Source organism: Caballeronia sp. AZ1_KS37 (genome assembly GCF_023631165.1).
In the GTDB taxonomy this organism is placed as follows: domain Bacteria; phylum Pseudomonadota; class Gammaproteobacteria; order Burkholderiales; family Burkholderiaceae; genus Caballeronia; species Caballeronia zhejiangensis.
The window spans coordinates 111,125-168,795 of record NZ_JALQDP010000024.1 but is presented as its reverse complement, the minus strand read 5'-3'; the positions used below and the strand labels follow the sequence as shown (position 1 = coordinate 168,795).

50 protein-coding genes, 1 tRNA gene and 2 riboswitches (2 of these 53 running past the window's edge) are annotated in these 57,671 nt (G+C 63.5%); of the genes, 32 read left to right on the top strand and 19 right to left on the bottom strand.

Annotation, left to right across the window (positions count from 1 at the left end; genetic code table 11):
- Positions 1 to 257 carry the 3' end of an AMP-binding protein gene (locus NCS00_RS14035; protein WP_250435345.1) on the top strand. 1,474 nt of this gene lie to the left of the window's left edge, so only the last 257 of its 1,731 coding nucleotides appear in the window; its start codon lies beyond the left edge, outside the window; its stop codon occupies positions 255 to 257.
- Between the two features lie 616 nt (positions 258 to 873).
- Positions 874 to 1,821: an alpha/beta hydrolase gene (locus NCS00_RS14030; RefSeq protein ID WP_250440311.1), complete on the top strand. Its 948-nt coding sequence runs from the start codon at positions 874 to 876 to the stop codon at positions 1,819 to 1,821.
- A gap of 3 nt (positions 1,822 to 1,824) precedes the next feature.
- On the opposite strand, the gene NCS00_RS14025 is transcribed toward NCS00_RS14030, so the two are convergent.
- Positions 1,825 to 2,670 carry a transporter substrate-binding domain-containing protein gene (locus NCS00_RS14025; protein WP_250440310.1) on the bottom strand — a complete coding sequence of 282 codons (846 nt, stop codon included), beginning with the start codon at positions 2,668 to 2,670 and terminating at the stop codon, positions 1,825 to 1,827.
- A gap of 182 nt (positions 2,671 to 2,852) precedes the next feature.
- Between NCS00_RS14025 and hemE the strand changes: the two genes are divergently transcribed.
- Together hemE and NCS00_RS14015 are read left to right on the top strand one after the other, a co-directional pair.
- Positions 2,853 to 3,950 carry a uroporphyrinogen decarboxylase gene (gene hemE / locus NCS00_RS14020; RefSeq protein WP_175979658.1) on the top strand — a complete coding sequence of 366 codons (1,098 nt, stop codon included), beginning with the start codon at positions 2,853 to 2,855 and terminating at the stop codon, positions 3,948 to 3,950.
- Between the two features lie 461 nt (positions 3,951 to 4,411).
- Positions 4,412 to 6,658, top strand: a complete 2,247-nt coding sequence (locus tag NCS00_RS14015; protein ID WP_250440309.1) for a primosomal protein N' — start codon at positions 4,412 to 4,414, stop codon at positions 6,656 to 6,658.
- 1 nt (position 6,659) lies between these two features.
- On the opposite strand, the gene NCS00_RS14010 is transcribed toward NCS00_RS14015, so the two are convergent.
- Entirely contained in the window at positions 6,660 to 6,815 is a 156-nt protein-coding gene (locus NCS00_RS14010) for a hypothetical protein (RefSeq protein ID WP_160172900.1), read from the bottom strand.
- A 314-nt stretch (positions 6,816 to 7,129) separates the two neighbouring features.
- On the opposite strand from NCS00_RS14010, the gene putA reads away from it, so the two are divergent.
- On the top strand, positions 7,130 to 11,056 hold the full coding sequence (gene putA / locus NCS00_RS14005) for a trifunctional transcriptional regulator/proline dehydrogenase/L-glutamate gamma-semialdehyde dehydrogenase (RefSeq protein WP_250440308.1): 3,927 nt from the start codon (positions 7,130 to 7,132) through the stop codon (positions 11,054 to 11,056).
- 112 nt (positions 11,057 to 11,168) lie between these two features.
- A complete protein-coding gene (locus tag NCS00_RS14000; protein WP_008352495.1) occupies positions 11,169 to 12,314 on the top strand; it encodes a branched-chain amino acid ABC transporter substrate-binding protein in 1,146 nt (381 codons plus the stop codon).
- A 61-nt stretch (positions 12,315 to 12,375) separates the two neighbouring features.
- On the opposite strand, the gene NCS00_RS13995 is transcribed toward NCS00_RS14000, so the two are convergent.
- The 4 genes from NCS00_RS13995 to NCS00_RS13980 form a co-directional block, all read right to left on the bottom strand.
- The gene (locus NCS00_RS13995) at positions 12,376 to 13,278 is read right to left on the bottom strand and encodes an NYN domain-containing protein (protein WP_250440307.1); all 903 of its coding nucleotides are present in this window, start codon (positions 13,276 to 13,278) and stop codon (positions 12,376 to 12,378) included.
- Positions 13,279 to 13,405: 127 nt separating this feature from the next.
- A complete protein-coding gene (locus tag NCS00_RS13990) occupies positions 13,406 to 13,921 on the bottom strand; it encodes a cytochrome b/b6 domain-containing protein (protein ID WP_239295428.1) in 516 nt (171 codons plus the stop codon).
- A 10-nt stretch (positions 13,922 to 13,931) separates the two neighbouring features.
- Positions 13,932 to 14,195, bottom strand: coding sequence for a PepSY domain-containing protein (locus tag NCS00_RS13985; RefSeq protein ID WP_008352500.1), 264 nt, complete (start codon positions 14,193 to 14,195; stop codon positions 13,932 to 13,934).
- 78 nt (positions 14,196 to 14,273) lie between these two features.
- On the bottom strand, positions 14,274 to 15,965 hold the full coding sequence (locus NCS00_RS13980; RefSeq protein ID WP_034472322.1) for a thiamine pyrophosphate-binding protein: 1,692 nt from the start codon (positions 15,963 to 15,965) through the stop codon (positions 14,274 to 14,276).
- Between the two features lie 296 nt (positions 15,966 to 16,261).
- Here NCS00_RS13980 and flhF point away from each other — a divergent pair, with 296 nt between their 5' ends.
- From flhF to NCS00_RS13965, 3 genes are read left to right on the top strand one after another with little or no spacing between them, the layout of a single operon-like run.
- The gene (gene flhF, locus NCS00_RS13975; RefSeq protein WP_250440306.1) at positions 16,262 to 18,034 is read left to right on the top strand and encodes a flagellar biosynthesis GTPase FlhF; all 1,773 of its coding nucleotides are present in this window, start codon (positions 16,262 to 16,264) and stop codon (positions 18,032 to 18,034) included.
- Positions 18,027 to 18,944, top strand: a complete 918-nt coding sequence (locus NCS00_RS13970; RefSeq protein ID WP_250440305.1) for a MinD/ParA family ATP-binding protein — start codon at positions 18,027 to 18,029, stop codon at positions 18,942 to 18,944. The genes flhF and NCS00_RS13970 overlap by 8 nt, the downstream gene beginning before the upstream one ends.
- Before the next feature lie 18 nt (positions 18,945 to 18,962).
- A complete protein-coding gene (locus tag NCS00_RS13965; RefSeq protein ID WP_008352509.1) occupies positions 18,963 to 19,694 on the top strand; it encodes an RNA polymerase sigma factor FliA in 732 nt (243 codons plus the stop codon).
- 6 nt (positions 19,695 to 19,700) lie between these two features.
- Here the strand turns inward: NCS00_RS13965 and NCS00_RS13960 are convergent, their stop codons facing one another.
- Complete coding sequence (locus NCS00_RS13960) at positions 19,701 to 20,795, bottom strand: GGDEF domain-containing protein (protein ID WP_250440304.1); 1,095 nt, start codon at positions 20,793 to 20,795, stop codon at positions 19,701 to 19,703.
- Positions 20,796 to 21,007: 212 nt separating this feature from the next.
- On the opposite strand from NCS00_RS13960, the gene NCS00_RS13955 reads away from it, so the two are divergent.
- Positions 21,008 to 21,997 (top strand): Rieske 2Fe-2S domain-containing protein, encoded by a 990-nt coding sequence (locus NCS00_RS13955; protein ID WP_241814025.1) that lies wholly within the window; start codon positions 21,008 to 21,010, stop codon positions 21,995 to 21,997.
- A 33-nt stretch (positions 21,998 to 22,030) separates the two neighbouring features.
- Here NCS00_RS13955 and NCS00_RS13950 read toward each other — a convergent pair.
- A tRNA-Arg gene (locus tag NCS00_RS13950) sits at positions 22,031 to 22,106 on the bottom strand.
- A gap of 312 nt (positions 22,107 to 22,418) precedes the next feature.
- Between NCS00_RS13950 and NCS00_RS13945 the strand changes: the two genes are divergently transcribed.
- Positions 22,419 to 23,306, top strand: coding sequence for a c-type cytochrome (locus NCS00_RS13945; RefSeq protein WP_008352512.1), 888 nt, complete (start codon positions 22,419 to 22,421; stop codon positions 23,304 to 23,306).
- 67 nt (positions 23,307 to 23,373) lie between these two features.
- On the opposite strand, the gene NCS00_RS13940 is transcribed toward NCS00_RS13945, so the two are convergent.
- Positions 23,374 to 25,461 (bottom strand): UvrD-helicase domain-containing protein, encoded by a 2,088-nt coding sequence (locus NCS00_RS13940; protein WP_008352515.1) that lies wholly within the window; start codon positions 25,459 to 25,461, stop codon positions 23,374 to 23,376.
- 144 nt (positions 25,462 to 25,605) lie between these two features.
- Here NCS00_RS13940 and NCS00_RS13935 point away from each other — a divergent pair, with 144 nt between their 5' ends.
- A complete protein-coding gene (locus tag NCS00_RS13935) occupies positions 25,606 to 26,649 on the top strand; it encodes an oxidoreductase (RefSeq protein ID WP_250440303.1) in 1,044 nt (347 codons plus the stop codon).
- Between the two features lie 3 nt (positions 26,650 to 26,652).
- Here NCS00_RS13935 and NCS00_RS13930 read toward each other — a convergent pair whose 3' ends face one another.
- Complete coding sequence (locus NCS00_RS13930; protein WP_008352517.1) at positions 26,653 to 26,979, bottom strand: hypothetical protein; 327 nt, start codon at positions 26,977 to 26,979, stop codon at positions 26,653 to 26,655.
- Positions 26,980 to 27,176: 197 nt separating this feature from the next.
- A riboswitch (glycine riboswitch) is annotated at positions 27,177 to 27,282 on the top strand.
- A 9-nt stretch (positions 27,283 to 27,291) separates the two neighbouring features.
- Positions 27,292 to 27,423, top strand: a riboswitch (glycine riboswitch).
- Between the two features lie 116 nt (positions 27,424 to 27,539).
- Between NCS00_RS13930 and gcvT the strand changes: the two genes are divergently transcribed.
- From gcvT to NCS00_RS13895, 7 genes are all read left to right on the top strand, one after another.
- On the top strand, positions 27,540 to 28,664 hold the full coding sequence (gcvT, locus tag NCS00_RS13925; protein WP_239295434.1) for a glycine cleavage system aminomethyltransferase GcvT: 1,125 nt from the start codon (positions 27,540 to 27,542) through the stop codon (positions 28,662 to 28,664).
- 62 nt (positions 28,665 to 28,726) lie between these two features.
- On the top strand, positions 28,727 to 29,107 hold the full coding sequence (gene gcvH, locus NCS00_RS13920; protein WP_250440302.1) for a glycine cleavage system protein GcvH: 381 nt from the start codon (positions 28,727 to 28,729) through the stop codon (positions 29,105 to 29,107).
- A gap of 62 nt (positions 29,108 to 29,169) precedes the next feature.
- Positions 29,170 to 32,100 carry an aminomethyl-transferring glycine dehydrogenase gene (gene gcvP, locus NCS00_RS13915; protein WP_008352522.1) on the top strand — a complete coding sequence of 977 codons (2,931 nt, stop codon included), beginning with the start codon at positions 29,170 to 29,172 and terminating at the stop codon, positions 32,098 to 32,100.
- A gap of 181 nt (positions 32,101 to 32,281) precedes the next feature.
- Positions 32,282 to 33,328, top strand: a complete 1,047-nt coding sequence (locus NCS00_RS13910; protein WP_235366281.1) for an alginate lyase family protein — start codon at positions 32,282 to 32,284, stop codon at positions 33,326 to 33,328.
- 21 nt (positions 33,329 to 33,349) lie between these two features.
- Positions 33,350 to 34,738 carry an L-serine ammonia-lyase gene (locus tag NCS00_RS13905; RefSeq protein ID WP_008352525.1) on the top strand — a complete coding sequence of 463 codons (1,389 nt, stop codon included), beginning with the start codon at positions 33,350 to 33,352 and terminating at the stop codon, positions 34,736 to 34,738.
- A 140-nt stretch (positions 34,739 to 34,878) separates the two neighbouring features.
- Positions 34,879 to 35,376, top strand: a complete 498-nt coding sequence (locus NCS00_RS13900; protein WP_175979650.1) for a hypothetical protein — start codon at positions 34,879 to 34,881, stop codon at positions 35,374 to 35,376.
- Positions 35,370 to 36,122: a hypothetical protein gene (locus NCS00_RS13895; RefSeq protein ID WP_250440301.1), complete on the top strand. Its 753-nt coding sequence runs from the start codon at positions 35,370 to 35,372 to the stop codon at positions 36,120 to 36,122. Before NCS00_RS13900 ends, NCS00_RS13895 begins: the two co-directional genes overlap by 7 nt.
- 9 nt (positions 36,123 to 36,131) lie before the next feature.
- On the opposite strand, the gene flhA is transcribed toward NCS00_RS13895, so the two are convergent.
- The 5 genes from flhA to flgA all read right to left on the bottom strand — a co-directional run bounded on the left by flhA (position 36,132) and on the right by flgA (position 41,987).
- A complete protein-coding gene (gene flhA, locus NCS00_RS13890) occupies positions 36,132 to 38,237 on the bottom strand; it encodes a flagellar biosynthesis protein FlhA (protein WP_008352531.1) in 2,106 nt (701 codons plus the stop codon).
- Positions 38,234 to 39,442 carry a flagellar biosynthesis protein FlhB gene (gene flhB / locus NCS00_RS13885; protein ID WP_008352533.1) on the bottom strand — a complete coding sequence of 403 codons (1,209 nt, stop codon included), beginning with the start codon at positions 39,440 to 39,442 and terminating at the stop codon, positions 38,234 to 38,236. The genes flhA and flhB overlap by 4 nt, the downstream gene beginning before the upstream one ends.
- Before the next feature lie 219 nt (positions 39,443 to 39,661).
- Positions 39,662 to 40,096 (bottom strand): flagella synthesis protein FlgN, encoded by a 435-nt coding sequence (locus NCS00_RS13880; protein WP_008352534.1) that lies wholly within the window; start codon positions 40,094 to 40,096, stop codon positions 39,662 to 39,664.
- Positions 40,097 to 40,176: 80 nt separating this feature from the next.
- Positions 40,177 to 40,518: a flagellar biosynthesis anti-sigma factor FlgM gene (gene flgM / locus NCS00_RS13875; protein ID WP_008352536.1), complete on the bottom strand. Its 342-nt coding sequence runs from the start codon at positions 40,516 to 40,518 to the stop codon at positions 40,177 to 40,179.
- Positions 40,519 to 40,688: 170 nt separating this feature from the next.
- On the bottom strand, positions 40,689 to 41,987 hold the full coding sequence (flgA, locus tag NCS00_RS13870) for a flagellar basal body P-ring formation chaperone FlgA (protein WP_250440300.1): 1,299 nt from the start codon (positions 41,985 to 41,987) through the stop codon (positions 40,689 to 40,691).
- A 240-nt stretch (positions 41,988 to 42,227) separates the two neighbouring features.
- On the opposite strand from flgA, the gene flgB reads away from it, so the two are divergent.
- The 10 genes from flgB (at position 42,228) to NCS00_RS13820 (ending at position 50,830) form a co-directional block, all read left to right on the top strand.
- A complete protein-coding gene (flgB, locus tag NCS00_RS13865) occupies positions 42,228 to 42,707 on the top strand; it encodes a flagellar basal body rod protein FlgB (protein WP_008352539.1) in 480 nt (159 codons plus the stop codon).
- An 18-nt stretch (positions 42,708 to 42,725) separates the two neighbouring features.
- A complete protein-coding gene (gene flgC, locus NCS00_RS13860) occupies positions 42,726 to 43,151 on the top strand; it encodes a flagellar basal body rod protein FlgC (RefSeq protein WP_008352540.1) in 426 nt (141 codons plus the stop codon).
- A 23-nt stretch (positions 43,152 to 43,174) separates the two neighbouring features.
- Positions 43,175 to 43,897 (top strand): flagellar hook assembly protein FlgD, encoded by a 723-nt coding sequence (locus tag NCS00_RS13855; RefSeq protein WP_008352541.1) that lies wholly within the window; start codon positions 43,175 to 43,177, stop codon positions 43,895 to 43,897.
- 45 nt (positions 43,898 to 43,942) lie between these two features.
- Positions 43,943 to 45,190 (top strand): flagellar hook protein FlgE, encoded by a 1,248-nt coding sequence (gene flgE, locus NCS00_RS13850; RefSeq protein WP_008352542.1) that lies wholly within the window; start codon positions 43,943 to 43,945, stop codon positions 45,188 to 45,190.
- Between the two features lie 49 nt (positions 45,191 to 45,239).
- Positions 45,240 to 45,992: a flagellar basal-body rod protein FlgF gene (gene flgF / locus NCS00_RS13845; RefSeq protein ID WP_250440298.1), complete on the top strand. Its 753-nt coding sequence runs from the start codon at positions 45,240 to 45,242 to the stop codon at positions 45,990 to 45,992.
- Positions 45,993 to 46,049: 57 nt separating this feature from the next.
- Positions 46,050 to 46,838 (top strand): flagellar basal-body rod protein FlgG, encoded by a 789-nt coding sequence (gene flgG / locus NCS00_RS13840; RefSeq protein ID WP_008352544.1) that lies wholly within the window; start codon positions 46,050 to 46,052, stop codon positions 46,836 to 46,838.
- A 78-nt stretch (positions 46,839 to 46,916) separates the two neighbouring features.
- Positions 46,917 to 47,600 carry a flagellar basal body L-ring protein FlgH gene (locus NCS00_RS13835; RefSeq protein ID WP_008352545.1) on the top strand — a complete coding sequence of 228 codons (684 nt, stop codon included), beginning with the start codon at positions 46,917 to 46,919 and terminating at the stop codon, positions 47,598 to 47,600.
- A 2-nt stretch (positions 47,601 to 47,602) separates the two neighbouring features.
- On the top strand, positions 47,603 to 48,730 hold the full coding sequence (locus NCS00_RS13830) for a flagellar basal body P-ring protein FlgI (protein WP_008352546.1): 1,128 nt from the start codon (positions 47,603 to 47,605) through the stop codon (positions 48,728 to 48,730).
- Between the two features lie 15 nt (positions 48,731 to 48,745).
- Positions 48,746 to 49,807 carry a flagellar assembly peptidoglycan hydrolase FlgJ gene (flgJ, locus tag NCS00_RS13825; protein WP_051996850.1) on the top strand — a complete coding sequence of 354 codons (1,062 nt, stop codon included), beginning with the start codon at positions 48,746 to 48,748 and terminating at the stop codon, positions 49,805 to 49,807.
- 270 nt (positions 49,808 to 50,077) lie between these two features.
- Entirely contained in the window at positions 50,078 to 50,830 is a 753-nt protein-coding gene (locus tag NCS00_RS13820; protein WP_008352549.1) for a flagellar brake protein, read from the top strand.
- Positions 50,831 to 51,480: 650 nt separating this feature from the next.
- Here the strand turns inward: NCS00_RS13820 and NCS00_RS13815 are convergent.
- Entirely contained in the window at positions 51,481 to 51,750 is a 270-nt protein-coding gene (locus tag NCS00_RS13815; protein ID WP_250440296.1) for a hypothetical protein, read from the bottom strand.
- Positions 51,751 to 51,792: 42 nt separating this feature from the next.
- Here NCS00_RS13815 and flgK point away from each other — a divergent pair, with 42 nt between their 5' ends.
- The 3 genes from flgK (at position 51,793) to NCS00_RS13800 (ending at position 56,491) form a co-directional block, all read left to right on the top strand.
- A complete protein-coding gene (gene flgK / locus NCS00_RS13810) occupies positions 51,793 to 53,736 on the top strand; it encodes a flagellar hook-associated protein FlgK (RefSeq protein ID WP_008352554.1) in 1,944 nt (647 codons plus the stop codon).
- Positions 53,737 to 53,747: 11 nt separating this feature from the next.
- A complete protein-coding gene (gene flgL, locus NCS00_RS13805) occupies positions 53,748 to 54,983 on the top strand; it encodes a flagellar hook-associated protein FlgL (protein WP_034473278.1) in 1,236 nt (411 codons plus the stop codon).
- 542 nt (positions 54,984 to 55,525) lie between these two features.
- A complete protein-coding gene (locus NCS00_RS13800) occupies positions 55,526 to 56,491 on the top strand; it encodes an LAPAL motif-containing putative phage structural protein (protein WP_250440295.1) in 966 nt (321 codons plus the stop codon).
- A 3-nt stretch (positions 56,492 to 56,494) separates the two neighbouring features.
- Here NCS00_RS13800 and fliR read toward each other — a convergent pair whose 3' ends face one another.
- The 3 genes in view from fliR to fliP are tightly spaced (at most 17 nt apart) and all read right to left on the bottom strand, a layout consistent with a single transcriptional unit that may run on beyond the window.
- Entirely contained in the window at positions 56,495 to 57,286 is a 792-nt protein-coding gene (gene fliR / locus NCS00_RS13795) for a flagellar biosynthetic protein FliR (protein WP_008352560.1), read from the bottom strand.
- Between the two features lie 10 nt (positions 57,287 to 57,296).
- Entirely contained in the window at positions 57,297 to 57,566 is a 270-nt protein-coding gene (fliQ, locus tag NCS00_RS13790; protein WP_008352562.1) for a flagellar biosynthesis protein FliQ, read from the bottom strand.
- Positions 57,567 to 57,583: 17 nt separating this feature from the next.
- Positions 57,584 to 57,671, bottom strand: the 3' portion of a protein-coding gene (gene fliP, locus NCS00_RS13785) for a flagellar type III secretion system pore protein FliP (RefSeq protein ID WP_250440294.1). The gene runs 683 nt beyond the window's last position; only the last 88 of its 771 coding nucleotides appear in the window; its start codon lies beyond the right edge, outside the window; its stop codon occupies positions 57,584 to 57,586.

Below are 57,671 nucleotides of genomic sequence, written 5' to 3'. Positions count from 1 at the left end.
CGGTGCAGGTCTTCGGCGTGCCCGATCAGAAATACGGCGAGGAAGTATGCGCGTGGATCGTCGTGCGTCCCGGCGAGCAGGCGAGCGAGGAGGAAATTCGCGAGTTTTGCCAAGGACAGATCGCGCACTACAAGATTCCGCGCTACATCCGCTTCGTCGACGAACTGCCGATGACCGTCACCGGAAAGGCGCAGAAATTCGTGATGCGCGCTCGCATGATCGACGAACTGAAGATCGCCGAGGCCAAAACGGCCTGAACTTCGGCGCCGCTTCGCGGTGAAAAGACAAAGGGAGCGCTGCGGCGCTCCCTTCTGTCATTGGACGAAACGTTCGGGTGTTGAAATCCCAAAACGCAAACGTTTGTCCGGGCGAAAAAAAAGCGGGCCTGGAGCCCGCTAAAAACCACACGCTACGGGGTTAGCGCGAGGAGACCAAACGTGGGATGTGTCGAATGCCTTGCATTCGAATAACGATCCCAACACCGATGCCCCAAATGTGAGTGCTTCGGCCACAGCCTGCCATCGGATCGCGTTGTTTTCGCACGACGCGACGCAATACATCCGTGTTGAAACCGTTTCAACAGATTGTGGGCGAATTGAATCCGAGTCGCCGTAACAAAGTGTTTCAGGTTGTAACCCGCGCCCGATAAGGCTCGGAGGAAATTTTCGAGCGCGATTGTCCAGATTTCGACCGATATATTGTCTGTTATTCGGACGATTAATCCGTTCGGGATGACTTGACGCGCGATTGCAGATTTTCAAACTCGTGCGATTATTCTATTTTTTTCGCGGAAATCGAACGCCCGGACGCATGAAATCGATGCGCAAAGTGGGCCGCGCGCGCATAACGACACAAAAACCTATGGAGATACGCATGAGCATTGATGCAGCCCTGCTTCGCTATTACCGCGCCGTCGAGGACGCTTTTCCGGCTTTGCCGCCCGACGCGGATGCGCTGGCGATCCGGGAGCGCTTCAGCAAGGTCGCTCGAGCCTACGCCGGAGAGCGCGACGATGCCGTAACGGCGGAAAATATTCAGCTCGATCTCGAAGGCCGCACGCTCGCCGCCCGCATCTACAAGCCGAAAGAGGCCCGCGGCCCGCTGCCGCTGATCGTGTACTTTCACGGCGGCGGCTGGGTCGTCGGCGATATCGACACGCACGATGGCCTCGTCGCACGGCTCTCGCGCGACTCGCAATGCGCGGTGGCGAGCGTCGACTACCGGCTCGCGCCCGAGCATCCGTTTCCCGCGCCGTGCGAAGACGCGCTCGACGCGCTGCTCTGGCTCGCGGAGCACCGGTCGCGGCTCGGCTTCGCGACCGACCGGCTGGCTGTCGGCGGCGACAGCGCGGGCGCGCATCTGGCGGTTGTCGCGGCACGCGGCGCGAACGAGCGCGTCGCGGGCATCGTCGGCTTGCAACTGCTGCTTTACCCGGTCATGCGTCGCCAGTTCGAGAGCCCGAGTTGCATCGCCAATGCGAACGGTCCGGGTCTCACGAACGATGAGATGAAGTGGTACTGGACCCAGTTCCTTTCGGGTGAAACACCGCAGGCGCACGATGTGCGCGCCTTTCCGCTCTCCGAGCCGTTCGAGCGCACGCCGGCGCCCGCGATCGTCGTCGCGGCGGCGTACGATCCGCTCTATGACGACGCCGTCGAACTCGAACGCTTCCTGCAAGCGAACGGCGGCCGTGTCGAGCTGATCGACGCGCCCGACATGACGCACGGATTCGGCCGCATGCATTCACAGTCCGACGCGGCGCTCGGCTGGCTGCGCAAGATCGGCGAGCGCACCGGCGAACTCTTGCGCGCCGCGCGCTGACTGCTACTTCAGCCACTTGTCATAGACAGCCTGGAACTCGCCCGACGAACGGGCGAGATGCAGCCACTGATCGACATACTGCTGGAACGGCACGTCGCCGCGCGGCAGCAGATACGCCTTTTCGCCAAACTGGAACGGCTTGTCCGGATGCACCGAGCACAGCCCCGGATTGAGCTTCTGCTGTAGCAGCGTTTCGGATGCGTCCGTGACCATGACGTCGGCCTTGCCGTCGAGAATCTGCTTGAAGATGGTCACGTTGTCCGGATACTCGGTCAGTTGCGAGTGCGCAAAGAACTGCTTCGCGAAGCGTTCGTTCGTACCGCCCGGATTCACGATCGTCCGCACGTTCGGCTGATCGATCTGCGCGACGGTCTGATACTTCTCGACATCGTCGCAACGCACGATCGGCGTCTTGCCGTCTTCCATGTACGGCGCGGTGAAAAACGCGCGCTTCTGCCGTTCGAGCGTCGTCGAGACGCCGCCCACGGCGATATCGCATTTCGCGATGAAATCGTTCATCAGATTCGACCACGACGTCTTCACATACTCGGCCTTCGCGCCGAGCGACTTCGCAAGACTTTCCGCGAGATCGATGTCGATGCCCTCGAACTGCCCGTCCGGACGCAGGAACGAGTACGGTTTGTAATCGCCGGTCGTGCAGACGCGCAGCGTGTGGCGTGCGAGGATGTCGTCGAGGCGAGAGGGCGCGGCAACCGACGAAGGCGCGGGCGCGGCGGACTTTGCTCCGGCGACGGTGCCGGCCTGAATCGTCTGCGCGTGCGCGGCGTTCAAAAGCGAGAGCGACACCGCGAAGGCAGCGGCTGCGAGACTGACGGACGTGCGTTGCATCGATTCTCCTGGTTCTAGTTGTGTAAGCACACTGATCATAACGAGGGCTTCGCTTGCCCGAAATCCGGCCAAACGACATAGGCCGCGCGGCATGAGCCGTTCCGAATTGCCGGGCTCAGCCGGCGTAAACGTTCGACCGCTCCGGTAGAATGGACGATTCTCTGCCTTGAGCATCGAGCGACGTGGCACACACTCTTCTGAACGACACCTTCCTGCGCGCGCTCTTGCGCCAGCCGACCGACTACACGCCGATCTGGCTGATGCGCCAGGCAGGGCGCTATCTGCCGGAATACAACGCGACGCGTGCTCGCGCGGGCAGTTTTCTCGGTCTCGCGAAGAATCCGGATTACGCGACCGAAGTCACGCTTCAGCCGCTCGAACGCTTTCCGCTCGACGCCGCGATTCTCTTCTCGGACATCCTGACCGTCCCCGACGCAATGGGGCTCGGTCTGAACTTCGTGCAGGGCGAGGGGCCGCGTTTCGAGCGCACGGTGCGTACCGAAGACGATGTGAAGCGCCTTGCCGTGCCGGACATCGGCGCGACGCTTTCCTACGTCACCGACGCCGTAAGCCAGATTCGCCGCGCGCTCACCGACGCGCAAGGCCGCCAGAAGGTCCCGCTGATCGGCTTCTCCGGTAGTCCGTGGACGCTCGCGTGCTACATGGTCGAAGGCGGTGGCTCGGACGACCATCGCACGGTCAAGTCGATGGCGTATTCGCGGCCGGACCTGATGCATCGCATTCTCGAGGTCAACGCGCAAGCCGTCACCGCTTACCTGAACGCGCAGATCGAAGCGGGCGCGCAGGCCGTGATGATCTTCGATACATGGGGCGGCGCACTCGCGGATGGCGCGTATCAGCGCTTCTCGCTCGAATACATCGCGAAGGTGGTTGCCGGCCTGAAGCGCGAGCACGATGGCGCGCGCGTCCCGGTCATCACGTTCACGAAGGGCGGCGGACTCTGGATCGAGGAAATCGCGGCGACGGGCGTCGATGCGGTCGGTCTCGACTGGACCATGAATCTCGGCCGGGCGCGCGAAAAGGTCGGCTCGCGTGTAGCGCTGCAGGGGAACATCGATCCGAGCGTGTTGTTCGCGCCGCCCGCGTCGATCCGCACCGAAGCGCGCGCCGTGCTCGAAAGCTTCGGCAATTTTCCAGGCCACGTCTTCAACCTGGGCCACGGCATCTCGCAGTTCACGCCGCCGGAAAATGTCGCGGAGCTGGTCGACGAGGTTCATCGACATAGCCGCGCCATGCGCGCCGGCCAAGCCGCCCGGTAAAAGGCGTACGAAAACTTGCGTTGCGGACGCGTGCTGCAGTGCAATATCGGTGATTCGGGGCAAGTGATCAGGAGCTGGAGGGTTCTGTCCGGATCGCCCGCCTCAGGCGGCGCTCCCCGATGTCAAGACTGAACTTATGCACAATTTGTTCGCTGCGGCGCGCCATCAGACGTATGGCTTACAGCAACCAATAAGATGTCGCTATATGTGCTTCAAGCCAATGATTTTTAACGCATTTCGACGGCTTCGCCCGAAATGTGGGTTAGCGCACATAAGGGATTCGTGACATTGTTTGCGGCGATCACGGACGCACTTCTCAACAAAGTTATCCACAGGGCTGTGGAAAGCATCGGAAATCCAAAAATAATCGGCGGTTTACAGACGATTCTGATGTTTCACTTTAACTTCTCCCGCCTCGGGCGCTTGGTTCTGTCGAACCGTCTTGCGCGGGGTCCCGCGCGGTGACTGATCTATTCGTCCGCGTCGCCGTCGATCAGCCCATGCCCGTGCTGTTCGACTACCGCTATGCGCTGCCGGCCGCGCCTGCCGTCGGCATGCTGGTGCAGGTGCCGTTCGGGCGACGCGAAGTCGTCGGGTTGATCTGCGAAATCGCCCATTCAAGCGACGTGCCCGCTGCCAAACTGCGCGACATCACTTCGATTTGCGAAGGCTGCGCGCCGCTGTCGGAAAAGTGGATCGCGCTTGTCAGCTTCGCCGCCGATTACTATCAGCGCGGGCTGGGCGAAGTCGCGCTGCCGGCGCTTCCGCAGGCGTTGCGCGACGCCTCGCGCTGGGATCGCCTTTTTGCCGTCGAGCCGCGCTTTCGGATTCTCCCCGAAGGGCGCGCGCAACTCCCCGATGCTTTGCCCGCCCGCGCCAGCGCCCTCCGGCGTCTCGCCGATGCGCTCGCGGAACAGCCGTCGCTGACGTTGTCCGACGCGCGCGCGTTGCATCCGAAAGCGGGCGCGACCTTCGACGACTGGATCGCGCGCGGATGGATCGAAACGGTGACAGCGCAGATCGCCGAACCCGACGCGAGCGCGCCCATGCTGCCGACCGGCGCGGTGCCGCTGCCCTTGCTGACCGATGAACAACGCGAAGCCGTCGATGCAATTTCCGGCGCGCAAGGGTTCGCCCCGTTCCTGCTGCACGGCGTGACGGGCAGTGGCAAGACCGAGGTGTATCTGCACGCGCTCGCCGCGTTGCTCGCCGACCGGCCTGACGCGCAGGCGCTCGTCCTCGTTCCCGAAATCAATCTGACGCCGCAGTTCGAAGCGGCGTTTCGCGCGCGTTTCGCGGCGCTCGCGGACGGCTCGATCGTCACGATGCACAGCGGACTCGCCGAAGGCGAACGCGCGCGCAACTGGCTCGCGGCGCATACGGGCAGCGCGCGCATCGTGCTCGGCACGCGCCTCGCGATTCTCGCGTCGATGCCGAAGCTCGCGATCATCGTCGTCGATGAGGAACACGATCCCGCGTACAAGCAACAGGAAGGCTTGCGCTACTCCGCGCGCGATCTCGCCATCTATCGCGCGAAGCAACTGGATATTCCCGTCGTGCTCGGATCGGCGACGCCATCGCTCGAAACCTGGTGGCAGGCCGAGCAGGGCCGCTACACGCGACTCACGCTCACGCGCCGCGCCGTCGCCGAAGCGGTGCTGCCGAGCGTCCGGCTCATCGATCTGGAAGAGGAAAGACGGCGAGGCCGCGCCTCGGTCGAGGGGCTCGCGGGGCCGCTGATCGCGGCGCTGAAGACACGCGTCGAGCGCGGCGAGCAAAGCCTCGTATTCCTGAACCGGCGCGGCTATGCGCCGATCCTGTCCTGCGATGCCTGCGGCTGGGTCGCCGGTTGTCCGCGTTGCAGCGCGTATGCCGTGCTGCATAAGCCTGAGCGCGCGCTGCGTTGTCATCACTGCGGCTGGGAATCGCGCATTCCGAAGTCGTGTCCGGAATGCGGCAACATCGATATCGCGCCGATGGGCCGCGGCACGCAGCGCGTCGAGGAAACGCTCGCGAGCGTGGTGCCGGGTGCTCGCGTGCTGCGCATCGACGCCGACAGCACGCGCCGCAAAGGCAGCGCGCAGGCGCTTTTCTCCGATGTCCACGCGGGCGAAGTCGACATTCTCGTTGGCACGCAGATGATCGCGAAGGGCCATGATTTCCGGCGCGTGACGCTCGTCGGCGTGCTGAACGCGGACACCGCGCTTTTCTCCCACGACTTTCGCGCGAGCGAGCGGCTCTTCGCGCAACTGACGCAGGTGAGCGGGCGCGCCGGACGCGCGGGCTTGCCCGGCGAAGTGATGATTCAGACGCGCTATCCGCGTCACGCGCTGTATCAGGCGCTATCGCGACAGGACTACGTGGGTTTCGCCAATTCGACGCTCGCCGAACGCCGCGACGCGCGTCTGCCGCCGTTCGTCTACCAGGCGATGCTGCGCGCCGAAGGCCGCACGCTCGATGCGGCGCTGAAATTCCTCGAAGAAGCGGCGGCGGCGTTCGGACCTCTGCCCGGCGCTGAGCGCGTGACGGTCTACGACGCGGTTCCGCTCACCATCGTGAAAGTGTTCAATGTCCACCGTGCGCAACTGCTGCTCGAAAGCGCGTCGCGGGCCGCGCTGCAGGCGTCGCTGCGCGCGTGGCAGCCGGTGCTGCGCTCCCTCAAGGGCGTGCTGCGCTGGAACGTGGAAGTCGATCCGCTGGACGTCTGATTCAGATTTCGGCGCGTGGAACGTCGCTGACCGCGCGGTCGCCTTGGCCGGAAGCGTCATCGGACCGATGAACGTGCGGCGACGCGCCCCGCACGAACAACACGACGCAGACCGCGAACATCGCCCAAACGCCGGCCACCACCATCCAAGTGCTCATGCTCGTTGCTCTCCCCGAAATCGCGGAATATCGACCGCTGAAGGCGTCGCCATCGACGGCGCATGGCGTTTATAACGGCGGTGTCCGAGGATTTACTTAGGGGCCGTCTCAAAAATTCCGGATTAGGGAAACTACTAGGCACCGAGCGCCGCGCGCCATCCGGCGGTGCACCGCTCAAAGCCTTGTGCCACAAGGGTTTCATTGTGGTGCAACCCTAGCGAAAATCTCGGTTGCACCTTTTAAATCAGCGGGGTACGATTCGCCAACTTTTCAGGTCTCTGGCCGGCTGAGCACGACCGGCAAACGAAGGAAATATGGCGAGCACAACCCTAGGCGTCAAAGTCGACGATCTGCTGCGTTCCCGGCTCAAAGATGCCGCGACGCGCCTCGAACGCACTCCCCACTGGCTTATCAAGCAGGCGATCTTCGCTTATCTGGAGCGCATCGAGCATGGCCAGCTTCCGCCCGAACTGACGGGTGCGAACGGCTCGTCGGAAATGGCGGATGCACCTTCCGTCGATGGCGACGAAGACGGCGCGCCGCATCCGTTCCTCGATTTCGCGCAGAACGTGCAGCCGCAATCGGTGCTGCGCGCGGCGATCACGGCGGCGTATCGCCGGCCGGAGCCGGAGTGCGTGCCGTTCCTGATCGGTCAGGCGCGACTGCCTTCGAACGTCGCGGCCGAAACCGAAAAGCTCGCGACGAAGCTCGTCGAAGCGCTGCGCGCGAAAAGCTCGGGCGGCGGCGTCGAAGGTTTGATCCACGAATTCTCGCTGTCGAGCCAGGAAGGCGTCGCGCTGATGTGCCTCGCCGAAGCGCTCCTGCGCATTCCCGACCGCGCCACGCGCGACGCGCTGATTCGCGACAAGATCAGCAAGGGCGACTGGAAATCGCACATGGGCCAGGCGCCGTCGCTGTTCGTGAACGCGGCGACGTGGGGTTTGATGATCACCGGCAAGCTCGTCACGACGAACAGCGAAGCGGGCTTGTCGTCGGCGCTGACGCGTCTGATCGGCAAGGGCGGCGAGCCGCTGATCCGCAAGGGCGTCGACATGGCGATGCGCCTGATGGGCGAGCAGTTCGTCACCGGCGAGACGATTTCCGAAGCGCTCGCGAACAGCCGCAAGTACGAAGCGCGCGGGTTCCGCTACTCGTACGACATGCTCGGCGAGGCCGCGACGACGGAAGAAGACGCGCAGCGCTACTACGCGTCCTACGAGCAGGCGATCCACGCGATCGGCAAGGCGGCGGGCGGGCGCGGCATCTACGAAGGCCCGGGCATTTCGATCAAGCTCTCCGCGCTGCATCCGCGTTATTCGCGCTCGCAGCAGGAACGCACGATGAACGAGCTGCTGCCGCGCGTGCGCTCGCTCGCGCAACTGGCGCGCCGTTATGACATCGGCCTGAACATCGACGCCGAGGAAGCCGATCGTCTCGAAATCTCGCTCGATCTGCTCGAAGCGCTCTGTTTCGATCCGGAGCTCGCGGGCTGGAACGGCATCGGTTTCGTGGTGCAGGGTTATCAGAAGCGCTGCCCGTTCGTGATCGACTATCTGATCGATCTCGCGCGCCGCAGCCGTCATCGCCTGATGATTCGCCTCGTGAAGGGCGCGTACTGGGACACGGAAATCAAGCGCGCGCAAGTCGATGGACTCGAGGGCTATCCGGTCTATACGCGCAAGATCTACACGGACATCTCGTATCTCGCGTGCGCGAAGAAGCTGCTCGGCGCGCCGGATGCCGTCTATCCGCAATTCGCGACGCACAACGCGTTCACGCTCTCCGCGATCTATCACCTCGCCGGACAGAACTACTATCCCGGCCAGTACGAGTTCCAGTGCCTGCACGGCATGGGCGAGCCGCTCTACGAAGAAGTCACGGGCCGCGACAAGCTGAACCGTCCGTGCCGCGTGTATGCGCCGGTCGGCACGCACGAAACGCTGCTCGCGTATCTCGTGCGCCGTCTGCTGGAAAACGGCGCGAACACGTCGTTCGTGAACCGCATCGCCGATGAATCGATTCCGGTGAAGGAACTCGTGCGCGATCCGATCGACGAAGCGCAGGCGATCACGCCGCTCGGCGCGCCGCACGCGAAGATTCCGCTGCCGCGTCAGCTTTACGGCAACGAGCGCTCCAATTCGATGGGCCTCGATCTGTCGAACGAGCATCGGCTGGCTTCGCTGTCGTCGGCGTTGCTGGCGAGCGCGCATCATCCGTGGCGCGCGGAACCGATGCTCGAAGGCGGTGACATCGGCAACGGCGTCGCGCGCGATGTGCGCAATCCGTCGGATTTGCGCGATCTCGTCGGCACGGTCGTGGAAGCGTCGCCGGAACAGGTGAGCGCCGCGATCGCCAACGCGGTCGCCGCCGCGCCGATCTGGCAGGCGACGCCCGTCGAAGACCGCGCCGATTGCCTCGCGCGCGCCGCCGATCTGCTCGAAGCGCAAATGCACACGCTGATGGGCCTCGTCGTGCGCGAAGCGGGCAAGTCGCTGCCGAACGCGATCGCGGAGATTCGCGAAGCCATCGATTTCCTGCGCTACTACGCGTCGCAGATTCGCGCCGAGTTTTCGAACGATACGCATCGCCCGCTCGGTCCGGTCGTGTGTATCAGCCCGTGGAACTTCCCGCTCGCGATCTTCATGGGCCAGGTCGCCGCTGCGTTGGCCGCGGGCAACCCGGTGCTCGCGAAGCCCGCTGAACAGACGCCGCTGATCGCCGCGCAAGCCGTTCGCCTCCTGCGCGAAGCGGGCGTGCCGGCGGGCGCGGTGCAACTGCTGCCGGGCAATGGCGAGACGGTCGGCGCGGCGCTCGTCGCCGATCCACGCACGCGCGCCGTCATGTTCACCGGTTCGACGGAAGTCGCGCGCCTCATCAACAAGACGCTGTCCGAGCGCCTCGATCCGGATGGCCGCCCAATTCCGCTGATCGCCGAAACCGGCGGCCAGAACGCGATGATCGTCGATTCGTCGGCTCTCGCGGAGCAGGTCGTCGCGGACGTGCTGCAGTCGTCGTTCGATTCGGCTGGCCAGCGCTGCTCGGCGCTGCGCGTGCTGTGCCTGCAGGACGACGTCGCGGATCGCACGCTCGAGATGCTGACCGGCGCGATGAAACAGCTCGCGGTCGGCAATCCGGATCGTCTGTCGACGGATGTCGGTCCCGTCATCGACGCCGACGCGAAACGCGGCATCGACGCGCATATCGCCGGGATGCGCGACAAGGGCCGCAACGTCACGCAACTGCCGCTGCCCGACAACTGCGCGCAAGGCACGTTCGTGCCGCCGACCTTGATCGAGCTCGATAGCATCGACGAACTCAAGCGCGAAGTATTCGGCCCGGTGCTGCATGTGGTGCGTTATCGCCGTTCGAACCTTGATAAACTCCTCGACCAAATTCGCTCGACGGGTTATGGCCTCACGCTCGGCATCCATACGCGTATCGACGAAACCATCGCGCACGTGATCTCGCGGGCGCATGTCGGCAACATCTATGTGAACCGCAATGTGATCGGCGCCGTGGTCGGCGTGCAGCCGTTCGGCGGCGAAGGGCTGTCGGGCACGGGTCCGAAGGCGGGCGGCGCGCTGTATCTGCAGCGTCTGCTCGCGAAGCGCCCGACCGGTCTGCCGAAATCGCTGGCGAGCACGCTCGTCGTCGATCAGGTGGCGTCGAAGGACACGCCGACGGCCGCGCTCACCGCATTGCGCGACTGGGCGATCGGCGAACGCGATCCGCAGACGGCCGCGCGTTGCGACGGTTATCTGCAGCATGTGATGGCGGGCGCGACGGCCGTGTTGAGCGGACCGACCGGCGAACGCAACACGTACACGCTCGGCGCGCGCGGCACGGTGCTGTGCGTGGCGGCGACGGCGAGCGGCGCGCGCGCGCAACTGGCCGCCGTGCTGGCGACGGGCAACAAGGCGTTGTTCTCCGGCTCGGCGGGCGAGCAACTGGCGGCGTCGTTGCCTTCTGCGCTCAAGCCGTTCGCGATGGTCAGGAAAGCGGCGGAAGACTTCGACGCCGTCTTGTTCGAAGGCGACAGCGATGAACTGCTGTCGCTCGTGAAGGAAGTCGCGAAGCGTCCGGGACCGATCGTATCGGTGCAGGGCGTGGCTGCGGGAGCGTTCGCCGACGCTGGCCACGACGGTGAAGACTACGCGCTCGAACGTCTGCTGACGGAACGCTCGGTGAGCGTGAACACGGCGGCGGCGGGTGGCAATGCGAATTTGATGACGATCGGTTGAGACACCCCTCGAACGCTCGGTTCAAACGAATTCAAACAATCGGCAGCAGGCACGGCGTAACGGAGACACGCGCGGCACAGGCTGCCATCCACACTGGAACACAGGAGAAGCTATGAAGCACACGATGACCAAGCTGGCGGCAGCCATGACGCTCGCCGGCCTGTTCGCGGGGACCGCAGCTGCACAGCAGGCAGAAGACGTGAAGGTTGGCTACGCCGGCCCGCTGACCGGTGCGCAGGCGCACTACGGCAAGGACATGCAGAACGGCATCACGCTCGCCGTCGAAGACTTCAACGCCACGAAGCCGGTGATCGGCGGCAAGCCGGTTCGCATCGTGCTGAACTCGGCGGACGACCAGGCCGACCCGCGCACGGGCACGACCGTGGCGCAACGCCTCGTCGACGATGGCATCAAGGGCATGCTCGGCCACTTCAATTCGGGCACGACGATCCCGGCATCGCGCATCTACGCGAACGCGGGCATCCCCGAAATCGCGATGGCGACGGCGCCCGAGTACACGACGCAAGGCTTCAAGACCGCCTTCCGCATGATGACCTCCGACACGCAGCAAGGCTCGGTCGCGGGCGAGTTCGCGGTGAAGACGCTGAAGGTCAAGAAGATCGCGATCGTCGATGACCGCACGGCGTACGGCCAGGGTCTTGCCGACCAGTTCGAGAAGGCGGCGAAGGCGGCGGGCGGCACGATCGTCGACCGTGAATTCACGAACGACAAGGCTGTCGACTTCAAGGCGATTCTGACGAAGATCAAGTCGACGAATCCGGACCTCGTGTACTACGGCGGCGCGGATTCGCAAGCCGGCCCGATGGTCAAGCAGATGAAGACGCTCGGCTTCCGCGCGCCGCTGATGGCGGGCGAAATGGTGAAGACCGACACGTTCCTGAAGATCGCGGGCGACGCGGCTGACGGCACGGTGGCATCGCTCGCCGGCCTGCCGATGGACGAAATGCCGGGCGGCGCGGACTACTCGGCGAAGTACAAGAAGCGCTTCAACGAAGACGTGCAGACGTACTCGCCGTATGCCTACGACGGGGCGATGGCCATGTTCACCGCGATGAAGGCTGCGAACTCGACGGATCCGGCAAAGTACCTGCCGTTCCTCGCGAAGACCGACATGCAGGGCGTGACGGCGAAGCACCTGTCGTACGACTCGAAGGGCGATTTGAAGAACGGCGGGATTACGCTGTATAAGGTCGTCGGCGGGAAGTGGACGACGTTGCAGAGCGTGGGCGGGAAGTAAGGGCTTGTCGCAGTGTTCGAACGGCCCGGTCGCGAAAGCGGCTGGGCCGTTTTGTTTTCTTCTAGCTGCTGACCGTTCGAACCTTTCTCGCGAACAGACCTTTCTGTCCCATGCCCTCGAGATAGCTCACTTCCATGCCTACCTCGAGTTCATCGGAATCCGCGTCGGACAGTGCGGAGTAGTAAAAGTAGAGTCTCTTGAGGCCGTGTTCCGGCCTGATGTAGCCATATTTTTCCGTCAGACTTTCAATTGTTCCCATCTTCCGGTCGGCCTCTGGCGTACCGGAATTAGGTTGTCGGTCGCGGCGTCGTTGGAACAGGTCGCTCAAGACATCGCGCTCGTCTCCTCGCGTCTCATCCATCTTGTCGATGACTTCGGACATCGAGATGCGATAGCTCACTTCCTTTAGCAACATTGTGCTTGGTCGTTCAGGCTTGGCGTCGCCATTACTGACTGACTGCGTGAAGGTCCAGGTGACGATCATGACGCGGATTCCCAGAGTCTTGAGTTTGCGGACCAGTGGGACATAGTCGCTGTCGCTTGCAATCAACACGACGACGTCAAAGTGCTTGTGGATCGAAAGGTCGAAGGCTTCGAGCGCAAGCCATACGTCGATCCCTTTTTCCTTTCCGGCGAAGTTCATCGGCAGATAATGCGCAGTGACATTCTCGCGCATCAACATGTCATCAACGACGCGATCGTAGTAGAACGCATCACCGCCTTTCTCTTTGCTCTTTTGCGCCGAGAAGCGTCCCCTGAAATAATGAGCGTCGATTACTTGACAGTTGCCAATGTCGACAGCTTCCTCGTCGGCAACCTTATAGCGGATGTACTCATGCAGCCCGGGAATCGAAATCCAGGCCTTCTTCTCATGCTGATGGTTGTAGTACTTGCTGACGCGATCGAAATAATTGCCATCGTAAAAAACGCCGATCTTGGTCAGTTGCCTCGCTGCGTGAGACATCGTGCAGTCGCTCCTTTATCGTTTATCGAAGTCGGCTCTCTGAATCGAGAGCGTGGATCCGATTATCCGAAGCTGCCAGATGTCTTCGATAGTGCAGGATGCTGAATTTAAGTTGCCCAGAAGCAGTTCAGTCGGACGCTTTCTTGATTCGCTTATTCCCCGTCACCATCGCCCGAACCAAATTCTCCCGCGTCCACACGCTCATCAGCACGGCCGCGGCGACGTGCACGCAGACACAAACCTCGACCGCGATGGCGAGCCACGCATGAATCTCCTGCGGCCAGTCCTCGCCCCAGAACGCATCGAGCCGCATGATCCACCCGGACAGCGCGAGCGCGAGAATCAGGAACCAGAGAAGGAGCGCCATCAACCCGCCAAGCGGATTGTGCGAAACGTGATGGATCGGCCTGGCCCTGGCAAGCGACCTCAGATAGTCGACGAGATGCGAGCGCGTCGGCCACCACGCCGAAAACCGCGCATGACGCGAGCCGACGAAACCCCAAACGATACGCGCAACGACAAGCCCGGCCGCGACATACCCGAGCACGCGATGCGTGGAATCCGTCGGTCCGAACAGATTCCACAAGACGATGCCCGCGACGGCCCAATGCGTCAGCCGGACGAAGCCGTCCCAGACTTTCACGGCGCGAGCGTCATTCGACTTCCGACTTCACGACCGCCAGCGTCTTCGTGTCGTAATAGATCTCTACCTTCTTGCCGTTCTTGTCGTGACCGTAGATTTCGTAGCAGTTGCCATCGACCTTGAACTTGCGGATCTTGTAGCCTTGCGCTTCAAGCTGCGCCTTGGCATCCGATTCCTTCATCCATTCGCTCTTCGGATGCGCCGTGCAATCCGCCTTCGCGAATGCCGCACCCGAAAAGCCCAACGCCAACGACAAAGCCAGAACCTTAAGCATCGCTAACTCCCGGTGTTTTCGAACTGGCTACTCTACTGCCACCGGAAGCGCGCTGCAAGCAGCTTGAAAGTTTGTCCGCTAGCGCTTGCCTTGCTGGCGAATTTGTTCGAGTGTCGCGCCCGGCGTGCTCTGGTCCCGCGGAATGCGAATCTCGATCACCGCGGGCAAGCCGGATTCCCGCGCGCGCTCGAACGCAGGCATGAACTGCTCCGTCGATTCGACCAGCTCGCCATGCGCGCCAAACGCGCGCGCATATGCGGCGAAATCCGGATTCGTGAGCTCCGTCCCGTGCACGCGATTCGGATAATGCCGCTCCTGATGCATGCGGATCGTGCCGTACTGCGCGTTGTTCACGACGATGAAAATCACCGGCAGCCGATACTGCATCGCCGTTGCGAGTTCGTTGCTCGACATCATGAAGCAGCCGTCGCCCGCAAACGCGATCACCGTGCGGTCCGGATACAGCGACTTCGCGGCGATCGCGGCGGGCACGCCGTAGCCCATCGCACCGCTCGTCGGCGCGCACTGCGACCGGAAATGCCGATACGAATAATGCCGATGGAGCCACGTCGCGTAATTGCCCGCGCCGTTCGTCAGGATCGAATCGGCGGGAATCGTCTCGGCGAGCTGACGCATGATTTCGCCGAGCTGCACATCGCCCAACATCGGGCGCGGCTTGCGCCACTCGAGATACGCGGCGTGCGCGGCTTCGGCGCTGCCATCCCATGCAACGCTGGCGGGCGCTTCCAGCGAAGCCAGAAGAGACGCGATCTCCGGCATGCCCGACACGATGGGCAATTCCGCGCTATACACGCGCCCGAGTTCCTCCGCGCCCTGATGCACGTGGATGAGCGTCTGCTTCGTCTTCGGGATATCGAGCAGCGTGTAGCCGCCCGTCGTCGATTCGCCCATGCGCGGGCCGAGCACGAAGAGCACGTCCGCATCGCGCACGCGCGCGGCGAGCGCCGGATTGATCCCGAGGCCGACATCGCCCGCGTAGTTCGGATGGTCGTTGGAGAGCGTGTCCTGAAAGCGGAACGCGCAGCCGACCGGCAGTTTCCACGCTTCCACGAAGCGCGCGAAGTCCTGCGTCGCCTCGGCGGTCCAGCCGCTTCCGCCCGCGATCACGAACGGCTTCTTCGCGTTCGCGAGCAGTTCGCGCAGGCGCTCCATCTGCGCCTTCGACGGCGACGCCGCCACGCGCTGATATCGCGGCGCGGGCGGCACGGCATCGACAGTTTCGGTCAGCATGTCTTCCGGCAGCGCGAGCACGACCGGACCCGGACGGCCGGACATCGCCGTGTGAAACGCGTGGCTCATGTATTCAGGCACGCGGCGCGGATCGTCGATCTGCGCGACCCACTTCGCCATCTGCCCGAACATGCGCCGATAGTCGATTTCCTGAAACGCCTCGCGGTCCATGTGATCGCGAGCGCATTGGCCGATGAGCAGGATCATCGGCGTCGAGTCCTGAAACGCGGTGTGCACGCCGATCGACGCGTGCGTCGCGCCCGGCCCGCGCGTCACGATCGCGACGCCCGGCTTGCCGGTGAGCTTGCCGACCGCCTCGGCCATGTTCGCCGCGCCCGCCTCGTGGCGGCAGACGATCGTCTGAATCTGCTCGGTCTCGTCATGCAGGGAATCGAGCACGGCGAGGAAGCTCTCGCCGGGCACGCAGAACACGCGCTCGACGCCGTGATGGACGAGCGCATCGACGAGCAATCGCGCGCCGGTGGTTTGATCCTGTGAGGAAGGGACAGCGGACGTCATGCGAAGAAGTCTCCTTTGATTGTCCGGCGCGGCTTCGATGCGCGCGGAGCCTAAAGCTTACGCCGCCGCGCCCACGCGCGGAAACGGGCGAAGCGGAATCTTTTTCCGGGCAAACGCCCGCCCTTGCGATGCACGGCGCGCTTCCATCAGCCGAAATACCCCTTTTTCTCACCCCTTATCCAGCGATGGACAAAGACTCAAGTTCGCAATAATGGCTTCACTGAAAAGCGGACACGGCAACGAGCCAAGTGGGTCCGCTTGCTAAAGATCGCAGTTTCACCTCATCGGGGGCAAGTTTGAACATTCGTAAATTCATCGGCGCGAACAGCCGCGACGCACTGCGCCAGGTTCGTGAAGCGCTCGGCCCCGATGCCATCGTGTTGTCCAATCGCACGCTCGATGACGGCTCGGTCGAGATCGTCGGCGTCGCGGACAGCGACATCGCGTCGATCTCGCCCGCCGCGAAGGAACAGGCAGCACGTTCGGCGGGCACGTCGCGCGCCGCGCTGGCCGCCGCTGCAGCCGCGATGCCGGCGAAGCAGTCGGCCGCGAATCCGTACGCGAGCGGCGATGTGTTCTCGTCCGTCTTCGGCGCGAACACCGATGCGGACGATGAATTTCACGCCGAGCCGGAAGCTCGCGCAGAAGACGACACGCCGCCGACGATGGCCGATTCCAATCCGTGGCTGATCGAGCATGCGAAGCGCATCGCGCAGCAGGCGTCGATGCCGTCGAACCGTCCGCTGACCGCGTCGGCTGCGATCGCACGCGGCATGGGCGTGCCGGTCCCGGTGACTGCGCAAGAGACGCGCGTCGAAAAGACGGCGGACTCGGCCCGCTACGCCATGCGTCAGCAAACGAAGCGCGCGGAAGCCGCCGTCGAGCCGAAGGTCCAAACGCCCGACTGGGCACGCGAAGCCGCGCAAATCGCCGCGCGCCGCGCCGCGCAGAAGATCAACGCGAGCGCGCCGCACGCCGAAGCAGCCGAGGCGAACGCCGCGCCGGCATCGAAGGAACACGCATTCGATGGCTTGCCCGCGAACGCGGCGGCCGTCGTCACCGAAGCGATCCGCACGCGCATGGAGCAGGTCGTCAACGAAACGGTGATGAACGAGCTTTCGTCGATGCGCTCGATGATGGAAGAGCACTTCTCCGGTCTCATGTGGGGCGAGCGCCAGCGCCGCAACCCGACGGGCGGCGCGCTCACGAAGCGTTTGTTCGCCGCCGGTTTCTCGGCGCAGCTCGTCCGCATGATGGTGGACAACATGCCGGAACTCGAGAGCGTCGAAGGCGCGCTCGAGTGGGTGCAGCAGGTGCTCGAATCGAACATTCCGGTGATGGACAGCGAAGACGCGCTGATGGAACGCGGCGGCGTGTTCGCACTGATGGGCCCGACTGGCGTCGGCAAGACGACCACGACGGCCAAGCTTGCCGCGCGCTGCGTGATGCGCTTCGGCGCAAGCAAGGTCGCGCTGCTCACGACCGACAGCTACCGTATCGGCGCGCACGAGCAACTGCGCATTTTCGGCAAGATTCTCGGTGTGTCGGTTCACGCGGTGAAGGACGGCGCGGACCTGCAACTCGCGCTTTCGGAACTCCGCAACAAACATATCGTGCTGATCGACACGATCGGCATGAGCCAGCGCGATCGCATGGTCTCGGATCAGATCGCGATGCTGTGCGGCGCGGGTCATCCGGTGCAGCGCATCCTGCTGCTCAACGCGACGAGCCACGGCGACACGCTCAACGAAGTCGTGCAGGCCTACAAGAGCGCGGCGGACCAGCCGCCGCTCGCGGGCTGCATCCTGACCAAGCTCGACGAAGCGACGAATCTCGGCGGCGTGCTCGATACGGTCATCCGCTACAAGCTGCCGGTGCATTACGTGTCGACCGGTCAGAAAGTGCCGGAGAACCTGTACGTCGCGACCAAGCGGTTTCTCATCAAGAGCGCGTTCTGCATCCCGCGCGACAACTCGCCCTTCGTGCCGCAAGACGAAGAAACGCCTGCGCTGCTGTCCGCGTTGTCCGCGCGCGCCACGACCGAACTGCATGAGGTGCACTTTGGATAAGTTCGTGCTCGACCAGGCGGAAGGCCTGCGACGGCTCCTTACGCGCGCCGGTTCGCGCGTGGTGGCGGTCGCGGGCGCACCGGCGGGCATCGGATGCACGTCGGCGGTGGTGAATCTCGGCGCGGCGCTTTCCATCCACGGCAAGGACGTGCTCGTGATCGACGAGCACCGCAACGCGGGATCGGTGAGCCGTCTCGTGGGCACCGAAGACGCGGGCGCGCTCGCCTCGGTGATGTCGGGCCGGCGCATGCTCGGCGATGCCGTCGAGCGCACGCCGTTCGGCTTCTCGCTGATGGCCGCGCCGCGCGACGAACGCATCGTTCACGATGCCGCGCAATGCCGCGCGCTGCTCGACGGTCCGGCGGACATCGTGCTGATCGATGCGCAACTCGATCGCCACGGCGCGCTGTCGACGCTCGCGGCGCAGGCGCATGACTTTCTTATTGTGACGCGGGTAGCCGCGTCGGCGATCACCGAGGCGTATGCGTGCATGAAACGACTGCACTACGCCCATGCGATCGGCCAGTTCCGCGTGCTCGTCAATCACGTGCAGAACCCGGCCGACGCGGCGGTCGCGTTCGACAACCTGTCGGGCGTCGCGAGCCGGTATCTGGCCGTGTCGCTCGTGCAGGCGGGATATGTGTCCGAGGATGCGCGCGTCGCTCGGGCGATGGAACTCTCACGCTGCGCAGTCGAAGCGTTCCCGGCCACGGCCGCGGCGCGCGACTACCGCGCAATCGCGGCGGAGCTCCTGCACTGGCCGATGCGCCCCGCGCCTTATATGCGCGATGCGGGCGGCCAGGCCGACGCGCGAAATCCGGTTAGCGACTCTGTACAGGGCGCGCGGGAGGCGTCGCATCGTGCGGCTGCGCTTCACGACTTTGCATTGAGCAGCACGGCGTCGATGTGATCAAGATAGGTGACCAAGATGTATAACGCCCAAGGCAAACTCTCACAGTCGGAAGTGCTGACGAAATACGCACCGCTCGTTCGACGGCTGGGGCTCCAACTCGTCGCCAAGATGCCGGCGAGCGTCGATCTCGACGATCTCATTCAGGCCGGCATGATCGGCCTGCTGGACGCGGCGAGCCGCTACAAGGAAGATCAGGGCGCGCAGTTCGAAACATATGCGAGCCAGCGCATCCGCGGCGCGATGCTGGATGAGCTCCGCGCGAACGACTGGCTGCCGCGCAGCATGCGCAAGACGTCGCGCGAAGTGGAATCGGCGGTGCACAAGGTCGAGCAGAACCTCGGCCGCGCGGCGAGCGAGCAGGAAATCGCCGAACACATGAAGATGCCGCTCGACGAATATCAGTCGATGCTTCAGGACCTGCACGGCAGCCAGCTGATCTATTACGAAGACTTCGATCGCTCCGCCGACGACGAGCCGTTCCTCGACCGCTATTGCGTCGATCGTTCGGATCCGCTGTCCGCGCTGCTCGACGACAGCCTTCGCGGCGCGCTGATCGAAGCCATCGACAAGCTGCCCGAGCGCGAGAAGCTCCTGATGAGCCTCTATTACGAACGCGGCCTGAACCTGCGCGAAATCGGCGCGGTGATGGAAGTGAGCGAGTCGCGCGTGTGTCAGTTGCACAGCCAGGCGGTCGCGCGTCTGCGCACGAAGCTGCGCGAGCAGGCGTGGACGAGCGTCGAGGCCTGACGTTCTCTAGCTGATCTCGAAGTCCCGCGTCTCGGCGAAGACCGTTTTCCCTTCGCCGAGACTTTTCGCGCGGTACATCGCGCGGTCGGCGGCGCGCAGCACGGCGGTCATGCCGGTTTGATGCGCGGACGCCGCGCTCGAAAGCAGGCATGCGCCGATGCTCGCCGATACCGACACCGGCCGCTCCTGCACCGACGTAATTTCGCCGAGCGCCGAATGGATGTTGTCGGCCACCGACAACACGGCGTCGCGGTCGCGCATCTGATGCGCGAGCACGACGAACTCGTCGCCGCCCAGACGCGCGATGGTGTCCGACTTGCGCATGCGCTTCGCGAGCGAGTCCGCGAAGGCTTGCAGCAGCAGATCGCCGACGGCGTGACCGTAGGTATCGTTCACTTCCTTGAAGCCGTCGAGATCGATCAGAAGGAGCGCGGTGGCGTGATCGCCATTGGCTTCGGGCGCGTTCATCGCGCGATCGACGACTCTTTCCAGCGCGTACCGGTTCGACAGACCCGTGAGCGGATCGGTCGATGCCTGACGCGCTAGATCGCGATTCGCGTTGCCGAGCCGATCGACGAGCACGCTCAGATACACCGATGCGCCGAGTACGCTCAGCGCGAGCCCGATCGCGGCGGGAAGATTCTCGTGCCACCACGGCTGCCAGACGGCCATCGCCGTGACGATGATGAGCGCCGTCGCGCACGATACGGCGAGCGTGCGCTTGCCGTATCGGCATCCCGAACCGATCAGAAACCAGAACATCACCCAGAGAAGCGACAGCGCCGTTGCGCCGCCCGCGGCGAGCGCGAGCCCGAGGATCGTCTGATCGGCGATGGTCGTGACGGTCAGGCGTGCAACAGAAGGCGCGCTCATGCGGCTGACGATCAGAAGCGTGATCGCCCCATAAGACACATAGAGCGCGACGAGGCGCGTGGTCAGGAAGGCATCGTGTGAAGGGCGGAGCCACGCGAAAACGCCGTAAGCCAGAAGAACCACCGCTCCCATCCAGACCCGCAGCGTGGCCTGCTCGCGTTCCGGATTCCGGTGTTCGGACCATGCGAAGGCATAAGTCCGGCGTGCCGGTTGATGCGCCTGCTCCATACTGAACCCCTGGATGGTGATTTCTTTCTTTTATCTTGCTGCCAAGTACTGCGGCCCCGTCGCATGGCATCGGCTGAATGGAGTGGTATCGAGTTGCACCGAGCGAGCGATCCGCTATTTTGCAACGTTTTGCGAAGACGCTGTGTTTCGTGTAAGAACAGCTTAAGAACGTCCATTTCTCATTCACGGCGATGCGCGACGAATCCATTTCTTTGGCTGCCGAATGGCTGCCCGTTTGCAATAGCGAAGACGTGCCGGAAGGCGGCGCGCGCGGATTCATCGTGGCCGATGAGCGGATCGTCGTGTGGCGGGACAGCATCGGCGCGGCGCATGCGTGGCGCGATTACTGTCCGCATCGGGGCGCGCAGTTGTCGCTCGGGCATGTGATGCGCGATCAGATCGTGTGTCCGTATCACGGCTGGAGTTACGACATCGAAGGACAGTGTTTGCGGATTCCGTCGAATCCTTCATTGCGTCCGTCGAAGCGCGCGTGCGCGACGACTTTCGTTTGCGAAGAGAAGTACGGCGTTATCTGGATGTGTTTCGGCGAGCCTGCGTATGCGCTCGATTTCTTTCCCGAAGCCGCGATTCCCGGTGGCCGGCGCATCAATCTCGCGCCGCAGACGGTGAGGTCGTCGGCGCCGCGCGTCGTCGAGAATTTTCTGGACATGGCGCATTTCTCGTTCGTGCATGCGGGGATTCTGGGCGAGGACACGCATACGGAAGTGCCCGATTACGAAGTCGTCGCGAGCGATGAAGGTCTGGAAGCGCGGCAATGCCGATACTGGCAACCGGCGGGAATGCCGGGGCAGGGCGGCGGCGCGATGATCGATTATGTGTATCGCGTGAAGCGGCCTTTGATCGCGAAGCTGACGAAGATGGCGTCGGGCGGGCAGGGCGCGCTGCATATCATGCTGGCGGCGTCGCCGGTGACGCAGACAGAGACGCGCGCGTGGCTCGTCTCGATTCACGAGGATGATTCGACGCATTCCGATCGCGAGCTATACGACTTCAATATGGAGATTTTGATGCAGGACACGCCGGTGGTGGAGTCGCAATGGCCGCAGCGCTTGCCGCTCGATCTCGATGCGGAGTTGCATCAGAAGTGCGATCGGATGGCGGTGGCTTATAGGAGGTGGTTGGCGGGGATGGGGTTTGGTTGGGGGACGACGACGGCGAACCGCGAGGGCGGACTCGAGTAGTTTCGACTGCGACGGCTGTCGAGTGGAAACGCTTGGCGCGCCCGGCTGGGATCGAACCAGCAACCCCTGCCTTCGGAGGGCAGTACTCTATCCATTGAGCTACGGGCGCATCGGAGAAGGGCTTGCGGAAGAACTACACACGCCGTAAGACGGCTGCAAGGCCCATGCGAATCCGAGAGGATACCTGTTTTCCGTGACGCCGTCCATTGTGCGGGACCGAGCGCCCTGCGCGGAACGAGTCACAAAGCATCACACGATTCGGGTAAACGCCCGCTTCACCGCCCCGGCCACCCCGCGCCGACAGTTAAGCGTTCCGTCTATAATCGACCGTGCCTTTCCCCAAGGCGCGCCTAGCGCACTGCCGTAGCTGTCACGCTGTCACTGAACCGACTCACACCAAAAAACGGGAGACGAGACAAGCATGAGCGAAGCACCCCACGGAGCCCCGATCAAGACACCCGGCCAACTCATCGCCGCGGTCATCGCGGGATTCGGCATCCCGGTCGCCATCATCATCCTGCTCGCGGTGTACGTGAACAATTCCACGCGCACCGGCGCCGGCACGGACATCGAGCAGTCGGTCAACGCGCGCATCGCGCCCGCCGCACAAGTCGATGTCCGCGACGCCAACGCGCCGCGCGTCTACAAGTCCGGCGAGGAAGTCTTCAAGGCCGTGTGCTCGGCCTGTCACGCGACAGGCACCGCCGGCGCGCCCAAGTTCGGCGATGCCGGCGCATGGGCCCCGCGCATCGGCGAAGGTTACGACACGCTGCTGCACAACGCGCTCAACGGCAAGGGCGGCATGCCCGCGCGCGGCGGCACCAGCCCCGACGATTACTCCGACTTCGAAATCGCGCGCGCGGTCGTCTATATGGCGAACGGCAGCGGCGGCAAGCTCGCGGAACCGGCGCAACCGGCATCGGGCGCCGCGGCTGCATCGAGCGCGGCAGCGCCCGCCGCAGCCAGTTCGAACGAAAATGCTCAGGCCGCCGCAGCGGTCGCGGCGCTCGCATCGGTGCCGGCGGTTGCATCGGCGGCGCCGGCCGCGGGCGCGCAAAGCGCCGACGCCGCTCAGGCGGGCAAGGCGCTCTACGAGCAGGTCTGTCAGGCGTGTCACGCGGCGGGCGTGCTCGGCGCGCCGAAGTTCGGCGACAAGGCCGCGTGGGCGCCGCGCCTGAAAGAGCCGATGGACACCGTCTACAACTACGCGCTGCACGGCAAGGGCGCGATGCCGCCAAAGGGCGGATCGAACGCATCGGATGCAGATGTGAAAGCCGCCGTCGATTACATGGCGAACGCGGCGAAGTAAGCGAAAAAAAACCCCGCGCGAGCGCTCGGCGCGAGCGGAGTTTTTCATCAGCAAGACGGCAAACCGTTCACGTCTTCTGCAACATCGCCTTGAGCATCGCCATGCGATCTTTCGGCGACAAAGGCGCTTCTTCGGCCGTCGGCGGCGGCGCATCGTCGAGCAGCATCTCTGGGATGAACCGCGACGGCTCGCACACCACCGTCTCCCGCGCGCGCTTTCTCTTCTTGCACCAGTTCAGATGCAGACTGCGCTGCGCCCGCGTGATCGCGACATACATCAGCCGGCGCTCTTCCTCGATGCGCGAATCGTCGACGGGCGCGTCGTCGTCCGAACTGCCGCGATGCGGCATGATGCCTTCCTCGACGCCCACCAGAAAGACGTGTGGATACTCCAGCCCCTTCGACGCATGCACCGTCGACAGGCGCACTGCATCCGGGTCTTCTTCCTTGCCTTCGAGCATCGACATCAGCGCGACGGTCTGGATCAGGCCGAGCAGGTTCTTGCCTTCATCGGCGAAACCGTCGGCGGTGTCGAAACCGGTCTGCTCCGCGCCCGGCGCGGCTTCCGGCTTCGTGCCCTTGCGCTTCAGCCATTCGAGAAATTCGAGCACGTTCTGCCATTTCGACTGCGCCTGGCGCTCGTCGTACGCGTCATAGAGATACGACTCGTAGTGGATGGCTTCCATCATGTCGTCGAGAACTTCGGTCGCGGGATCGCGCGCGGCGCGGTCCGACAGACGCCGGATCCATTCGCAGAACGTGCGCAGCGGCTCGACCTGCCGCGCCGACAGACGCGCCTCGATGCCGCCCATGAACACCGCCTCGAACAGCGACACCTTCGCCGCGCCCGCGAATGCGCCGAGCGCTTCGAGCGTCGTGTTGCCGACACCGCGTCGCGGCGTGGTGATGGCGCGGATGAAAGCGGGATCGTCGTCGGGATTGGCGATCAGCCGCAGATACGCGATCAGATCCTTGATCTCGGCCTTGTCGAAGAACGATTGCCCGCCCGAGAGCACATAAGGAATGCGCTCCCGCCGCAACACCTGTTCGAAGATGCGCGCCTGAAAGTTGCCGCGATAGAGAATCGCGTAATCGCGAAATTGCGTGCGCCGCTCGAACTTGTGCGCCGACAAGCGAAACACGACGGATTCCGCCTCGTGCTCTTCGTCGTTGCAGCCGGTGACGGTGATCGTGTCGCCCATGCCGTGCTCGGACCAGAGCTTCTTCTCGAACAGCTTCGGATTGTTGGCGATGACGTTGTTCGCCGCCGTCAGAATCCGCACCGTCGAGCGATAGTTCTGCTCCAGCTTGATGACATGCAGCTTCGGGAAATCCTTGCCGAGTTGCGCGAGATTTTCGATGGTCGCGCCGCGCCAGCCGTAGATCGCCTGGTCATCGTCGCCGACGGCCGTGAACGCGGCGCGCGGACCGGCCAGCAGCTTCACGAGTTCATACTGGCACGCGTTCGTGTCCTGATATTCGTCGATCAGCAGATAGCGCAGGCGGTTCTGCCACTTGTCGCGCACCTGCTCGTTCTCCGCGAAAAGCTGCGCGGGACGCAGGATCAGATCGTCGAAATCGAGCGCCTGATACGCGTGCAGCGTCGCGGCGTAACTCCGATAGACGATCGCCGCCTGATGCTCGTCCTCGTTGCTCGCGAGCACGGACGCCTGATCGGGCGAAACCATCGCGTTCTTCCACAGCGAGATGATCGACTGGATCTTGCGGATCAGGCCTTTGTCCGTCGTGCCGAGCTGTTCCTGAACCATGCCGAAGCAATCGTCGGAATCCATGATCGAGAACTGCGGCTTGAGTCCGACGTGTTCCGCTTCCTGCCGCATGATCTGCACGCCGAGCGAGTGGAACGTGCAAATCGTCAACTGATTGACGGGAATCTTGCGGCCTTCCTTGCCGGGCGTCGTGAGCGTCTTGCCTTCGAGGAGCTTGGCCGTGCGCTCGCGCATTTCGAGCGCGGCCTTGTTCGTGAAGGTGAGCGCGGCGATGTGCTTCGGCTCGAAGCCGCGCCCTTCGATCAGATGCGCGATCTTCTGCGTGATGACGCGCGTCTTGCCGCTGCCCGCGCCGGCGAGCACGAGACAGGGACCATCGAGATAGCGCACGGCTTCGCTTTGCGCGGCGTTCAGACCAGCGGACATCGTTTTGGCTTTGGAGTTTGGGCGCGCCTGGCTGTGACTTGCGCGCGAAAGGAGAGCGCGATGTTAACACGATAGAGGCGGCGCGGTTCCGGCCCCTGTTCGTGCCACAATATCCGGTCAATTCAACGACAGGACGATGCCCGCATGGACACAGCACTCAAAGTCGGCGTAATGGGCTACGGCCTCGCCGGCGCGACGTTTCACGCGCCCGTCATCGAGCACTGCGGCCACGCCGAAGTCACGGCCATCGCCACGTCGCAGGCCGAGCGCGCGCAGGCCGATTATCCGAACGCGCGGATCGTCGCGGATTTCGACGCGCTGCTCGCCATCGACGAACTCCAGTGCGTCGTCGTCGCGACGCCGAACGACACGCACTTCGATCTCGCGCATCGGGCGCTGTCGGCGGGCAAACACGTGGTCGTCGACAAACCGGTGACGCTTTCGTCGCGCGACGCCCGCACGCTCGCCGATCTCGCGCAGCAGAAAGGGCTCGTGTTCGCGCCGTTTCACAACCGTCGCTGGGACGGCGATTTCATGACGGTGCGCGCGCTCATCGAAAGCGGACGGCTCGGGCGCATCACGCATTACGAATCGCATTTCGACCGTTTCCGCCCGAAAGTGCCGCAGCGCTGGCGCGAGGAAGCGGAGCGCGGCGGCGGCCTGCTGTTCGATCTGGGGCCGCATCTGATCGATCAGGCGCTGACGCTCTTCGGCGCGCCGCAAACGGTGACGGCGTTCGTGAAGGCGCATCGCGACCACGCGCACGCGCCGGACTACGTGCATCTCGTGCTCGGTTACGCCGACAAGGAAGTGATCCTGCACGCGAGCGCGCTCGCGGCGCTGGAGCCGCCGCGTTTCGCGATCCACGGCACGCGCGGCAGTTATGTGAAGAACGGGCTCGATACGCAGGAAGATCAGTTGCGTTCGGGGATGCGCCCGGGCAATCCGGAGTTCGCGAAGAATCCGCCGGGCACGTTGCGCGAGGTCGATGGCGATCTCGATCTGCGTCACGAATTCGCCACGAAAGATGGCGCGTACGTCGAGTTTTATCGTGCGCTGGCGGCGGCGATTCTGGATGGCAAGCCGTTTCCGGTTTCGCCGCAGGACGCAGTCGACACGATGACGATCATCGAACTCGCGATGCAGAGCGAGCAAGAAGGGCGGCGCGTGCCCTTCGCGCGCGGCTGACGCCTAGCGGCGGCTGACGCTGCCGCACGTCGTCCGCACTTCGCCGGCGATGTCGCCGCAGTTCACGTTGCCCGACACCGTCGACACCGCGCCACCGACATCGCCGCAAGTCACGTTGCCCGATACGGTCGACACGACGCCGACCGCGCCGTGAACCGCGACCGTATCGCAGTTGTCCGCCTGAAACGCCTGAAGGTCGCCGTGCACTTCGAGCGTGATGCGCGTCGCTTCGCCGGCGCTCACGTTCTTGCCGTCGACGAGCACGCGGCCGCCGCGAACCGACACATGGTTGCCTGTATAAGTAACGCCGTTGATGGTGATCGTGGCCATGATCGTCGAAGAGGAATCAACGCGATCCGAACAGTGTACGCGTGATTTCATTGCGAAAAAGCGCTGCTTCTGAAACAAACTACGACGGATTTGTCGATACACGCTCGCGCGTTTGCATCGGTTTCGAATCTGCGGAAAAGCGCAATCGCGCAAGTCCGAATCCGTTTGACAACCCTAATTCGGTCGCGTAAATTCTGCCGCACGCGTCGGGAGAGCGCGTGGCCTTTCATCGCAACGAGAAAGACCGCGCCGCCGAAGGGGCATACCCGCAAACTCTCAGGCAAAAGGACCGACCGCGTCGAGGAACGAGTTTCCTCGCACTCTGGAGAGCGGCAGCGGCTTCGTCATTGAGCCAGTTGCCCACCGAAGGGGCGCGCGATGGACCGCGGCACAGCCGTGCACGGTTCGCGCAATCTCTCAGGTACCGAGGACAGAGGGGTCACGCATCGCAACCGCTCGCGGCATGGGCCTTGCGCGCTGCTTCCCGCAGCACGAAAGGCGCATCCGGCAGGCGAATAGTGCGCTGCGTGGCCTTTTTTGTTTCGCGAACCGAGGCCCCGATGACTTCTCTTCAACACACGCCGCTGCACGCCGCTCACCTCGCGCTCAACGCGCGCATGGTCGATTTCGGCGGCTGGGACATGCCCGTCAACTACGGTTCGCAGATCGACGAGCACCGCGCGGTGCGTACCGACGCCGGCATGTTCGACGTCTCGCACATGCGCGTCGTCGATTTCGAAGGCGAGGCCGTCCGCGAATTCTTCAAGTACGCGATCGCCAATAACGTCGACAAGCTGACGACGCCCGGAAAAGCGCTCTATTCCTGCCTGCTCAATGGCGACGGCGGCGTCATCGACGATCTGATCGTCTACTACTTCTCCGAAACGAGTTTTCGCGTCGTCGTGAATGCGGGCACGGCGGAGAAGGACATCGCCTGGTTCGGTCAATTGAATGCCGAAGGCGAATTCAACCTTTCCATCACGCCGCGTCGCGACCTCGCGATCATCGCCGTGCAAGGTCCGAACGCGCGCGAAAAAGCCTGGCAAGTGCTGCCGGACACGCGCGCGCAGACGCAGGACACCAAGCCGTTCAACGCGGTCGTTTTCCCGTCGACGCAATTCGGCGAACTGATGCTCGCGCGCACCGGCTACACAGGCGAGGACGGTTTCGAGATCGTCGTGCCAGCGACGCATGTGGAAGCGCTCTGGAACGCTTTGCGCGACGCAGGCGTGAAGCCCGCCGGCCTCGGCGCGCGCGACACGCTGCGCCTCGAAGCCGGCATGAACCTCTACGGCCAGGACATGGACGAGAACGTCTCGCCCCTCGACGCCGGCCTCGCGTGGACCGTCGATCTGAAGACGCCGCGCGATTTCGTCGGCCGCAGCGCGCTCGAAGCGCACGGCTCGAAGGCGAACTTCGTCGGGCTCGTGCTCATCAAGGAAAACGGCAAGGCGGGCGGCGTGCTGCGCGCGCATCAGAAAGTCGTCACGGAACGCGGCGACGGCGAAATCACGAGCGGCACGTTTTCGCCGTCGATGCAGGAGTCGATCGCGTTCGCGCGCGTGCCCACGGGTGTTGCCGTCGGCGACACGGTGCAGGTCGTCATCCGCGACAAGCAACTGCCGGCGCGCGTGGTAAAACTTCCGTTCGTGCGCAACGGCAAGGTTCTGGTTGAGCTTTCCTGAAGCCGTCGCGCCCGTTTCCTCCGATCAAGAACCTCACGAAAGAACCACGCAAGGAGCATCCAATGAGCATCCCGGCCGATCTGAAATACACCGAATCGCACGAATGGGTCCGCACCGAATCCGATGGCACGCTGACCGTCGGCATCACCGATCACGCGCAGGAAGCGCTCGGTGACATCGTGTTCGTCGAACTGCCCGCGGCGGGCAAGGCCGTTGCGGCGGGCGACGCGATCGCGGTGATCGAATCGGTGAAGGCCGCTTCCGATATTTACGCGCCGGTGTCGGGCGAGATCGTCGCATCGAACGACGCGCTGACCTCGGCGCCCGATCAGGTCAACGGCGCGCCGTACGAAAGCTGGCTCTTCAAGATCAAGCCGGCCGGCGACGCCACGCTCGACAAGCTGCTCGACGCCGAAGGCTACGGCAAGTCGATCGGCGAATAACCCATCTCAATGACGATGGCGGCTCGCGCAGACCAAGAGCGAGCCGCGTCGCAGGAATTCACATGAAGCTCGAACACCCGGATCGCCTGATGAACCGCACATCCCTGTCACTCGCCGCGCTCGAATGCCACGACGCATTCGCCGAGCGGCACATCGGCCCCGATGATGCCGACCAGCGCGCGATGCTCGACGCGCTCGGTTTCGCGTCGCGCGCGGCGTTCATCGACGCGGTGATTCCTGAATCGATCCGCCGCAAGGACACGCTGCCGCTCGGCGCGTTCACGCAGCCGAAAAGCGAGGCGGAAGCGCTCGCGTATCTGCGCAAGCTGGCGGACGAGAATCTGGTGTTCCGGACTTACATCGGCCAGGGTTACTACGGCACGCACACGCCGGCGGTGATCCTGCGCAACGTGCTCGAAAATCCGGCGTGGTACACGGCATACACGCCCTATCAGCCGGAAATTTCGCAAGGGCGCCTCGAAGCGCTGCTCAATTTCCAGCAGATGGTGATGGACCTGACGGGCCTCGCGATGGCCAACGCCTCGCTGCTCGACGAATCCACCGCCGCCGCCGAAGCGATGACGCTGCTGCAACGCATCGGCAAGCCGAAGTCGAACGTGTTCTACGTTGCCGACGACGTGCTGCCGCAGACGATCGAAGTCGTGAAGACGCGCGCGAAGCCGGCGGGCATCGACGTGAAAGTCGGTCCCGCCGCCGATGCCGCCAGCGCGAATGCATTCGGCGTGCTGCTGCAATATCCGGGCGCGAACGGCGATGTGCGCGACTATCGCGCGCTCGCCGAAGCGATCCACGCGGCGGGCGGCCATGTCGTCGCCGCGGCGGATCTGCTCGCGCTGACGCTCATCACGCCGCCGGGCGAATGGGGCGCGGACGTCGCGATCGGCAATACGCAGCGTTTCGGCGTGCCGGTCGGCTTCGGCGGGCCGCACGCGGCATACATGGCCGTGCGCGATGAATTCAAGCGCCAGATGCCGGGCCGTCTCGTTGGCGTGACCGTCGATGCGCAGGGCAATCCGGCGCTGCGTCTCGCGCTCCAGACGCGCGAGCAGCACATCCGTCGCGAGAAGGCGACGTCGAATGTCTGCACGGCGCAGGCGCTGCTCGCGATCATGGCGAGCATGTACGCGGTCTATCACGGCCCGCGCGGTCTCAAGACGATCGCGCTGCGCGTGAATCGCGTGGCGTCGATCTTTGCGGCGGGCGTAAAGAAGCTCGGCTACACGATCGCGAACGACACGTTCTTCGATACCGTCACGATCGAAAGCGGCGCGAGCACGACCGCGCTGCATCAGGCCGCGTACGCCGCGCACATCAATCTGCGTCATGTGAGCGCGAGCCAGGTCGGCGTTTCGCTCGATGAAACCACCACGCGCGACGACTTGCAGAAGCTCTTCGCGCTCTTTGCGGAGGTCGCGGGCAAGACCGAAACGTTCGATATCGACGCGCTCGATCAATCGGTGACGGATTCGCTGCCGCAGGCACTGCATCGCACGAGCGAGTATCTGACGCATCCGGTTTTCAATCGCCACCACTCCGAGCACGAAATGCTGCGCTATCTGCGCAGTCTCGCGGATAAAGACCTCGCGCTCGACCGCACGATGATCCCGCTCGGTTCCTGCACGATGAAGCTCAACGCGACCTCGGAAATGCTGCCGGTCACGTGGCCCGAGTTCGCGGCGATTCATCCGTTCGCGCCCGCCGAGCAGACGGTCGGCTATCGAACGATGATCGATCAGCTCGAACAGATGCTCGTCGCGTGCACGGGTTACGCGGCGGTGTCGTTGCAGCCGAACGCCGGTTCGCAAGGCGAGTACGCGGGCTTGCTCATCATTCACGCGTATCACGAGTCGCGCGGCGAAGGGCATCGCAACGTGTGTCTGATTCCGGCGTCCGCGCACGGCACGAATCCGGCGTCGGCGCAGATGGCGGGCATGCAGGTCGTCGTCGTCGCGTGCGATGCGAACGGCAACGTCGATATCGACGATCTGAAGGCGAAGGCCGAAAAGCATTCGGCGAATCTCGCGGCGATCATGATCACGTATCCGTCGACGCACGGCGTGTTCGAGCGCAACGTCCGCGAAATCTGCGACATCGTGCACGCGCACGGCGGCCAGGTGTATGTCGACGGCGCGAACATGAACGCGATGGTCGGTCTCTGCGCGCCCGGCCAGTTCGGCGGCGACGTATCGCACTTGAATCTGCACAAGACGTTCTGCATTCCGCACGGCGGCGGCGGACCGGGCGTCGGTCCGGTCGCGGTCGGCGCGCATCTGGCGAAGTTCCTGCCGAATCAGACGTCCACGGGCTACAAGCGCGATGAAGCAGGCATCGGCGCGGTGTCGTCGGCGCCGTACGGCTCGGCCGCGATCCTGCCGATCTCGTGGATGTACATCGCGATGATGGGCGCGAGCGGCCTCACCGCCGCCACCGAAAGCGCGATTCTCGCGGCGAACTATGTCGCGAAGCGTCTCGCGCCGCACTATCCGGTGCTGTACAGCGGCGCGGGCGGACTGGTCGCGCACGAATGCATTCTCGATGTGCGTCCGATCAAGGAATCGAGCGGCATCTCGGTGGAAGACGTCGCGAAGCGCCTGATCGACTACGGCTTCCACGCGCCGACGATGAGCTTCCCGGTTCCGGGCACGCTGATGGTCGAGCCGACGGAATCGGAATCGAAGGAGGAGCTCGACCGCTTCATCGACGCGATGATCGCGATCCGCGAGGAAATCCGCGCGGTCGAAGAAGGCCGCGCCGATCGCGAGGACAACGTGCTGAAGAACGCGCCGCACACGGCGGCGGTCGTCGCATCGGATGCGTGGGAGCACAAGTACACGCGCGAAGCGGCCGCGTATCCGCTGAAGTCGCTGATCGCGCGCAAGTACTGGTCGCCGGTCGGCCGTGCGGACAACGCTTATGGCGACCGCAATCTGATGTGCTCGTGCGTGCCGGTATCGGAATACGCGGACGAGTAAGGCTACGCGCACGAACCTGAGAGAGCGCCGCCCGAAAGCGTAAAGCTTCGTCGGGCGGTTTTGCGGCGCGTTCCAGAACGGCTAACATCTCACCCCGGACCAAAAGCCAAAACAGGGAGTTCACATGGCGCTCAAGGTGCGAGAGGTGAAAGGGACGACCCGCGCGTGCGCGGCGCTGGCGATGCTCGGGGTGATGTCGCTTGCCGCATCGTCCGCGCACGCCGCGATGAATTTCTGCGCCGCGCCCGCGATGCAGACGAGCGAGCGCACCAACGCCGATCCCGGTGTGAAGGCCCTCGTGAAAATGGTGCAGTCGCGCGTGAACGATCAGCCGAAGCCGCGCGCGAAGCTGCATACGGAAGGCACGCTGCCGCACGAAGGCATCTACGACGAAAGCGTCGAAGCGGAGAAAGACCTCGGCCTGATGCGCGACGCCGCGCTCGCGTGGCGCGCGACCGGCGACGAACGTTACCTGCGTCTCGTCGACCGCTTCCTGTTCGCGTGGACGACCACGTATCAGCCGAGCTTCAATCCGATCGACGAAACGAATTTCGAATCGCTGATTCTCGCGTACGACCTCACGGCGAGCGCGCTGCCGGTCAAGACGCGCAACGCGGCGAACGCGTTCATCACGAAGATGGTGAGCGGTTATATCGACGATATGGACAAGCAGCCGCGCCCGCTGACCGGCAGCTATCGCAACAACTGGCAGAGCCATCGCGTGAAGCTGGTGGCGATGGGCGCGTTCACCATCGACGACCGCAAGCTCATCAACGCGGCGCAGCGGCTTTTTATCGAACATATCGGCGACAACATCGCGCCGGACGGATCCACGGTCGATTTCGCCGAACGCGATGCGCTGCGCTACGTCACCTACGATCTTCAGCCGCTCGTGACGGCGGCGCTCGCCGCGCGCAGGCACAACCGCAACTGGCTGCCGGAGCGCGCGCAGTCGGGTGCGACGCTGGCCGTGGCGCTCAACTGGCTCACGCCGTACGCGCTCGGCACGAAGACGCACGACGAATTCGTGAAGTCGTCCGTGCCTTTCGACGCCAAGCGGCGCGAAGCAGGATTGCCGGGTTACTCGGGTCAGTGGGATCCGAGGAACGCGGCGGAACTCTTTCATCTCGCGGCGCGTCTCGACGGCCGCTACGCGCCGGTGGCGCTGCGGCTCGCGCCCGCGCCGCCCGCGTGGCTCGCGGTGTGTCTGCCGCTGCCGGCGCGTTAATTCTTTCAGTCAGGTGATGTCATGGCAGTCAGCGTATTCGACCTCTTCAAGATCGGCATCGGACCTTCGAGCTCGCACACCGTCGGACCGATGCGCGCCGCGTTGATGTTCGCGCAGGGGCTCGAGCGCGACGAACTGCTGGAATCGACGGCATCGGTGAAATGCGAGCTGTACGGCTCCCTCGGCGCGACGGGCAAGGGCCACGGCACCGATCGCGGCGTGATGCTCGGCCTGATGGGCGACGCGCCCGATACCGTCGATGCTTCGAGCATCGTGCCGCGCCTGGAGCAAGTGCGGACATCGAAAACGCTCGCGCTGCTCGGCGCGCGCAAGATTCCGTTCACGATCAAGGAGAACATCGCGTTCTACCGGCAGGCGCTGCCGGAGCATCCGAACGGCATGAAGCTCTACGCGTTCGATGCGAACGGCGCGTTGCTGCGCGAGGCGACGTATCTGTCTGTTGGCGGCGGATTCGTCGTGACGGCGGGCGCGGCGAACACGGCGGTGCTGACGGCGCACGAGCAGTTGCCGTATCCGTTCCAGACCGGCGACGAGCTGATGAAGATGTGCGCGGACTCGGGCAAATCGATCGCGCAACTGATGTGGGAAAACGAGCGCGTGTGGCGTTCGGAAGACGAGATTCGCAGCGGGCTGCTGCGCATCTGGGACGTGATGCAGGATTGCGTCGCGCGCGGGTGCGGCATCGGCAATCCGGAAGCGGAAGGGCATCTGCCGGGGCCGTTTCAGGTGAAGCGGCGCGCGCCGCAGCTTTATCGCGCGCTGGCTGAAAAGCCCGAGCAGGCGTTGCGCGATCCGTTGTCGATGATCGACTGGATCAATCTCTACGCGATTGCCGTGAACGAGGAGAACGCGATCGGCGGACGCGTCGTGACGGCGCCGACCAACGGCGCGGCGGGCATCATTCCGGCGGTGTTGCATTACTACGATCGCTTCGTGCCGGGATCGAATACGCAAGGCGTGATCGATTTTTTGCTGACGGCTGCGGCCATCGGCATTCTGTACAAGATGAATGCGTCGATTTCCGGCGCGGAAGTCGGATGTCAGGGCGAAGTCGGCGTCGCGTGTTCGATGGCGGCGGGCGCGCTGGCCGCGGTGCTCGGCGGCACGCCGGCGCAAGTCGAGAATGCGGCGGAAATCGGCATGGAGCATAACCTCGGGCTGACGTGCGATCCGGTCGGCGGAATGGTGCAGATTCCGTGCATCGAGCGTAACGCGATGGGTTCGGTCAAGGCGGTCAACGCGGCGCGCATGGCGATGCGCGGGGACGGATCGCACTACGTTTCGCTCGATTCGGTAATCAAGACCATGAGGGAGACGGGCGCGGATATGAAGACCAAATATAAAGAGACTTCGCGCGGCGGACTGGCGGTGAATATCGTGGAGTGTTGAGCGCTAGGGGTTGCCTGCGGACAAGCCGCTTTATCGATGACTGAAACATTCGTTGTACGAGATAAATTTGCGGTACGGACGCGGTTAGCATCAGCGGAATCCAAGACAGATTTTGCCGATTGCAGACCGAGAGAGCAGCATTGGAATCCGATCAATTGCTTGCCCACAAGCAGGCGTTCAAGACGCTGACTGCGTCGCCCAAGTTCAGGCAGATGAACAAGAGCAAGTGGCCGAAGCCATTCAGCAGAATGGCGCGTCCGCGTGTCCAGGCCACCGATCTGATTCCCGTTTCGGATGCGCACTGCGTGCTGTTCATGTGGCGCGATGGCGAAGAGCTAATGGATCGATCGTTCTACGGACACCTGCTCTGGACTTTGCCTCAAGGCGATTTGTATCCGCTGCTGGAGTTTCACTATCATCCGAGCCATAAAGGCGTGCATTGCAAGATGCCCTGCGAAACGACCATCGATTATCGGAATCGCTTGCTGCCGGGCGCGCCGGAGCTTAACCTCAAGTCATCTCGAATTTTCGATCCGCGCGTCACAGATGATCGCTCGGCGCTCATCGTCCTATTTTGCCGAGCGACAGGCATCACGATCTCTAACGAGCAAAACGGTCAAGGCGATTTATTGTGTTAGCCGAATTCCTGAAGCGAACGGTATGCGCGCTCTTCGAAGTTCACGAAGATCCGCGTGACGCGTTTCGCATCGTCACTCCGCTCGAGTATCCGGGCACCGGAGATCGCGTGGTGGTTCGAGTGCGCGTTCGCGATGGCGCGTTTTCGATCGACGAGAACGGTGAGGCTTGCCTTTGCGCCAGCATGATCGGCGGGGACGTCGAGTCCGGCGCCGTCGAGCAGTGGTCGCAGAGCCTTTTGCAGTACAGTCCGGCGCGTCTTTGCAACGACGAAGTCATTCGCGCCACGACAATGGACGAGCGGCTGGTGGTCCCCTACGTGTTTCGCGTGGCCGAGGCGGCGCAGCAGCTTTACGGTGTGGCGACGTCGCGCGTCGAACGCCGATCGGGAAGTGATTTCAAGGGACGCTTGTCACGCACGATTGCCGACATAGCCCAAGAATTCGACTTGAAGCACTATGCCGAAGTCGAACTGCCCATCTCAGGGAAATTCATCGCGGACCACGTGATCGAGACGCCGACGCCGTCGATCGTCATTGCAGCCATGAGCGACACGCGACTCCTGGAAGGGGAATTGATTCACATGCAGTATCGCGAGGCAAAGAAGTCAGGGCACATACTGGCGATCGCCGAGAGTCAGTTGGCCGTCGGCAAGGCACAGTTCGAACGCGCCAACTACTACACCTGGAAGACCGTCGTCTTCGATGCGCGAAACCTTCGAAGTCTGATCGGTTCGGTCCTTCATTGAAGCGGAACATCACGCCCCAATCAAATTCACCACCTTCACATTCCTCGTATCCGGCACTTCGGCATACGAGATCACCTTCAACTGCGGCAAGCTCCGGCGCAGGAACCGCGCCAGCATCGCGCGCAGCGAATGCTGCACGAGCAGCACCGGCGGCAAGCCCAGGTTCTGCTGACGCATGATCGCGTTTTGCGTCGAGTTCATCAGCGTCTGCGCGAGTCCCGGTTCCAGTCCCGGATTCGGACCCGTCGACAATGCCTGCGACAGCACGCGCTCCAGCGTCGGATCGAGGCCCATCACCTGCAGATCGTCGTTGCCCGGATACCACTGCTGCGTGATCGCGCGGCCCAGCGCGAGACGTACCGCCGCCGTGAGATCGTGTGCATCCGAAACACGCGGCGCGTGTTCCTGCAACGCGTCGAGAATCGTACGCATGTCGCGGATCGGCACGCTTTCGTCCAGCAGGTTCTGCAACACCTTCTGCAGCGTCGTAAGCGAAATGACCTTCGGCACGAGATCTTCCGTCAGCGAAGGCGTGTCCTTGCCGATGCGCTCCAGCAGCGCCTGCACTTCCTGACGGCCGAGCAATTCGGCAGCATGCGTCACGACGAGGTGATTCAAATGCGTCGCGACGACCGTGCTCGCATCGACGACCGTGTAGCCGTAGACCTGAGCCTGTTCGCGCAGATTCGTATCGATCCACACCGCCGGCAGACCGAACGCCGGATCCTGCGTCTGCGCGCCCGGCAGCGCGGCCGAGACCTGTCCCGGATTGATCGCGAGCCACTGACCCGGAAACGCCTCGCCGACGCCCACTTCCACGCCCTTCAGCGCAATGCGATAACCGTTCGGCCGCAGTTCGAGATTGTCGCGAATGTGGATGACCGGCGGCAAAAAGCCGATTTCCTGCGCGAATTTCTTGCGGATGCCCTTGATCCGCTTGAGCAATTCGCCGTCGCTGTTGCGATCGACGAGCGGAATCAGGCGATAACCCACCTCGAGCCCGAGCGGATCGATGAGCGACACGTCCTCCCAACTGGCCTCGGCATTTTCGGCGGAAGCCGCAGCCGCGCTCGCCTGGAGCGGCGTGACATCGGTGACGGCGCTTTTCTTCTTCGCTTCGGCGCGCTTGTTCATCGTGCGCGCGGCGTAGATGAGGCCGCCGCCGAGCAGCATGAACGCGAAGTGCGGCATGCCCGGAATCAGGCCCATCACGCCGATGATCACGCCTGTAATCATCAAGACGCGCGGGTTCTGGAACAACTGGCCGGTCAGCTGCGTGCCGATGTCTTCCTCGGTCGCGACGCGCGACACGATCACGCCCGCCGCCGTCGAGATGATGAGCGACGGAATCTGCGCGACGAGGCCGTCGCCGATCGTAAGCAGCGTGTAGTTGGTCGCCGCGTGCCCGAAGTCCATGTCGTGCTGGAGCATGCCGACGATCAGCCCGCCCACCACGTTGATGACCATGATGAGCAAGCCCGCGATCGCGTCGCCGCGCACGAACTTCGACGCACCGTCCATCGAACCGTAGAACTCGGCTTCCTGCGCGACCGCCTGACGGCGCTTCTTCGCCGTTTCCTCGTTGATGAGACCGGCGTTCAGATCGGCGTCGATGGCCATCTGCTTGCCGGGCATCGCATCGAGCGTGAAGCGCGCGCCGACCTCGGCGATACGTCCCGCGCCCTTCGTGATCACCATGAAGTTGATGATCATCAGAATCACGAACACGACGATACCGACCGCGAAATTCCCGCCGACGAGAAAGTGCCCGAACGATTCGATCACCTGACCGGCCGCGTCCGGGCCGGTGTGACCCTCGAGCAGCACGATACGCGTCGACGCGACGTTCAGCGACAGGCGCAGCAGCGTCGAGAACAGCAGCACGCTCGGGAACGCCGCGAAGTCGAGCGGCTTTTGCGTGTACATGCTGACGAGCAGCACCATCACCGACAGCGCGATGTTGAAGGTGAACAACAGATCCAGCAGGAACGCCGGCAAGGGCAGAATCATCATGCCCAAGATCATGCAGATCAGGATCGGGCCGGCTAAGGCGCGAAGGTTCTGCGTGCCCAGCGCGTCGGGCCGTTTGGCGAAAAATCCAGCGCGCGCGTTCATGCTGCGGCTCCATTGTCAGTGTTGTCGCCAGCCAGGGCTTCTGCAGCTTCCTGATCGGCGTCGGCGTCGGAAACGCCGCCTTTGTCCAGTTCCTTCGGCACCTCGAGATCGGACGGTTCGTCCGGCTTGATGCCGCCATCTTCCTTGTAGCGCTTGAGCTGGTAGACCCACGCCAGCACTTGCGCGACCGCGCCGTACAACGCGCCCGGAATCTCGCGGTTGATCTCGACGTTGTGATACAGCGCACGCGCGAGCGGCGGCGCTTCGAGCAGCGGCACGTTGTGCTCGCGGCCCAGTTCGCGGATACGCGCCGCGACCAGATTCACGCCCTTCGCGACCACCTTCGGCGCGCGCATCTCGCCGTCGGCGTACTTCAGCGCGACGGCGAAGTGCGTCGGGTTCGTGACGATGACATCGGCGGTCGGAATCGCCTGCATCATCCGGCGACGCGCGGCCGCGCGCTGCTGCTGGCGGATCTTGCCCTTGATGTGCGGATCGCCTTCGTTTTCCTTGTGCTCGCGCTTCACTTCTTCCTTGCTCATGCGCAGCTTCTTCGCGTGCGAGTAAAGCTGATACGGCACGTCGACGGCCGCGACGAGAAACAGTCCGCCGATCGCCATCGCGCAGCACACGAAGATCATGTGCATCGCGTCGGCGAGCGCGAGATCGAGCGGCTTCGTCAAAAGGCCGAGCACTTCGGCCTTGCGGCTCCACATCGCCCAGCCCGCCATGCCACCGACCACCGCCGTCTTCAAGAGCGACATGCCGAGCTGCACCGGGCCTTGCATCGAGAAAATCTTGCCGAGACCGCTGATCGGATTCAGACGCCCGAAGTTCGGCGCGAGCGGTTTCGTCGTGATGAGCCAGCCGCCGAGAGCCATCGGCGCGACGAGCGCGGCGAATCCGGTCAGCAGCAGCACGGGCAAAACGGCGAAGAGACCTTCCCGGCCCGCGTTCGCCGCGCCGATCATCATCTGGTGCGTGTCCAGCACCGTCGCGTGATCGAACGTGAACGCGCCGCGAAGAATCGTCTGCAAATGCTGGTTGATCGGCCCCGACAACGCCCACACGCCGAAAAAACCCGCCGCCAGCAGCGCGAACGACGCGAGCTCGCGCGAACGCGCAACCTGACCGTCCTCCCGCGCCTTTTCCAGGCGCTTGGGAGTCGCTGATTCGGTTTTTTCGAGATCGCTTTCTTCTGCCACCGGGCCTTACTCCATCGCTTCCATCGGTTTCACATGCGAGCGGCACGAAGCCGCTTTTTGATGAAAGCGATTATTGCGGAAGGCGTCGAGCAGCCATCGGCGGATAAAGCCGGGGAAAAGGGGGTTATTCGGCCGATGAAAGCGCGGGAAACAAAAGCGGCGCGCGCCTCGCGAGAAGCGCGCGCCGTTCGAGAGGCGAGAAACGGCAATGACAGGCGATCAGGCGCCGGGCACGCGGCCGTCCGGACCGTAGAAGCCGCCCTTCGACGGAGCGACCTGCAACGCGGCGAGCGCCTTGCGGTTGTATTCCATGCGGGTGCGGATCAGCACGCCGTTGTTGTTGTTGCCCTGTTTCGCGCGGCGGGCCGCGGCGGTGAGCAGCGCCCATTGCTCGGCGATCTTGCTGTCGCCCGCAGCGGCCGCTTCCATGCCGACGAAGCCGCCGGGAAAACCGAGCGCGTTCAATTGTTCGTCGCGCGCCTTTTCGAGAGCGGAGATGCGTTCGGTGAGCGCGGTCTTGTTCTCGATGATCGTCGGCAGCGCCGGAAGCGGCTGCGCGGCGATCAGCGCTTTTTCCTCGACCTCGAGGAGGGATTCGAAGGCCAGAACAGCGGCGACTTCTTCGGTGACAGTGGCAAGCAGGGCGTCTCTCATTGCATCGCTCGAAAAGCGGTTTGAAAAGCCGCCCGGTGTCGCCAACGCTCGCCGTCACGCGCAAGGCGCTACGGAAGCGTTCAGCCGCCGGTCGGCGGGGTTCTCGTTTGCAGCAGGTCGCGAGCGGTGCTCAAAATGCCGTCGGCGATCTTGCTGGTGTCCATCTTCAGGCTGCCGTCGCGGATTGCGGCCTTGATCGACTCGACTTTCGCCGTGTCGATGTCCGAGCCGCTCGATGCGCGCAAGTCGCTCGAAACCGACGACAGACTCACCGTCGAATTCTTCGCCGGGCTCGCGCCGGCTTGCGATTGCTGCACGGTGCCCGCGGCACCTTTCGCGTCGTTTTGCGACGCGCGCGGCAGATTGTCTTGAAGGCCAGCCAGATTGGTGTTGCTATTCGATTCGATCTTCACGATGTCCATTCCCGAACGTGTTGAGTCCTTTAACGGCGACGGGTCTTGAAAACTTTACCCTGACGCCGGACTGCCAACTGCCGTTCGCTCTGCCTATGGCGCTCTGAGCCTTATTTGGCGGGCATCGAGCGCATTTGCAACAAAATGAAACAAGTGTGGGGGACCGAACACATCCCGTTTTACAGGGCCACTTCCACCGTCTGACTGTCCTTCACGATGCCGGTGATGATCTGGCCACCGGCGGTTTTGACGCGTACTTGCTGGCCGGGCGCCGCGTTGTTCATCACGGTGCCGTCGGCGGAAATCGAGAATCCGGAGCCGCCGGCGACGACGTGCACGGTCTGGCCGATCGACACCGACGTCGACGCGCGCAGCATGTCGGTGCGCAGCGGCAGACCGGCCGGCACGCGCGACAGTGCGACTGCGCCGACGGCCTGAGCCGGATCGGTGACGATGGCCTGCGGCATCACGGTGAGATCGCCGTCGCGGGCGACGAGATCGGCGTTGTTCAGCACTTCGCCCGGCGCGATTGCGCGCGCGGCGGTGTAGTAAGTGGCGTTGATCGATACGCGCGCCTGCACGTAAAGCGTCCACGGACGCTCGCCGACGCAGCGCACGCCGACCGTCAGTCGACCCCAGAGGCGCGCGCCCGTCGGCATGAACGGATCGAGCGCCGAGCACGCCGCGAGACCGCGCGGAAAGACCGGCGTCACGGTGATGTCGACCTTGCCCGGCAAGCCGGCGGCCTGCTGCTGAAGAAAGTTGAGCGCGGTGAGGCGGATCGATTCGCCGTCTTGCATGGTGGCGGCTACCGCTGCGGCCGGCGTTGCTGCTGCCGCCGACGGATTGAAGCTCACGCGCTTCATCGGCGAAGCGGCGGCGGCGACGGGCGTCGCGGGGCTGGCCGCGACGGGCTTGACGCTCGCGCCGCGGACGACGCCATCGTCGCGCGTCACGACGACGGGCATCACCTCGCGCGAAGCGGATGCGGCCGGCGCTTTCTGAAGCGCAGGCGCCGCAACCGCAACCGCGCGCGCAGGCTTCGCTTCGCCCGGTCCGGGAATCACGATCATGCCGCTCGCGTCGTTCATCGCGCTGTTCATCGCGCTGTTCATCGAATCGTCGGCGGCGTCGGCGCGGGCGTCGAGTTCGAGCGCGGCGTTGCGCATCGCGGCGTCGGCGGCTTTGGTCGCGGCGCGATAGCCGCTCGGGCCCGGACGCGTTGTTTCAGGCGCGGGCGCCGCGGCAACGGGCGTCGCGGCGCGTGCCGTCAGCTTTTGGGCCATGTCGGCGGCGGCGGCCGGATTGGTTTCGGCGTTGCCCGGAATGACGATCGGGCCGTCGGCCTGCTGCGCCTGTGCGAGCGCAGCCACTCCCATCCATAGAGACACGCCGGCCAGACCGCGCAGCGTGCGGCGCGCGAACGTCGCTGCGGCGCGAGCCGTAGGGTTCGATGCACGTTTCGCGGACCTGCTCATCGACTTTCTCCGTACCTGATTCGATCGGGCCGCAAACGATGCGGCGACTGCATTGATCCGTTTGCGGCGGGAAAAAGACCCGCAATCGGCAACGAGACGAATTCTAGATATCGGCCGGATAACGCAAGCGTCGAATAGAGGCCCCGTTTCCCGGTTATTCGTCGGATTAGTTATTGCGCGCCGCTCCTAAGATGCGTGTCATGCAAAAAGGCCCCGGCGCTGCCGACAGGAGAAACCGCAATGCTTGACAGACTCGACAAGGAATTCGCATTTGGCCGCGAGGCGCTCGACGTGCGCGCGTATCGGCAGGAATTGCTGTCGTCGAATATCGCCAACGCCGACACCCCCGGCTACAAGGCGCGCGACGTCGACTTTTCGAGCGCGCTCGCGGGCGCGCTCAAGCAGGGCGGCAGCGCATCGAACGGCTCGACGCTGAAGATGGCGCAACCCGTCCGCGTCAGCACGAGCGGCGGCATGGCGACGACGGCCAAGGGCCACATGAGCGGCACGTCGACGCTGTCCGCGTCGGGCGGCCCGAGCGACGACTACGGCAAGCTCGCCTATCGCGTGCCGAGCCAGCCGTCGCTCGACGGCAACACGGTCGATCTCGACTCGGAACGCGTGCAGTTCGCGGACAACGCGCTGCACTTCGAGGCGGGCATGACGGTGCTGTCGTCGCAAATCAAATCGATGTTGTCGGCGATTACGTCGAATAGTTGAGCGCAGTAGGAGAAACACATGCCTTCCTTGATGAACATCTTCAACGTCGCCGGCTCGGCGATGTCAGCCCAGGCGCAGCGCCTGAACGTCACCGCGTCCAACCTCGCGAACGCGGACAGCACGACCGGCCCCGACGGCAAGCCGTACAAGGCCAAGCAGGTCGTGTTCGCGGTCGATCCGCTCGGCGGCGCGAAGACCGCGTCGGGCCAGCAGGTCGGCGGCGTGCAGGTGACGGGCGTCGTCGACGATCCGAGCCCGATGAAGACCAGCTACGACCCGAGCAACCCGGCGGCGAACGCGGACGGCTATGTGACGCTGCCCAACGTCGATCCGGTGCAGGAGATGGTCAACATGATTTCCGCCTCGCGTTCCTATCAGGCGAACGTCGAGACGCTCAACACCGCCAAGCAACTGATGCTCAAGACCCTGACCATCGGAACCTGATAGAGACACTCAAGGAACACAACGTGACGACCAGCACAACCATCGGCAGCAACGGCACCACGGTGTCGCAGACGCTGCTCGACACCATGAACGGCGCATCGTCGAGCTCGTCGACGTCGTCGACCTCGGCGACCGGCGCGCAATCGGCGTCGGATCTGCAGAACACATTCCTGACGCTGCTCGTGACGCAGCTCAAGAACCAGGATCCGACGAATCCCGCCGACAGCTCGCAGATGACCTCGCAGCTCGCGCAGATCAACACGGTGACGGGCATCGGCCAGTTGAACACGTCGCTGTCCTCGCTCGCGACGCAGCTTTCCGCCGGCCAGCAGACGCAGGCGGCGCTGCTCATCGGCTCGAACGTGCTCGCCGCGGGCAACAACATGACGGTGTCGAGCGGCAAGTCGTCGAGCTTCGGCGTGCAACTGGCCAACGACGTGAGCGACCTGCAGATCGTCGTGAAGAACTCGTCGGGCCAGATCGTCAACACGCTCGACCTCGGCGCGCAAGGCGCGGGCGTCGTGCCGGTGACGGGCTGGACGCCGGTCGATTCGAAGGGCGCCACGCTCGCCGACGGCACGTACACGATCACCGCGCAAGGCACGATCAACGGCCAGCAGGCGACCGCGACGACGCTGTCGGCTTCGCAAGTGCAAAGCGTCGTGCAGATGTCCGGCGGTGCGCCGGGCCTCAAGCTGTCGAACGGCTCCACGGTCGCGCTGTCGGGCGTCGCGTCGATCCTCTAAATCCAATTTCAGGACGGGCGCGGGCTCGTTACGGAGAAACTTCAAATGAGTTACCAACAAGCACTGAGCGGTCTGGGCGCTGCATCGAGCGATCTCGACGTCATCGGCAACAACATCGCCAACGCGAACACGGTCGGCTTCAAGCAGGGCTCCGCGCAATTCGCCGACATGTACGCGAATTCGATGGCCACGGCCGTGAACAACCAGATCGGCATCGGCACGAAGCTCGCCGAAGTGCAGCAGCAGTTCTCGCAAGGCACGATCACGACGACCAACCAGGCGCTCGATGTCGCGATCAACGGCAACGGTTTCTATCAGTTGTCGAACAACGGCTCGATCGTGTATTCGCGCAACGGCGTGTTCCATCTCGACAACCAGGGCCGCATCGTCAACTCGGCGGGCCTGCAACTGATGGGTTACGCCGCGAACTCGGACGGCGTCGTCAACAGCGCGAGCACCGTGCCGCTGACCGTGCCGACGTCGAACGTCGCGCCGACCGCGACCAAGAACATCACGGCCGCGTTCAACCTGAACTCGCAGGACACCGCGCCGACCGGCGCCTTCGATCCGACCGATTCGACGACCTTCAACCAGTCGACGTCCGTCGATGTATACGACTCGCTCGGCGGCACGCAGAAAGTGTCCGTGTACTTCCAGAAGAGCGCGACGACGAATACGTGGCAAGCCTACGCGACCTACGGCGACCCGGTCAGCGCGCCGATTTCGCTCGGCACGATGGCGTTCAATTCGTCGGGCACGCTGACCTCGACGACCGATTCGAGCGGCGCGGCGACGGCGGCAACCGGCAAGTTCACGTTCTCGATTCCGAACGGGGGGGACGGCGGCGCGACGCAGCAAGCGCTGACGATCGACCTCAACGGCACCACGCAGTACGGCGCGAAAGACGGCGTGACCAACATCGCGCAGGACGGCAACAGCACGGGCGAGCTGACGGGCTTCACGGTCAGCACCGACGGCACGCTGACGGGCAACTACTCGAACGGCCAAACAAAGGCGCTCGGGCAGATCGCCATCGCCAACTTCAACAACCAGAACGGCCTGCAGGATCTCGGCGGCAACGTCTACGCGCAGACCTCGGCGTCGGGCGCACCGCAAGTCGGCGTGCCGGGCTCGACCAACCACGGCACGCTGCAGGGAGGCGCGGTGGAGAACTCCAACGTCGACCTGACGAGCGAGCTCGTGAATCTGATCACCGCGCAGCGCAACTATCAGGCGAACGCGCAGACGATCAAGACGCAGCAGACCGTCGATCAGACGCTGATCAATCTGTAACCGTCGTCTGCACGCGAATTTGACGCATTAGGAAGAAGGAAAGCGATTCATGGACCGTCTGATCTACACCGCGATGGCCGGCGCGAGCCAGGCGCTCGAGCAGCAGGCCGTCGTGGCGAACAACCTCGCGAACACGTCGACCACGGGTTTCAAGGCGCAGCTCGCGGCGTTCCGCCAGGTGCCGATGTCGTTCGAAGACCAGTCCGCCGATGGCACGACGCGCACTTTCGTGCTTTCGTCGACGCCGAACGCGGACTACTCGGCAGGCCCGATCCAGCAGACGGGCAATCCGCTCGATGTCGCCGTTCAGGGACAGGGCTGGTTGTCCGTGCAGGCCGCCGACGGCAGCGAGGCTTACACGCGCGCCGGCAATCTGCATGTGGATCAGAACGGCCAGCTCGTCACGGCGAACAATCTGCCGGTGCTGGGCAACAGCGGCCCGCTGTCGATTCCGCCGGGCGCGGAAGTCACCATCGGCAAGGACGGCACGATCTCCGCGCTGATTCCCGGCGACCCGCCGACGGCGATCGCGGTCGTCGATCAGCTCAAGCTCGTGAATCCCGATCCGGCGACGCTCACGCGCGGCGATGACGGGCTCTTTCGCACCGCCGGCGGCGACCCCGCCGACGCGGATCCGAACGTGGTCGTGGCCGGCGGCGCGCTCGAAGGCAGCAACGTGAATCCGGTTGCCGCGATGGTCTCGATGATCACCAACGCGCGGCAATTCCAGATGCAGACGAAGCTGATGGAATCGGCGGACCAGAACGAACAGTCGGCCAACAAGCTGCTCAACTTCTCTTAAGCGGCAAACAGGCTGCAAACACGCGGCAAACGCCGGCTACACAGGATACGAAACAAGATGAATCGCTCTCTCTACATCGCCGCGACCGGCATGAATGCGCAGCAAGCGCAGATGGACACCATCTCGAACAACCTCGCCAACGTGAGCACGAACGGCTTCAAGGGCTCGCGCGCGGTGTTCGAGGATCTGCTGTATCAGACGACGCGCCAGCCGGGCGCGAATTCGACGCAGCAGACCGAACTCGCATCGGGCGTGCAGCTCGGCACCGGCGTGCAACAGGTCGCGACCGAGCGCCTCTACACGCAGGGCAACCTGCAGCAGACCGGCAATTCGAAGGACGTCGCGATCAACGGCCAGGGCTTCTTCCAGGTGACGATGCCCGACGGCTCGACCGCCTACACCCGCGACGGCTCGTTCCAGACGAACTCGCAAGGCCAGCTCGTCACGTCGAGCGGGTATCAGCTGAATCCGGCGATCACGATTCCGCAGAACGCGACGGGGATCACCATCGGTTCGGACGGCACGGTGTCGGTGACGACCGCGAACACGTCGACCAGCACGACGGTCGGCCAGGTCACGCTCGCGACCTTCATCAACCCGGCCGGCCTCGATGCGCGCGGCGAAAACCTGTTCTCGGAAACGAGCAGCTCGGGCGCGCCGAACGTGTCGCAGCCGGGACTGAACGGCGCGGGCTCGCTGCAACAGGGTTATGTGGAAGCGTCGAACGTCAACGTGGTGCAGGAACTGGTCAACATGATCCAGACCCAGCGCGCGTACGAAATCAACAGCAAGGCCGTGACCACGTCCGACCAGATGTTGCAGACGCTTTCGCAAATGCAGGTTTAATCCCCTCTATTCGACGGATGGGAATCGCGGCGATGGCGTCACACTGATGCCTGAATCCGCTTCAGAAGAGTTATCACGATGTCGCTCACTCACATTCTTTCGCGCGCGTCGATCGGCGCGCTCATCGCATCGCTGGCCGCGTGCGGCCTCGTGCCGAAAGAGCCGATCATCCAGCAGCCGATGACCGCGCGTCCGCCGCAGCCGCCCGTCGGCACGCGTTCGCCCGGCGCGATCTACAACGCGGGCTACGCGGGCCGGCCGCTGTTCGAAGACCAGCGTCCGCGCAACGTGGGCGACATCCTGACCATCGTGATCTCGGAAAACGTCAACGCGACGAAGTCGTCGGCGGCGAACACCAACCGCGGCGGCAACGCGTCGTTCGCGGTGCCGACCACGCCGGGCCTCTTCGGCGGCCTCTTCAACAACACGAACCTTTCGGCCACCGGCGCGAACAAGTTCACCGCGACGGGCGGCGCGAGCGCGGCCAACACGTTCAGCGGCACGCTGACTGTGACCGTCACCGACGTTTTGCCCAACGGCAACCTGCAGGTGAGCGGCGAAAAGCAGATGCTCATCAACCAGGGCAACGAGTACGTGCGCTTCTCGGGCGTCGTCAACCCGACGACCATCTCGGGCAGCAACACCGTCTATTCCACGCAGGTCGCCGACGCGAAGATCGAATACTCGGCGAAGGGTTACATCGACGAAGCGCAGAACATGGGCTGGCTCCAGCGCTTCTTCCTCAACGTCGCGCCGTTCTGATCATGAATCCGTTTCTCCGTTTCGTTTCCTTCTCGCTCGCAGCCGCGCTCGTCGCCATCGGTTCGGCGCATCAGGCGCACGCCGAGCGCCTCAAGGATCTCGTGCAGTTTCAGGGCGTGCGTGACAATCCGCTGATCGGCTACGGTCTCGTCGTCGGTCTCGACGGCACCGGCGACCAGACGATGCAGACGCCGTTCACGACGCAATCGCTCACCAACATGCTCGGCAACCTCGGCATCACGGTGAACCCGTCGACGTCGTCGAACATGCAGTTGAAGAACGTGGCCGCCGTGATGGTGACGGCCACGCTGCCGCCGTTCGCGCGTCCCGGCGAGGCGATCGACGTGACGGTTTCGTCGCTCGGCAACGCGAAGAGCCTGCGCGGCGGCACGCTCCTGATGGCGCCGCTGAAAGGCGCCGACGGCCAGGTGTACGCGATGGCGCAGGGCAATCTCGTCGTCGGCGGCGCGGGCGCGAGCGCGAACGGCAGCAAGGTGCAGGTGAACCAGCTCGCGGTCGGCCGCATCTCGGCGGGCGCGATCGTCGAACGCGCGGTGCCGTCGGCGTTGCAGCAGCAGGGCGGCGTCATGCAGATGGAACTGCGCGAAATGGATTTCGACACGACGCAGCGCATCGTCGCGGCCGTGAACAATCAGTTCGGCATGGGCACCGCGCTCGCGCTCGACGGCCGCACGATCCAGTTGCGCGCGCCGCAGGAGCCGAGCGAGCAGGTGTCGTTCATGGCGCAGCTGCAGAACATCGACGTGCGTCCGGCGCAGGCCGCCGCGAAGGTGATCCTGAACGCGCGCACGGGTTCCATCGTGATGAATCAGATGGTCACGCTGCAGAACTGCGCGGTCGCGCACGGGAATCTGTCGGTCGTCATCAACACGAAGACGGCGGTGAGCCAGCCGAACGCGTTCTCGAACGGCCAGACGGTTGCGGCGAAGGAATCGTCGATTCAGCTGAAGCAGGACAGCGGCGCGCTCAAGATGCTGTCGGCGGGCGCGAATCTCGCGGATGTCGTGAAGGCGCTCAATGCGCTCGGCGCGACGCCGGCCGATCTCATCTCGATCCTTCAGTCGATGAAGGCCGCGGGCGCGCTGCGCGCAGACCTCGAAATCATCTAAAACGAATAAGAACCTATGAACTCGAACACGAACGGCATCGCCGGCACCGCGTTGGCATCGACCGATACGAGCAGCGGATTCTCGAATCTCTCGAACCGTTTCGCGCTCGACACGCAGGGCTTCGACGCATTGCGCGCGCAGGCCGGCGCGAACCCGCAGCAGGGCCTGAAGGAAGCGGCCAAGCAGTTCGACGCCGTCTTCACGCAGATGATGCTGAAGAGCATGCGCGACGCGACGCCTTCGGACAGCCCGTTCGAATCGAACGATTCGAAGACCTTCACGTCGATGCTCGATCAGCAATTGTCGCAGCAGATGTCGTCGAAGGGCATCGGCGTCGCGGACATGATGCTCAAGCAGCTCATGCGCAACTCGGGCGCGCAGACCGGCGCGGACGGCAAGGGCGGCGCCATGAACACGATGAGCACGATGAACGCGATGCAGACGCTCGGCGGCATGTCGGGCGGCGGCGGCGATCTCGACGCGAACGCGGGCAATCTCGCCGCGATGAACGCGATGGCGAAGGCTTACGCGGCGGCGCAGGGCAACAGGAACAACGCGTCGCTCGCCGGCAAGGGCTACACGGCGGCGGATTCGGTGGAAGCGCCGGCGCGCGGCAATGGGTCTGACAAGGTGAACGCGTTCGTCGACCGGCTCGCCGTGCCGGCGCAGGCCGCGAGCGCGGCGACGGGCATTCCGGCGCGCTTCATCATCGGTCAGGCGGCGCTCGAATCGGGCTGGGGCAAGCGCGAGATCAAGCATCCGAACGGCGCGACGAGCCACAACATCTTCGGCGTCAAGGCGACGAAAGACTGGAACGGCAAGACTGTCAGCTCGGTGACGACGGAATACATCAACGGCCGTCCGCAGAAGGTCGTCGAGAAATTCCGCGCTTACGATTCGTACGAGGACGCGCTTACCGACTACGCGAGCGTCATCAAGAACAATCCGCGTTATGCGCCGGTGATTCAGGCTTCGCGCGACGTCGCGGGCTTCGCGCACGGCATGCAGAAGGCGGGCTACGCGACCGATCCGCAGTACGCGAAGAAGCTCATCTCGATCATGCGTCAGATCGTCTGACGCCCGTTCGAGCGCGTAGTTCGATATTGAAGCGCGGGCCACGCCGCGCATTCAGCCGATGTATGCGGCCGCTTTATTGCTTCGGGGAAGCAAACGTTTTACGTCCGTAGGGACGGCGCACCACATACATTTTTCGGCGGGCAACCCTAAACTTTTGAAGAGGTATGCCGCTAACCTGAATAATCGAAGTGCCGGACCTATTCGGTTCGGATCGTCGCGCGATGTTCGGGGGTCGGGCAGCGCGCGAGCACAATGAACACGGCTAGCACCATGAACACCAATCAAAAGCATGACGTTGCCGACGAGGATATCGCGCCGATCGTGGATTTCGGCAGGCGTAATCCGCTGGAAATCGGCGTGGCGCTGCGCAATCTCGCCAATCGCGGGGACTTTCTGACGGCGCAATACGGCGACGGTCAGATCGTCACGCGCGTGCTCGACGTCGATGTGACCGCGCATCGCTTCACGTTCGACTGGGGCGGTCTCGACGAGCAGAATCGCGGCGTGCTTGCGTCGCAGAAGCTGATTTTCAGTGCGGCGCCGGATGGCGTGCGCGTCGAGTTCACGACGCCGGGTGCGCGCGAAACGATGTTCGACGGGCGTCCGGCGTTCGAAGTCGATTTTCCGACGGTGCTGTACTACATGCAGCGGCGCGAGTATTTCCGTGTCGATACGCCGGTTCTCGATCCTTACATCTGCACGGGTTCGTTGCCGGATGGCGAGCGATTCCGCTTCGAGGTGCATGATCTGTCGCTGGGCGGCGTGGCGCTGCGCACGACGGATGATCGCATCGCGGATCTGGAGATGGGCATCGTGTTTCAGGATGCCGAGCTGCATTTCAGCGCGAATGGACGTGTGACGGTGGATATGATGCTGGTTTCGCATCGGGAATCGACGACGGCGAAAGGGGATCGGCGATATACCATCGGGTTCAAGTTTGTTTCGATGCCGGGGTCGGCGGAGAATACTCTTCAGCGGCTGATCACTCAGCTTGAGATGAAGCGGCGGTCTTTGGCGAAGTAGGGGTTTTGCTTTTGCTTTTGCTTTCGCTTTTGCTTTTGCTTTCGTTTTCGCCGGATCCCGTTTTCGTGTCGGTCTATTAGCACTGCCCCTGTGCGGGGCGGCAGTCACTTTCTTTGCTGCTGCAAAGAAAGTAACCAAAGAAAGCAGCTACTGACACGCCCGCGGTCACACGCAATTTGGGTAGTCCTCTCGTCCATCGTGGGCTGCCTAAAGAGTGCCCTCATAGGCCCCATCGGGCTTGGCTCGCGCACGGTCCGCCATCACTCGCCACACAACAAACCGGTTCAGCACGAAATGGCTCCGGCCCGCTTCGCGGCCGACCGGCCAATCGGGGAAGCATGCGCTTCTTCACTAACGCCTCCATCTCACTGCAACCGCCGCACGTTGGTTTCCCTCGCATACCCGGCGGCAGCGCGTAGCGCTGTGCCGAAGCTCTTTCGTGCTGAACCAGCGCGCTCAACGTTTTCGGGCGGCGGACCGTGCGCGATCCAAGCCCCGTTATTGTGATGAGGGCACTCTTTAGGCGAGTGCCATCTGCAACGAGAGGACTACCCAAATTGCGTGTGACCGCGGGCCTGAAAAGCTGCTTTCTTTGCCTACTTTCTTTGCAGCAGCAAAGAAAGTAGGTGCCGCCCCGCACAGGGGCAACGCTAATAGACCGACACGAACACGGGATCCGGCGAAACCGGAAGCAAAAGCAAAAGCGAAAGCAAAAGCGAAAGCAAAAGCGAAAAACCAAGGCCAACGAAACAAAATCGAAGAATTAGCCCCAAAAAGGCATGCTCTTCGCGCAATAGCCATTGCGCCACCTCTCCGATAATGGCCCCATCGCAAAAACCGCCCGGGCTTCGGTAAAAGCCAAAACCCAACCCGCAAACGCTCAACTTCCCCGGCAATCGGCCGATATACAAATCAGCCATGCGGCAGCGCTCGATCCAACGCCGCTTCACCAGGATTCACGCATGTCCAATAACATCTTCAGCATTGGTCTTTCCGGTTTGAACGCGGCCCAATGGGGCCTCACGACGACAGGACAGAACATCAGCAACGCCGCGACGCCGGGCTATACGCTCGAGAAAGTCCAGTATCAGGAGTCGCCCGGTCAGTTCACCGGCTCGGGCTATCTCGGCAGCGGCGTTCAGGCCGTCACCGTCACGCGCCAGTACAGCCAGTACCTGACGACGCAAGTCAACAACACGCAAGCGTCCAGCAGCGCCGCCAGCACGTATTACTCGCTGATCTCGCAGCTGAACAACCTCGTCGGCGATCCGACTTCCGGCATCTCGAAAGGCATCTCGAATTACTTCTCCGGCCTGCAGTCGGTGGCGAATTCGGCGAACAGTTCCTCCGCGCGCCAGTCGCTGATGAGCAGCGCGCAAACGCTCGCCGATCAGATCAACACGGCAGGCCAGCAATACGACCAACTGCGTCAGAGCGTCAACACGCAACTGACGAGCGCGGTCTCGCAGATCAACAGCTACTCGCAACAGATCGCCGATCTCAACAAGCAGATCAACATCGCCAGCGCGGGCGGCCAGCAGCCGAACCAGTTGCTCGATCAGCGCGATCAGCTCGTCACGAACCTGTCGTCGATGATCGGCGTGCAGGTCGTGCAGTCCGACGGCAACTACAACGTGTTCATCGGCAACGGGCAGCCGCTCGTCGTCGGAGGTACGCAGTACGGGCTGCAAGCCGTGCCGTCGCCGTCCGATCCGAGCGAGCTCACGATCGCCTACCAGAGCAGCAACGGCGCGACGCAGACGGCCGCGAACATGCAGTACCTCGACAACTCGGCGCTGACGGGCGGCACGGTCGGCGGTCTCATCGACTTCCGCACGCAGACGCTCGATCCGGCGCAGGCGCAACTCGGCGCGATCGCGACGAGCTTCGCCAATCAGTTGAACGATCAGAACGCGCTCGGTCTCGACCTCAACGGCCAGGCCGGCGGCAAGCTGTTTTCGACGAGCGATCCGACCGTCATCTCGAACGCGCGCAACAAGGGCACCGGCGTGCCGACGGCGACGATCGCCGATGGCGCACAGCCGCCGACGAACGACTTCACGGTCACGTACGACGGCAGCAAGTACACGGTGACGGACCCGGCAAGCGGCAATACACTCGGCACGATCGATCCGGCGACGGAGACGAACAAGACGATCAACGGCCTGAACATCGACGTGTCGACGCTCAGCGGCGTGCAGAAGGGCGACTCGTTCACGATCCAGCCGACGCGCGGCGCGCTCGACAACTTCAAGCTCACGACGAGCAACGGCGCGGCGATCGCGGCGGCGTCGCCCGCGGTGACGTCGGCGGCGACCACGAACACCGGCACGGCATCGATTTCCTCGGCGACGGTGACGAGCAACACGATGACGTCGGGCATCAACCTGACGTACAGCGCGTCGGCGAACGGCTTTACATCGGATGTCGATGTCACCGTCGGCACGACGACGTACACCGCGGGCACGACGATTCCGTACGACGCGAACAACGGTCTCACGGTCTCGGCGATGGGCGTTTCGGCGACCATCAGCGGCACGCCGAAGGACGGCGACGCGTTCGCGATCGCGCAGAACAAGGGCGGCACGAGCGACGGCAGCAATGCGCTCGCGATGTCGAACCTGGTGTCGGCGAAGTCGCTCAACGGCGGCACGGACACGCTGACGAGTTCGTACTCGAGCTATATCAACAACATCGGCAACCAGACGAATCAGCTCAAGGCGACGAGCACGGCGCAGACCTCGCTCCTCAACCAGGCGACGTCGGCGCAGCAATCGGTGCAGGGCGTGAACCTGAACGAAGAGGCGGCCAACCTGATTCAGTACCAGCAGCTCTATCAAGCGAACAGCAAGGTGATTCAGACCGCCGCGACGCTGTTCCAGTCGCTGCTCGGCATGTTCAACTGAGGCTAAACGCGATGCGTATTTCCAGTTCCCAGTACTTCAACCTGAACGTCGCTTCGATGAGCGACCAGCAAAGTACGCTTTCGTCGATGTATCAGCAGATCTCGTCGGGCAAGCGCCTTCTCACCGCGTCGGACGATCCGCTCGGCGCGGCGCAGGCGGTGCAGCTCACGATGAAAAGCGGCGCGCTCACGCAGTACGGCACGAATCAGACGACGGCGTTGTCGGCGCTGCAGCAGGAAGACGCGACGCTGAGCAGCGTGAGCAGCGCGCTGACGAGCGTGCAGACGCAGATCGTGCATGCGGGCGACGGTTCGCTCACCGATTCGGACCGCACGGCCATCGCGAACACGATTCAGGGTTTGCGCGATCAGCTCTTCAGCCTCGCGAACACCACGGACAGCAACGGCAACTATATTTTCTCGGGACTCAAGGGCGGCACGCAGCCGTACACGAACGACCCGTCGGGCGTCGGCGCGCAGTATTCGGGCGATTACGGCCAGCGCACGGTGCAGATCAGCGAAGGACGGACGATCCCGGTGGGTGACACGGGCGCGTCGATCTTCGGCAGCGTATTGCCGACGGAAAGCGATCCGGTGTCGAGTGCGGCCAGCACGAACACGGGCACCGGGACGATCAGCGGCGTGAGCGTCAACGATACGAGCAACGCGGCCAATGCGAGCACGTACACGATCAAGTTCTCGGTCTCGGCGACGGATGGCTCGACGACCTACTCGGTCACGTCGAACCCGGCGGATTCATCGTTGCCGACGAACGTGGCCTACACGGGCAGCACGGACATCGCGCTTGGCGGCCAGAAGGTGACGATCGACGGCACGCCCGCCGATGGCGACACGTTCTCCGTGGAGCCGGCGGCCTCGGGCAACAACGACATCTTCGCGACGCTCGACAGCCTCGTGAACGCGCTCAAGCAGCCGACGGGATCGCCGGGCGCGCAGGCGGCGCTGACCAACACGCTGACGACGATCGGCACGAAGGTGAGCAACACGTTCAACAACGTGCTGGCGGCGCAGACGGTGGTGGGCGGACGCGAGCAGCAAGTGCAGTCGACGCAGAGCGCAATGCAGACGAGTCAGACGCAGACGGCGAGTGACATCGCGAATCTGACGAGCATCGACCTCGTTTCGTCGATCAGTCAGTACGAGTTGACGCAGAGTTCGCTGCAGGCCGCGCAGATGGCGTTTTCGCAGATTCAGAAGATGTCGTTGTTTGATTACATTCAGGGTTGAGGGCGGCTTTTTTTGCTTTCTGCGTTCTCCCTTCTGCTTTCGCCGGATCCCGTATTCGCGTCGGTCTATTAACGTTGCCCCTGTGCGGGGCGGCACCTACTTTCTTTGCTGCTGCAAAGAAAGTAGGCAAAGAAAGCAGCTTTTCAAGCCCGCGGTCACACGCAATTTGGGTAGTCCTCTCGTCCTCGGTGGCACTCGCCTAAAGAGTGCCCTCATAGAACCAATCGGGCTTGGCTCGCGCACGATCTGCCGCCCGAATACGTTGAGCGCGCTGGTTCAGCACGAAACAGCTTCGGCACAGCGCTACGCGCTGCCGTTGGGTATGCAAAGGAAGCCAACTCAGATCGAGGTGCGGTAGAAGAGCACGCGAAATGGGACGTTTCGTGTATCTCTATCGTGCGCGCTCAGACATGATGTTGCCGCTCGGCATCGTGAAATGACTCATCCTTGACGAGTCCCGTTGTCGCGTAGTTTCCGCCCCTCGGGCGGCCCTATCGCATGTATGGCGGTGCCCGCCACGGCCCGCTATTCGAGGAGGCTGCGTGGTAACATCCGGTCGACCTGCCAGCCCGCGCGGCAGCGAATCCCAGTATTCCGAACATCACAACGACATGAGCAACCACGAGCGGTTCAACGTCGTATATGACGGCCCTGCACTCGCGGAACATCGAATCGATGTGCGGGACCTTGCGCCCGCGCTCGTGGCCATCGCCGATTTGTTCACGGCAGCGAACAAGGAACTGAACGGCGATTCAGCCGATGTCCGGGTCGAAGTCAAAGGCAGTTTCAAAGCCGGTTCGTTCGAACTCGATCTCATCTTCGTGCAACAACTGCTGGCCCAGATCCGGGATATGTTCGCCGGGTCCAATGCCACGGCAATTTCCAATGCTTATACGATCCTCACCATCCTCGGCCTCATCGGCGGCGGTGGCGGCGTCGTCGGGCTGGCACGCAAGCTGCGCGGACGCCGGCCTCACCGAATCGAACAGGTCGGTGAAGTCTCGCATGTGTGGATCACAGAAACGGAGTCCGTCGAGGTCGAGGCCAATGTCGTGCGCCTCTGGCGAAATACCACCGTGCGCTCGAGTCTTAGCAAGACCCTGTCGCCTCTCGAGCGCGAAGGCATATCGAACTTCGGTATCGTGCGCGGCGAGAAAGTGGAACTCATCATCGAAGACGATGAGCTTGCGTCATTTGCATCATCCGACAATGACAGCGGCGAAGTGGTCTCGGACTTCGTTGCGAGAAAAGTCCTGCTGGTGGAATCCGTCGTATTCAAGGACGGAAACAAATGGCGCGTTCACGACGGCCAATATCCTTTTTTCGCCGCATTGGACGACGAAGTATTTCTGAGCAAAGTGAATAGCGGCGAACGCTTTGGAAAAGGCGACGTCCTCGTCGTCGATCTACGCCAAATTCAATCGATCGAAGCTGGCGCGTTGAAAAACGAGTATCGAATCATCAAAGTGCATGAGCATCGGGCGCCCTTGCAGCAGGCGCTTCTTTAGCGACTAAAGCGCCCCCGCAACCCGCCCAATCTGCGCAATCCCCACATCGAAAACCCGCTGAAAAAACGGCATCAGATTCGGCACCATGAGTTGCAACAAAAGCAGCCCGACGAGCATCGTCACCGGAAACCCGACCTGAAATATCCCGATCTGCGGCGCAGCGCGATTCAAAACGCCGAGCGCCAGATTGGCGATAAGCAGCGCCGCCACGATCGGCAACGCCAGCAGCAAGCCCGTCGAAAACACGCTCGCGCCATACCCGACCAACACGCGCCATCCCTGCGCATGCGAAGCCGACGCCACCACATTCGCCTCGATCGGCACGCTCTGAAAAGTCGCCACGAGCGCACTCATCAACTGCAGATGGCCATCGAAGACGAGAAACGCGAGCATCGCCAGCGTGTTCAGATAGCGCGACACGACCACCGCATTGCCACCCGCGCGCGGATCATAAAGCGTCGCGAAACCGAGGCCCATCTGCTGCCCGATGAACTCGCCGGCTGCATCGACGGTCGCGAACGCGATCTGCATCACCATGCCGATCGCCGCGCCGATCAGAAACTGATTCACGATGATCCACACGCCCGCCGCCGAAAACACCGTCGCCTGCGGCATCGCGGGCAGCGTCGGCGCGACGATCAGCGAGATGAAGGCCGCAAGCGCGATCTTCACGCGCATCGGAATCGCCATGTGGCTCAGCACGGGCGCGGTGGCGATCAGCGCGAGAATTCGCACGAACGGCCACAGAAACGCCGTGAGCCAGCCGTTCAGCTGCGCATAGGTGACGGAGAACATCGAACGAAACTCAGCCCGTGATCGCAGGCGTGATCGTGAAAACGTGGCGCATGTAGTCGAGCAGCGTCGAGAGCATCCACGGACCGGCGATCACGAGCGTCACCGCCACCGCGATCAGCTTCGGAATGAACGAGAGCGTCGATTCGTTGATCTGGGTGGCCGCCTGGAACAGGCTCACCACGAGACCGACGACGAGCGCGACCAGCAACAAGGGCGCGGCGAGCAACAAGGCGACGTACATCGCCTGATGCGCCATCGTCATGACGGATTCTGGCGTCATTTCAAAGTCTCACGAAATCAGGAAACGAAGCTCTGCGCGAGCGAGCCGATCAGCAACTGCCAGCCATCGACGAGCACGAACAGCATCAGCTTGAACGGCAGCGCG

What these genes read in the sequence shown, in the direction of transcription:
- NCS00_RS13985 (WP_008352500.1), bottom strand. Translation starts at nt 14,195, where the DNA reads ATGCTTAAGGTTCTGGCTTTGTCGTTGGCGTTGGGCTTTTCGGGTGCG.
- NCS00_RS13995 (WP_250440307.1), bottom strand. Translation starts at nt 13,278, where the DNA reads ATGTCTCACGCAGCGAGGCAACTGACCAAGATCGGCGTTTTTTACGAT.
- gcvP (WP_008352522.1), top strand. Translation starts at nt 29,170, where the DNA reads ATGAAGCTCGAACACCCGGATCGCCTGATGAACCGCACATCCCTGTCA.
- NCS00_RS13820 (WP_008352549.1), top strand. Translation starts at nt 50,078, where the DNA reads ATGAACACCAATCAAAAGCATGACGTTGCCGACGAGGATATCGCGCCG.
- NCS00_RS13815 (WP_250440296.1), bottom strand. Translation starts at nt 51,750, where the DNA reads ATGGCTGATTTGTATATCGGCCGATTGCCGGGGAAGTTGAGCGTTTGC.
- NCS00_RS13940 (WP_008352515.1), bottom strand. Translation starts at nt 25,461, where the DNA reads ATGTCCGCTGGTCTGAACGCCGCGCAAAGCGAAGCCGTGCGCTATCTC.
- NCS00_RS13880 (WP_008352534.1), bottom strand. Translation starts at nt 40,096, where the DNA reads ATGAGAGACGCCCTGCTTGCCACTGTCACCGAAGAAGTCGCCGCTGTT.
- flgB (WP_008352539.1), top strand. Translation starts at nt 42,228, where the DNA reads ATGCTTGACAGACTCGACAAGGAATTCGCATTTGGCCGCGAGGCGCTC.
- flgG (WP_008352544.1), top strand. Translation starts at nt 46,050, where the DNA reads ATGAATCGCTCTCTCTACATCGCCGCGACCGGCATGAATGCGCAGCAA.
- flgK (WP_008352554.1), top strand. Translation starts at nt 51,793, where the DNA reads ATGTCCAATAACATCTTCAGCATTGGTCTTTCCGGTTTGAACGCGGCC.
- putA (WP_250440308.1), top strand. Translation starts at nt 7,130, where the DNA reads ATGGCGAGCACAACCCTAGGCGTCAAAGTCGACGATCTGCTGCGTTCC.
- NCS00_RS13830 (WP_008352546.1), top strand. Translation starts at nt 47,603, where the DNA reads ATGAATCCGTTTCTCCGTTTCGTTTCCTTCTCGCTCGCAGCCGCGCTC.
- NCS00_RS13930 (WP_008352517.1), bottom strand. Translation starts at nt 26,979, where the DNA reads ATGGCCACGATCACCATCAACGGCGTTACTTATACAGGCAACCATGTG.
- flgC (WP_008352540.1), top strand. Translation starts at nt 42,726, where the DNA reads ATGCCTTCCTTGATGAACATCTTCAACGTCGCCGGCTCGGCGATGTCA.
- fliQ (WP_008352562.1), bottom strand. Translation starts at nt 57,566, where the DNA reads ATGACGCCAGAATCCGTCATGACGATGGCGCATCAGGCGATGTACGTC.
- NCS00_RS13905 (WP_008352525.1), top strand. Translation starts at nt 33,350, where the DNA reads ATGGCAGTCAGCGTATTCGACCTCTTCAAGATCGGCATCGGACCTTCG.
- flgA (WP_250440300.1), bottom strand. Translation starts at nt 41,987, where the DNA reads ATGAGCAGGTCCGCGAAACGTGCATCGAACCCTACGGCTCGCGCCGCA.
- NCS00_RS14030 (WP_250440311.1), top strand. Translation starts at nt 874, where the DNA reads ATGAGCATTGATGCAGCCCTGCTTCGCTATTACCGCGCCGTCGAGGAC.
- NCS00_RS13960 (WP_250440304.1), bottom strand. Translation starts at nt 20,795, where the DNA reads ATGGAGCAGGCGCATCAACCGGCACGCCGGACTTATGCCTTCGCATGG.
- NCS00_RS14000 (WP_008352495.1), top strand. Translation starts at nt 11,169, where the DNA reads ATGAAGCACACGATGACCAAGCTGGCGGCAGCCATGACGCTCGCCGGC.
- NCS00_RS14010 (WP_160172900.1), bottom strand. Translation starts at nt 6,815, where the DNA reads ATGAGCACTTGGATGGTGGTGGCCGGCGTTTGGGCGATGTTCGCGGTC.
- NCS00_RS14025 (WP_250440310.1), bottom strand. Translation starts at nt 2,670, where the DNA reads ATGCAACGCACGTCCGTCAGTCTCGCAGCCGCTGCCTTCGCGGTGTCG.
- NCS00_RS13835 (WP_008352545.1), top strand. Translation starts at nt 46,917, where the DNA reads ATGTCGCTCACTCACATTCTTTCGCGCGCGTCGATCGGCGCGCTCATC.
- gcvH (WP_250440302.1), top strand. Translation starts at nt 28,727, where the DNA reads ATGAGCATCCCGGCCGATCTGAAATACACCGAATCGCACGAATGGGTC.
- flgE (WP_008352542.1), top strand. Translation starts at nt 43,943, where the DNA reads ATGAGTTACCAACAAGCACTGAGCGGTCTGGGCGCTGCATCGAGCGAT.
- fliR (WP_008352560.1), bottom strand. Translation starts at nt 57,286, where the DNA reads ATGTTCTCCGTCACCTATGCGCAGCTGAACGGCTGGCTCACGGCGTTT.
- flhA (WP_008352531.1), bottom strand. Translation starts at nt 38,237, where the DNA reads ATGAACGCGCGCGCTGGATTTTTCGCCAAACGGCCCGACGCGCTGGGC.
- flgJ (WP_051996850.1), top strand. Translation starts at nt 48,746, where the DNA reads ATGAACTCGAACACGAACGGCATCGCCGGCACCGCGTTGGCATCGACC.
- NCS00_RS13965 (WP_008352509.1), top strand. Translation starts at nt 18,963, where the DNA reads ATGTATAACGCCCAAGGCAAACTCTCACAGTCGGAAGTGCTGACGAAA.
- NCS00_RS13980 (WP_034472322.1), bottom strand. Translation starts at nt 15,965, where the DNA reads ATGACGTCCGCTGTCCCTTCCTCACAGGATCAAACCACCGGCGCGCGA.
- NCS00_RS13910 (WP_235366281.1), top strand. Translation starts at nt 32,282, where the DNA reads ATGCTCGGGGTGATGTCGCTTGCCGCATCGTCCGCGCACGCCGCGATG.
- NCS00_RS13935 (WP_250440303.1), top strand. Translation starts at nt 25,606, where the DNA reads ATGGACACAGCACTCAAAGTCGGCGTAATGGGCTACGGCCTCGCCGGC.
- flgL (WP_034473278.1), top strand. Translation starts at nt 53,748, where the DNA reads ATGCGTATTTCCAGTTCCCAGTACTTCAACCTGAACGTCGCTTCGATG.
- NCS00_RS13945 (WP_008352512.1), top strand. Translation starts at nt 22,419, where the DNA reads ATGAGCGAAGCACCCCACGGAGCCCCGATCAAGACACCCGGCCAACTC.
- gcvT (WP_239295434.1), top strand. Translation starts at nt 27,540, where the DNA reads ATGACTTCTCTTCAACACACGCCGCTGCACGCCGCTCACCTCGCGCTC.
- flgF (WP_250440298.1), top strand. Translation starts at nt 45,240, where the DNA reads ATGGACCGTCTGATCTACACCGCGATGGCCGGCGCGAGCCAGGCGCTC.
- flgM (WP_008352536.1), bottom strand. Translation starts at nt 40,518, where the DNA reads ATGGACATCGTGAAGATCGAATCGAATAGCAACACCAATCTGGCTGGC.